We start from the raw sequence: 57671 nt of genomic DNA, 5'->3' as shown, positions 1-57671 counted from the left end.
CGCTGAACGCCGTCAAGGACGACCCGAATGACTTCGCGGTACAGATCGCGGATCAGATCGAGAGTTTCCTCGTCTCGGTGGCCGAGGTCGCCAAGGGTGACGATCCCGACAGCGCGGTTCCGTACCTGCTGCTCGAGGTGTCCCAACTGATGCTGGCCGGCGGCCGGTTGGGGGCGCACGAGGACATCGTCCCGGACGAGCGGTACGAGCCGGACATCGGTCCCGAGCCGGATGTCGACGAGCTGCGGGAGCGGCTGGCGACACTGCTGGAGCCGGTCGACGTGTACTCCGAGCTCTTCGATCCGTACTCGGCCCGTTCGGGCCCCGTCGCCTGCCGGATCTCCGACGACATCGCGGACGCGGTCACCGACCTGCGGCACGGCATGGCGCACTACCGCGCCGGCCGCGTCAGCGAGGCCCTGTGGTGGTGGCAGTTCTCCTACCTCTCCAACTGGGGCCCGACGGCCTCCGCCGCCCTCCGCGCCCTCCAGTCGCTGGTCGCCCACGTCCGCCTGGACACCCCGCTCGACGAGCTGAACGGCCTGGACACGGACAGCCACGCGGAGGGCGACGACGGCGAGTTGGAGGCCGAGGCGGGCGCGGTCATGGCCGCCGAAATCGGCGAACCCCTGGGCCTGAAGCCCAGCAGCCCGTAGTTCCGCGAGGTGTGGTGCGTCGTAACGTTCGTTCAACGAGCGCTACGACGCACGACGACCCCCACGCCCCACTAACCCCGCGCGTTCCCGTGTGTTCACGTTCGTTCACCCTCTGTCGTGTGAGCTGTCTTACGATCCCGTGTCACCCGGTGCACAGCGGGCAGGGGGCTGGCTGGGCGAGAGGGCAGGGACGGCTTCTCGTTACACTGAGCCGACCGCAGGATCCCGGCCAAAAGGATCCAGAAAGACTGATTCGAGGAGCGAGCACACGTGGGCCTTGTCGTGCAGAAGTACGGCGGCTCCTCCGTTGCCGATGCCGAGGGCATCAAGCGCGTTGCCAAGCGGATCGTCGAGGCCAGGAAGAACGGCAACCAGGTGGTTGTCGTGGTCTCCGCGATGGGTGACACGACGGACGAGCTGATCGACCTCGCTGGAGAGGTGTCTCCGGTCGCCTCCGGGCGCGAGTTCGACATGCTGCTGACCGCCGGAGAGCGAATCTCCATGGCCCTGCTGGCGATGGCGATCAAATCCCTCGGCCACGAGGCGCAGTCGTTCACAGGCAGCCAGGCCGGTCTGATCACGGACTCCGCGCACAACAAGGCGCGGATCATCGATGTCACACCGGGCCGTATCCAGACTTCCGTCGATGAGGGCAACATCGCCATCGTCGCCGGCTTCCAGGGCGTATCCCAGGACAGCAAGGACATCACCACGCTCGGCCGTGGTGGCAGTGACACCACCGCCGTCGCTCTTGCTGCCGCCCTGAACGCGGACGTCTGTGAGATCTACACGGACGTCGACGGCGTCTTCACCGCGGACCCGCGGGTGGTGAAGAAGGCGCGGAAGATCGACAAGATCTCGTTCGAGGACATGCTGGAGCTCGCCAGCTCCGGGTCCAAGGTGCTGCTGCACCGCTGTGTCGAGTACGCGCGCCGCTACAACATCCCGATCCACGTCCGGTCCTCCTTCTCGGGGCTGAACGGCACGTGGGTCAGCAGCGCGGCGCACCAGAGCGAAGACGGGCAAGGGGAAGAGTCGATGGAGCAGGCGATCATCTCGGGCGTCGCACACGACACGTCCGAGGCGAAGGTCACGGTCGTCGGAGTGCCCGACAAGCCGGGCGAGGCCGCGGCGATCTTCCGTACGATCGCGGACGCCGAGGTCAACATCGACATGGTGGTGCAGAACGTCTCCGCCGCCTCGACGGGCCTCACCGACATCTCCTTCACCCTGCCGAAGACCGAGGGCCGGAAGGCCGCGAAGGCGCTGGAGAAGATCCAGCCGCAGGTCGGCTTCGACTCGCTGCGCTACGACGACCAGATCGCCAAGATCTCGCTCGTCGGCGCGGGGATGAAGACCAACCCGGGCGTCACGGCGACCTTCTTCGAGGCGCTGTCCAACGCCGGGGTGAACATCGAGCTGATCTCGACCTCCGAGATCCGCATCTCGGTCGTGACCCGCGAGGACGACGTCAACGAGGCGGTGCGCGCCGTGCACACCGCGTTCGGCCTGGACAGCGACAGCGACGAGGCAGTCGTCTACGGGGGCTCCGGCCGGTGACCTTCCGGTGATTCCGGTGAGCGATGGACAGAGTGGTCCGACCCTGGCGGTCGTCGGTGCGACCGGCGCCGTCGGGTCGGTACTGCTCGGTCTGCTCTCCGAACGGGCCGACGTGTGGGGCGAGATCAGACTGATCGCCTCGCCCCGGTCGGCCGGGCGGAAGCTCACCGTGCGGGGCGCGGAGACCGAGGTCCTCGCGCTCGGCGAGGACGTCTTCGAGGGCGTCGACGTGGCGCTGTTCGACGTTCCGGACGAGGTCGCCGCGCAGTGGGCGCCCGTGGCGGTGGCCAAGGGCGCGGTGGTCGTGGACAGTTCGGCGGCCTTCCGCGCCGAGGCCGATGTGCCGCTCGTGGTGCCCGAAGTGAACGCGCACGCCGCCCGCGTACGCCCGCGGGGCATCGTCGCCAGCCCGCACTGCGCCACCCTCTCGATGATCGTCGCGGTGGGCGCGCTGCATTCGGAGTGGGGCCTGGAGGAGCTGCTGGTCTCCTCGTACCAGGCGGTCTCCGGCTCCGGGCGGGCCGGCATACAGACGCTGCGCGGGCAGCTCTCCGCGGTCGCCGGCATGGAGCTCGGCACCCAGCCCGGCGATCTGCGGCGCGCGGTCGGGGACGCGACCGGCCCGTATCCGGCGCCGATCGCGCTCAACGTGGTGCCTTTCGTGGGGGAGTTGAGCGAGGGCGCCGACGAATCCGCCGACGCCTCCGACGAGGACACCGAGAGCGGCGCCATCGACGGCTGGACCTCGGAAGAGCTGCGGGTGCGCAGCGAATCGCGCAAGGTCCTCGACATGCCGCGGCTGCGGATCAGCGCCACCTGCGTACGCGTACCGGTCGTCACGGGGCATTCGCTGGCCGTGCACGCCCGCTTCGAGCGCGAGGTCTCCGTCCGCGAGGCGCACGAGATCCTGGCGAACGCGCCGGGCGTCGTGCTGTGCGACGACCCCGCGCAGGGCGAGTTCCCCACGCCGGCCGACGTGGCCGGTACGGACCCCACGTGGGTCGGCCGGGTCCGCCGCTCGCTGGACGACGCGCGGGAGCTGGAGTTCTTCGTGTGCGCCGACAATCTCCGCAAGGGAGCGGCGCTGAACACCGTGCAGATCGCGGAACTGGTCGCCGCGGAGCTCCAGTTGTGACTCCGGCTGTGAGTCCCGTGGGGACTCCGGCTGTGACTCCCCTCGTCACCCTCGGCATCCCGGCTGTCACTCCAGTTGTGAAGAAGTTGTGACCACCTGAGCCGGGTCTACCGCTGGCCTGCGGAGTGCCCTCTGGCCCACAATTTCGGTCTCCCCTCCGTTGCAACCGGCGGTGGGGCCACAGGCGTCTCTTCTTCCGCTCTCAGAAAGCGAATACGCTGTGAAATTCGGGTCATTCGGGATATTCGGGGCTTGAGCGAAAAGTAGGTGCGCATGGGTACGTACTACGCAGAGCGTGATGCTGTGCCTTCCGCGTACAACCCTGACGGGGGGATACGTGTCCAACAGGCGTGGCAGAGGCACTTGGAGCGGGACTCGCGGCGGCCCCGGGGCCCCCAGGCATGCGGCTGGCGCACCCCCGGCGCGCGGGGAGTGCGGCGGTGACCCCGCCCTGGTCCGCCGCGCCGGGAGCCCCCGTACAGGCCGTGCACAGCCCACCGTCGGCCGCACGCGGGGAATCTGACCACGCGATGACAGCGGGCACTACGGTCGATCAGCTCACCGAGACCTACCGCGAGCACTACAGATCGCTGCTCGGGCTCGCCGCGCTGCTCCTCGACGACCCGGCTTCCTGCGAGGACGTCGTCCAGGAGGCCTTCATACGGGTGCACTCCGCCCGCAAGCGCGTGCGCGAGCCGGAGAAGACCCTCGCGTATCTGCGGCAGACGGTCGTCAACCTCTCCCGCTCCGCGCTGCGCCGCCGCATCCTGGGCCTGAAGCTCCTCTCCAAGCCGATGCCGGACATGGCCAGCGCGGAGGAGGGCGCGTACGAGCAGCTGGAACGCGACGAGTTGATCAAAGCCATGCGGGGGCTGCAGCGGCGGCAGCGCGAGGTGCTGGTGCTGCGCTACTTCGCGGACATGACGGAGGCTCAGGTGGCGGACGTGCTGGGCCTGTCGCTGGGATCGGTGAAGGCGTACGGCTCGCGGGGCATCGCCGCGCTGCGCGTCGCGATGGAGGCGACGGTATGACGCACCGAGAGACCCCGGACCCCGAGCCGCACGAGAACGGGGTGCCCGACGAGAACGTGACGCCGCACGCGTCGGCGGAGCCGCCCGTCGTCCCCGGGCCCGGCGAGGACGGGGAACCGGACGGGAACGGGCAACCGGACGGGAACGGGGCACCGGACGAGAACGGGACGCCCGACGAGGACGAGGCGCCGGACGAGCGCCCGGCGCCCGGCCGGCCCGGCGCGCCGCGCGAACCGGGGATCCCGGAAGGGCCGGAGTCCCCCGGTGTCGACCTGCCGGACACGTACGTACCGGAGAGCCCCGAGGTGCCTCTGACGCCCGGACTCCCGGACGTGCCGGACGTGCCGGGCCCGCCCGCGCTCCCGGAGGTGGGGCTACCGAAGGGGCCGGCCGCGCCGCCCGACGTCCACGAGCCCGGCGGGATCCCCGACCTTCCGGGGCCGCCGGACCTGCCGGGCCCGCCACCGGTCCACGGCACCCCCGACCTCCCCGAACCGACCCTCCCCGAACAGCCCGTACGCCCCGGCGAACCGGACGAGGACGGCGACGGGGACAGCGGCGAAGAGAACGGGCCCTCCGGTGAGACCGGGGCCGTCGACGATTCCGGGCTCCGCGGCGAGCAGGCCGGGACCGTCGACGACTCCGGCTCTCGTACCGGGACCCGGGCCGCGGGCGCGGACGGCGCGCGGGGTTCCCTGCCCGACGGTGCCTGGGCCGACGAGCCCTCGGCCGCGGGCGAGGAGGCGCTGCGCCGCATGCTGCGCGACAGCGTGCGGGACATCGAGCCCTCGCCGGAGGCGCTCGCGCATCTGCGCCGGGCCGTTCCCGCCCGGCGCGCGCACAAGCGGCAGGCCTTCATCGGGGCCGCCGCCGCGGTCGTCCTCGGCGGCGCCGGCGTGCCCTCCCTGATGGCCGCCGGCTACATGCCCGGCATCGGCGCCGACGAGAAGCCCGCCAACGCCGGGAGCGCCCCCGCGCACAGCACGGGCGGCACCGGCGTACCCGAGCCCGGGAAGAGCGTGAGCCGCCCGGCCGGCGACGGTGACAAGAACGGCAAGGGCACCTCCTCCGCACAGGGCGCCACCGGCAGGCCCGGCGCGAGCGGTTCCGGCAGCCCGTCCCCCTCGTCGGGCGAGGGCGTGGGCGCGGGCACCGACCCGAGCGACACCCTCGCGGTCAGCGCCCCCGGCTGCGAACGCGGCCAACTCGGCGACGGCAGCGTCGAGTCCGCGCCGGACGGCGACGGCAAGGTCTACGGCAGCTTCCGCGTGGTCAACACGTCCGGCGACTCCTGCACGGTCGAGGGCGAGGGCGCCGTGGCCGCGACGGCCCGCGGCAGGGCGGAGAGTTCGCGCATCAAGGTCGTCGACCACACGGCGGGCGACCCGGCGGGCCGGCTGCCCGACCCGGCCTCCGCTCCGGACGAGCTGGTGCTGAAGCCGGGCCAGGCGTACCGGGTCGCGTTCGCCTGGATCCCCGAGGACTGCCCGGCCTCCGCATCCCCGAGCACCAAGGCCGACGAGAGCCCGAGCACCCGCAGCGCCGAGACCCCCTCCGACTCCCCCTCGGGCGACGACGGCGGCACCGGCGACGGCGGTACGGGCGGTGACGCGGGCGGCGGTACGGAGGGCGGCACCGGCGGCACGCCGTCGACCGGCGGCGGCGACACGGGCGGCACCGGCGGGGGAGCGGGCGGCGACGGCGGTACCGGCGGCGGAGCCGGCAGCGTCCGGCTCAGCCACACCCCGGACACCGGGGACCCGGCCGCGGCGGACACCACCATCGGCGGCGCCTGCGCCGGCACCGTCTACAGGACCGGCGTCCTGCCGGCGGACTGACACGGCGGGGGCAGCCATGGAGATGCCGGACACCCCGGCGGGGTGTTCACGCGGACGCCCCGCAGGACGTCAACCGGCCCTCCACGGCGCCCTCCTCGCGCAACGCCGCCCGCAGGGCCGCGTGACGCACCCCGGGCGACGTGTCTCGTGCAACCGCCCGGCGGCCCCGCGGGACGTACATCGCGGGCCGGAAACCTCGGAGGGGGAGGAAAGGGTGGGGGCGGATCGGTCGCGGCCGGTCCGCCCCCGTACCGTTGAGGGCGTGTACCGGTTCCTGCTGACCCCGCGGTGGTGGGGGATCAACTTCTTCGCCGTACTGGCGATCCCGGTCTGTCTGTTCATGGGCAGCTGGCAGCTCTCGCGTTTCGAGGACCGCGCCGAGACGCACAAGCAGCAGGAGCAGGAGGCCACCGACGCGCGGCACGCCAAGCCCGCTCCGCTGCACGACCTGCTTCCCGTGTCGACCGAGTCCAGCGGCCGGGTGGCGAAGGCCACCGGGCGCTACGACACCCGCCACCAGCAGCTCGTGCCGGACCGGGACCTGGACGGGCACAACGGCTACTACGTCCTCGACCTGCTGCGTACCGACGGCGGCAAGGCGCTGCCCGTCGTCCGCGGCTGGCTCCCCGGCGAGCCGGACCCGGCGGAGGTGCCCGCGCCGCCGCGCGGCGAGGTCAGCGTGTCCGGCGCGCTCCAGGCGAGCGAGGCGCAGGGCAGCCCCGGCGTGAACTCGGCCGGCGGACTGCCCGAGGGACAGCTCGGCATGATCAGCGCGGCCTCGCTGGTGAACGTGGTGCCGTACGACGTGTACGACGCGTGGATCAGTGTTCAGCGGGTGCCGGCCTCCGACAAGCCCCTGAAGCCGGTGCCGCCGGCTGCCCCGGCGAACACCGGCCTCGACATGAAGGCGTTCCAGAACCTCGGCTACACCGGGGAGTGGTTCGTCTTCGCGGGATTCGTGGTGTTCATGTGGTTCCGGCTGTTCCGCCGCGAGGCGGAACTCGCCAAGGACCGGGCGCTGGGCCTCATTCCGGAGCAGGACCCGGCTGACCGGGACGGTCCGACTGGGCCGACAGACCCGGAAGATGCCGGAGAGCAAAGTCGATCTCCAGCCTCACCTGCTTGATCCGCTCCTCCACCACGAGCGAGCCGTGCCCCGCGTCGTAGCGGTACACCTCGTGCGGATGGCCGCGCTCCTCCAGCCTCTGCACGTAGTTCTCCACCTGACGGATGGGGCAGCGCGGGTCGTTGACGCCCGCCGAGATGTAGACCGGGGCCCGTACCTCGTCGACGTACGTGAGCGGTGACGACGCGGCGAACCGCTCCGGCACCTCGTCCGGCGTACCGCCGAGCAGGGTGCGGTCCATGGACTTCAGGGCCTCCATCTCGTCCCAGTACGCGGTCACATAGTCCGCGACCGGTACGGCGGCCAGGCCGAGCGCCCACGCGCCGGGCTGCGTACCGAGGCCGAGCAGCGTGAGGTAGCCGCCCCACGAGCCGCCCGCCAGCACGATCCGCTCCGGGTCGGCGAGGCCGGACTCCACCGCCCACGCGCGCACCGCGCCGACGTCCTCCAGCTCGATGAGGCCCACCCGGTGCTTGAGCGCGTCGGTCCACTCCCGGCCGTAGCCCGTGGAACCGCGGTAGTTGACCCGTACGACGGCGAAGCCGTGGTCCACCCAGGCGGCGGGCTGGCCCGCGAAGGAGTCGCTGTCGTGGTGCGTCGGCCCGCCGTGCACCTCGAAGACGGTGGGGAACGGGCCCTCGCCCGCGGGCTTCTGCACCAGCGCGTGGATCTGCCCGCCGGGGCCCTCCACCCACGCGTCTTCCACCGGTACGGAGCCGGGGGCCTTCATGCCGGGCGGGTCGAGCACGACCTGGCCGCTCGTGGACCGTACGGCCGGCGGGTTCGCCGCGGACGACCACAGGTACTCGACGGTCCCGTCGGGCCGCGCGGTCGCGCCCGAGACGGAGCCCGCCGGAGTGTCCAGCCGGGTCAGCTCACGGGTGGCCAGGTCGTACCGCCACACGTCGCTGCGCGCCCGGTGGCTGTGCGCGACGAGCAGCGCGCTGCCGTCCGGGTACCACTCCGCGGCCACGTCGCCGGGCAGGTCGATGGCGAGCTCGGTGGTCTCACCGGTCTCCGGATTCCAGATCAACGGCTCCCAGCGGCCGGACCGCTGATGGCCGATCAGCAGCCGCGCGTCCCCGTCCACGGGGGCGAAGCCCAGGACGGACAGGCCGAGTTCCTTCGTGCCGCCCTCGGTGTCGTCCAGCTCCGCCACCGTGCCGCCGTCGCGGCGTACGACGCGCAGCGCCGAGTGCATGGCGTCGCCGTGCTCGGTGTGCTCGACGGCGAGCAGCGTCCCGTCGTGCGAGAGGTCACCGACGCCGGCCGACTCCCGGTGCCGGTAGATCTCCTCGGGCGAGCCGCCCGGCCGTACGAGGTGGATCGTCGAGCCCTCCTCGTCCGTGGACCGGCCGACCACCGCGGTGCCGTCCCGGCCGAGGGCCAGGCCCGCCGGGTACGAGGCCTCCAGGCCCGGCACGGCCGGCTCGTCGGCACCGCCGCCGAAGGGCTGGCGCATCCACACCCCGAACTCGTCCCCGTCCGTGTCGGAGAACCACCAGACCGTCTCGCCGTCCGGCGTCAGCGTCCCGTCCGTGGTGCCGTTCGGACGGTCCGTCACCTGGCGCTGCGTGCCCGCCGCGCGGTCCCAGGCGTAGAGCTCGTACGTTCCCGTCGCGTTCGAGATGAACAGGCACCGGTCCGGGGCCTCCTCCGCCCATTCCGGCAGCGACACCCGCGGCGCACGGAACCGCTTCTCCCAGTCGGGCATGGACTCCGCACTCGTTTCTTCAGTCATGACCCCCATTCTGCTGGGCCCGGCAGCCGGGCCGTGGGGCACCCTTCCGGCCGTGATGCCGGACCCTTCCGCAACTGCCCGGTGGGCGGCACCTACGGTGAATGACCGGGTTCGTTGTAGCCAGCAGCGATTTGGGTACCGGCCGACACGGGAGACGGCCGGTCCCCCGTACCACTTAATATTCATCTCGGACAAAAAACGTATTTGGGGTCTATCGCCCCGTCGCCGCCAGAGAGGTCCCCCGCGTGAAGCTGTCTGCACCGCCGCACGTACGCCACGAGCTCACCAAGAGGCTGAAGCGCAGAGGACGCGCCCTGTCCATGGACGACGTGACGGTCGTCGACCAGCCCATGCTCAAACGCGCGGTGTCCGCCGCCGCGCTGGGCAACTGCATGGAGTGGTTCGACTTCGGCGTCTACAGCTACCTCGCCGCCACCATCGGCAAGGTCTTCTTCCCCGGAGCCTCCCCCGGCGCGCAGCTCATCAGCACCTTCGCCACCTTCGCCGTCGCCTTCCTGGTCCGCCCGCTCGGCGGCATGTTCTTCGGCCCGCTCGGCGACAAGATCGGCCGTACCAAGGTGCTGGCGGCGACCATGCTGCTGATGGCGGTGGGCACCTTCGCCATCGGCGTGCTCCCCACGTACGACGCGGTCGGCATGCTCGCCCCGATCCTGCTGCTGATCGCCCGCATGGTGCAGGGCTTCTCCACCGGCGGCGAGTACGGCGGCGCGACCACCTTCATCGCCGAGTACTCCCCGGACGCGCGCCGCGGCTTCATGGGCAGCTGGCTCGACTTCGGCACCTTCGTCGGCTACGCCCTCGGCTCCAGCCTCGTCACCCTGCTGAACATGATGCTCAGCGAACAGGAGATGCTCTCCTGGGGCTGGCGGCTCCCGTTCCTGATCGCTGGGCCGCTCGGCCTCATCGGCCTCTACCTCCGGCTCAAGCTGGAGGACACCCCCGCCTTCCAGAAGCAGCTGGACGAGCACGACGCGGCGGTCAAGGAACGCGAGACCGAACGCCACGAGTTCCGCAGCATCTTCGTCACGTACTGGCGCGCCCTGCTCGTCTGTATCGGCCTGGTGCTGCTGTACAACGTCACCAACTACATGGTCACGGCGTATCTGCCGACGTACTTCACCGAGGAGCTGCACCGCAGCACCGGCTTCTCCGACACGCTCATCCTCTCGGCGATGGTGCTGGTGGTCGTCCTCATCACCTTCATCGGCCGGCTCAGCGACCGGGTCGGCAGGCGGCCCGTCTTCCTCGGCGCCGCCGTCGCCCAGGTCATCCTGGCCGTACCCGCCTTCCTGCTCATCCAGAGCGGCGGCGTCGTCATGCCGGTCCTCGGCGTCCTGCTGCTGGCGGTCCTGCTGACCGGCTTCGCCGCGCCCTCCGCAGCGACCCTGCCGGCCCTGTTCCCCACCGCCATCCGGTACGGCGCCATGGGCATCGGCTTCAACATCTCCGTGTCCCTCTTCGGCGGCACCACCCCGCTGTACACGGAAGCGCTCGTCGACGTCACCGACGACAAGCTCATCCCGGCGTACGTGCTGATCGTCAGCGGCATCATCGGCTTCATCGCGGCCCTCACCCTGCGCGAGACCTCGCTGCTGCCGCTCAAGGGCTCGCAGCCGCAGGTGAGTTCGGAAGAGGAGGCGCGGGAGCTGGTCGACACCAGCGAGACGGCACTGGACGAGATCCGCGCCGACGAGGCAGCGGCGGCCTCCTCGTCGGGGCGCTCGTCCGGCAGCGGCCCGGGCCCGTACCCGGACGGCAGCTGAACGCCTGGTGCCGGCCGGGGAGTCGGGGTTGGACTGAGTAGGCCGGCCTGTCGGGGGCGCGGCCCCTCCCGCCCCCGCTTCTCCCGCCACCGGCGACCCGCGGGCCCCGGCAGCCGCCGCACTCGGCTGCCGGGGCCCGCGGGCGTACGGGGGCCGGGGGTTCCGAGCCCGCGGGCTCGGTCGGATCTCCGGGCCCCGCAGGGGCCTCAGCTGCGCAGGAACGCGAGCAGGTCGGCGTTGAACGCCTCCGCGAAGCTCCCGGTCAGACCGTGCGGCGCGCCCGGATAGAGCTTCAGCTGCGCGTCCTTGACCAGCTGCGCCGACTTCTGCGCCGACGCGGCGACCGGCACGATCTGATCGTCCTCGCCGTGCGCGATGAGCGTCGGCACGTCGATGCGCCGCAGATCCTCGGTGAAGTCCGTCTCCGAGAACTGCGCGACGCAGTCGTACGCCGCCTTCGCCCCGCACGCCATGCTCATCATCCAGAACGCGTCACGGGTGCCCTGCGAGACGTCGGAGTCCCGCCGGTTCGCACCGTAGAAGCTCGCGCTCAAGTCCCGGTAGAACTGCGAACGGTCGGTCCGCACGCCCTTCCGGATGCCGTCGAACGCCTCGCGCGGCGTCCCCTCCGTGTTCGTCCCCGTCTGCAGCATCAGCGGCGGCACGGCGCCCAGCAGCACCGCCTTGGAGACCCGATCCGTACCGTGCCGGCCCATGTAGCGGACCACTTCGCCGCCACCGGTCGAGTGCCCGACCAGCACCACCTCGCGCAGGTCCAGCACCTCGATCAGCCGGGCCAGATCGTCCGCGTACGTGTCCATGTCGTTGCCCTGCCAGGGCTGTTCAGAGCGGCCGTGCCCGCGCCGGTCGTGCGCGACGGCCCGGAAGCCGTTCTCGGCGACCAGCCGCAGCTGCTCGTCCCACGCGTCCGCGTGCAGCGGCCAGCCGTGGCTGAACACGACAGGCGTCCCGGTGCCCCAGTCCTTGTAGTACAACGTGGTGCCGTCGGCAGTGGAAAACGTGCTCACAGCGTCCCCTCCCCGGTCGTACCGCCCGTGCTGTCCGCCGCCGCCCGTGGGCAACAGCCACAGGCCGAAGCTAGGCCAGCGGAAACCTTCTGAGAACAGCTCACATGCTGATAAACCCTGGGCACTTACGACACACCACCCCACCCCAACTGACGTGCCCCGCCCACCGGATCGCATCACAGCTGTGGCCCACATCACCGACTGCCGCCCACGGAGTACCCCCGGAAACGAGTCAGGGGCCTGACCCGCGATGCGGATCAGGCCCCTGACCTGTGTTCCTTCAGTCGGGGTGGCGGGATTTGAACCCACGACCTCTTCGTCCCGAATGAGGGACGGGTGGTGGTCACACCTGCGCCGATGGCGTTTGTGCTGTTCAGGAACGTGGCCTGGGTTGGTGCGGGGTGGTGTTGAGCGGCCCCCGGGAGCGGGTCGGCTCCCATATGGCTCCCAGGGGACGCCTCAGCTCCTCATGCCGCTGACTGCCCTGGCGACATCCAGGAGGGCAGTTCGGGCGGTGCGCCCGCCTGTCGGACCTCGGCACCGTTCCGGGCGGTCACTTCCGTCTGTGTCTCGTGGATGTCCGCGAGCAGGTGCTTCACCCGGTCTTCGAGGCACTGGCCGGCAGTTCCCCTGGGTACGGTTACCCATACCGGCCCGCCTTGCCTCGTATCACCGACTGCATGACCGACGAAGCCCTTCACTTCGTGCTGGTGCTCGACGATCCGAACGCCGCAGTAGTCGACCAGTTCCTGCAGGGACGCCACACGGTCCGGGCAGGCGTACTCCCGCCCCTGCGCAAGGAATTCGTTGAGGTCGGTACGCAGCCGGTCGGCCTCCTCGAAGGTCATCTCCACGTGGTGCCACTTCTTGGTGGTGCCGATGGAGAGGTCGAATTGAGGCAGCGGGGCGTGTGGCAAGTGCGTCATGCCGACATCGACTGTCTCGGCCTCACGCCCGTACTTGGTGTGGATTACCGGATGGAGTTCCAGTTCCATCTGTTTCTCTTCTGTGGCATGGAACTGATCGGCCAGGAGCCCGGTGGGGCAGTGGTCCTCTTGGTCCCGGTACTGGCACCAGGGCGGGCAGGGAGCGACGAGTTCGAGCGGGTGGGTCGCAGACGGGTACAGGTCGACGGCTTCGGCGGCGCCACCGATGATGACGGTCTCGTACCGATGCCGAAGCCCTCTGAGTCGCAGGGCGAACTCCTCCAGACCGGCGATGAACTGCTCCAGAGCGGCGGGGTCCAGTTCGCCGGTGCCGTCGACTGCCGCGAGCCACAGCCGGGGCACTTCGCCACGCGCCTCCTCCTCGTGGCCGAGCCCGATCTGAACGGACAGCAGCGGGACTTCGAGGCCCGGACTCATTCCTTCCGGAGCATTCAGACGTACCGGGGCACTGACGTGACTCCCCATCGCCTCTGCATGTGCCTCGCGAGCGCACCAGGCAGGGCACTCCGGCTCGGCCTGGCGCAGGGGCAGAACTGTTGTGGCGGACATGATGTCTCCTTTGTGTGGGGTGACTTCCTGTCCAGCAGTTTCAGTCCCGCTTACGGGCATCACGCCCTATACTCGCAAACTGGGCATACGGTCCGTCTCTCCAGCTCAGACTGCGGCCCCCGCCAACTGACCACGAACTGCGGCTCCACCCCGGCAAGTTCAGCAGCCACGTCACTGCATCCGGGATCCAGCCGGTCTGGGCGCTCCGGGCGAGTGGCCTACTCGAACGGGATTGATCGCGAACTTTCCTGCAGGCATGGCCCAGCTATGGGCCGTAGGCCGGAAGCTGTCCGCGCGCGGAGCACTCTGAGATGCAGTGCTGTCGCATCGGTACTCCCGCCGCCCCGACGCTCTTCACGCATATGAGCGCCGCTTGTGGAGAGCTCAGCTCCGCGGCACAGCGGGTGCACGCCGTGTGCGTTGGCGAGTTCACCGACGACGGGTATCAGGTGAACGACAAAACCCAGGTCGGGAGCACCTGACCTGGGACTTCCGTCAGAGTCGCCGCCCGGAGTCACACCGTGACCTACGCATTACGAGGGCCGGAATGACCGTGACGAGGTGTGGCGGACGCTGGGGCTTTTTCCTGTTTTTGCTGGTCAGAGCTCCGCGAGTGTCTACCGATTAACGGTCGATCCAGATGGTGCCGCACCATCGCTCACGCATCGCTCACGCACGGGAGGAGCTTGAGTCATCGCGCTAGAGCACTGACCGCGTGCGCGCGCTCATGCGGGAGGAGCCACGGCGCCTTCGGCCAAGTTCCTCTGTTTGTGGATCAGTTCAGCCCTGCTGCGATCCGGCGGGAAAGTTTCCGGAACTCTGCATACGGGCCTACCGGACTCGGGCATTCTGACCCACATGATTCCTGTGCTCGATGTGGAGATCTCTCATGAGTACACGCTCTCCAACCTTCATGTCTCCCTGACGGCCGAGGGCCTCGCCGAAGGCTTCACCGAGCACCACGGCTACGAGTGCACCGCCCTGGCCACCTGGGAAGACGCCGAGATCTGCCTCGCCGAGGAGGCTGAGATCCTGGATCGAGCGCGTGCGTCGCATGCTCCGGATGACCTGGAGGAGGTCCTGACAGTGATCTCCGAAGGCGATGACGTCGAATACGCCGAACTCTCGCAATCGCTCTGGTGGAACGATGCCGGAGCCGCGGGCCTGAGCCTGGCCCTCAGTGCGGCTCGGACTGCGACGTTCTACTCATGTTCCGGGAGCCTCGACACGAGCCATCACGCCGACCACCCGTTGGTCGGGGTCGCCCCGGATGCGGGCCGAGCCAAGCTCATCGCGGAACTCGCGAAGCGCACGAACTGCGGCGTGTGGCAGCAAGACCAGCGCTGGTACATCTACGCGAAGTCGGTGACCGACTTCCACACCTTGGCGCGGCTGGTCCTGGAACAGCGCGCCGCTTTCGCCGCCTTCCCTCCCCCTCCGTGGCTCGTTGGCCTCCCAGAGCTCCTGGACGCCTCAGATTGGTGACGCTTCGCCGAACAGCGCGCAAGCGCCATGCTTCGAACGTGTCTACTGCTGTGCCAGCTCGTTAGCTCAGGTGCCGTGACACACGAGGACCCGGAAGAGACGCACTCATCGGCTTCCTCTACTATTGCCCGTCGTAACGCACCAGAACGCGGCTTCGTAACCGAGTTCGCGACTTCTGCCTCCAGGGTCAACCTCCGGGAAGCTGGAGGTGACCGAGACATTCTTGCCCCCTTCGGGGTCTTCGTGATCTCCTGGTGCTCGTCGTTCTCACTGGCGTGGAGGTGCGTACTGTGCAGGAGTCGCACTACGGCGTACCCCTTGAGCGTAGCGACCAGCTGAAGCTCAAGCGCCACCGGAACAGCTGCAAGCCCGAGCGGTTCACTCAGTGGCTTGAGGGGTTCGGCAAGGGGCGGCGCTTGGCTGTCGACCTCTTCTCCGGGGCAGGTGGACTAAGCCACGGGCTCCGGCAAGCTGGATGGACCACTGCTGCTGCAGTTGACTCCGATGAGCGAGCGCTCGAGACCCATGCGGCGAACTTCCCCGGCATGAGTCTCCACATGGACCTTGGGGATCCCAAGGAACGGGACCGGCTCGAAGAGATCCTGGAGCCCGCACAAGGCAAGATCGACCTTGTGGCCGGCGGTCCTCCCTGCCAGCCATTCAGCCGAGCTGGACGCAGCAAGATCCGCAGTCTCGTCGAGCATCACGGTCGCGACGCCCATGACCGGCGTAAGGAGCTGTGGAGCGCGTACCTCGACGTCGTGAAGCGGATCAAGCCCCGAGCTGTCCTCATGGAGAACGTTCCGGACATGGGCCTGGGTGACGATTTCTTCGTGGTCCGCACTATCGAGCAGCAGCTGGAAGAACTCGGATACGCGACCCAGGTGCGTCTCGTGGACGCCTGGCGATACGGGGTCCCGCAGCATCGGAAGCGGCTGATCCTGTTGGCCCGGAACGACGTCGAGGAGTTCGAGTGGCAGGAGGAGGTTCCTGAGGAAAACCGGACGACGCTTCGTGACGCCATCGGTGACCTGCCGTCTCTGAAGGTCGTGCCCACGGAACGTGTCGGCGAGCGCGAGATGGGCTACGACACGCCCGTGCAAGATCTTTCCAACTTCGCAAAGGACATGCGCAAGAAGGCCCGCGCCGGCGTCGTCTGGGACCACATGACCCGGCGGGTACGCGAGGACGACTGGACCATCTTCGACGGCATGGACTCGAAGACCCTGTACTCGGACATCGATCCGACGCTCCAGCGCTACAGCGCCGACCACTTCACCGACAAGTACAAGAAGCTGGACTGGGGCGACCTCAGCAGGTCGATCACCGCCCACATCGCCAAGGACGGCTACTGGTATATCCACCCGGCCCAGAACCGCACGCTGACTGTGCGCGAGGCCGCGCGGGTGCAGACCTTTCCTGACAGGTTCCGGTTCGCAGGGACACGCAGTGACGCGTTCCGACAGATCGGTAACGCGGTACCGCCCCTCCTCGGTAAGGCCGCGGCCTCCGCGCTGCTGCCCTCCGGGAAGGCGCAGAACGACAACAGTCCGACTGTGCTCCGGCCACACTGGCGCACGGTCCGCCAAGACCTGACTGACTGGGCCAGGCAGCGTCGGCAGGGTGAGGATTGGTATCAACTGCCGCAGCTCTCTTCCGTACACGCGGCTATCGTCGCCGTGCTGTCCGGGGCCCGGCTGCAGCGGCTCCAGCTCCGCAGGATGGTCGAGTCCGTCCAGGAGAACACGACTCTGACGAAGAGGGCTCTGCAGACGCTTCTCGACACCGCTCCTACTGCAGCCGCCCGGACACGCATCGCTAGGTTGGCTCCGGTCGCGGGCAAGCCGAGTGTGTGGCAAGCGGAGAAGCGGGACGAGCTGCCGGCGCAGGTCGGCATGAAACCGGCCGAGGAGCGGCTCTACCGGCTGTTGGTCGACGAGGACCTTCTCTGGATCGGCCAGGGGGCGATACGCGTTGCGGCCCGTCTCAACGGCAGCGACTCGGATCGTACGAACAGGCTCAGTGATGGCCGTGTAGACCTGGTGAAACTGGTCGGAGCCGGAGAGGAAGCGCCTCTCCGTATGGCTGCGCTGCGCCTTGTCGGAGACACCATGTGCCGGGCGACGAGGCCACTCTGCGACGAGTGCCCGCTGAGCCGGCACTGCATCGCCCGGGAGAGCGTCGCCTCGGAGGACCACCTGTTCAGCAAGGCGGTGGTGGAGCCTCCCGGCCGCGACACGGTTCCTGTGCAGGACCGGGTCGAGGTGCCTCGCACCACTCGGCAGCGTTGAGCGTGACGGAGCTGCCCGCATCATACTGATGCGGGTCGAGGCTGCAATCAACGAACTGTTGAGCGAGGGAGCCCCGTAACAGGATTCCTGGCAGAGGGTGGTGAGACTGCCGAGGTCACTCCGCCTCGTGGCCAAGCGCAGTAGGCACGGGACGGAACCCCTGCCGCAGGGCCTCCTCGTGGACCTCCATTGCCTGCCTGGCCTGGGCTCCGATGACTCGCCGCCCCTGAGACAGACGCTGTGCGACTCGGTCCGCGATCTGCCTGTCGACGGAGCGCAAGAACCTGCCTTCGCGAGCCCAGTCCGCTAGAGCCCGCCACTCCTCACTGGGGACATCCTCGACCGCGGCTTCGGCCTCATCGGACTCGGTGCTCTCCGGGGAGGCGATCTCGAAGGGCTCGGTCGTGAGCTCGGCGGCCAGTGTGTTGGGGAGCATCCACGAGATGCGGGATACCTCGTCCCAGCAGTCGGGCTTCTTGGCCCATTCAGACACGTGCCGGTCGCTGGAAATCACCGTTTCCATAATCAAGGGGCACAGTTCGTCGAGGGCATCCCTCAAGGCGTCCGTGGTGCCTTGCTCGTTCCAGATCCTGTCGAGGTCGATCCGTTTTTCGGCAGCGAGCGAGAGCCGGGCGACCGTATACGTCGTGATCAGCCGTTTGTGGCTGCCAGCCGAGTGCGTGCGGGCGATCCGGTCGGCAGCTTGGAAAAGGAGGGCGGTGGCGATGGCGCGCTTGCAGTACTGCCCGTCGACGACGGGATCTGACTTCTCGATTCGCTCCATGAAGTGAGCGAAGTTCTTCTGGGCTCCCCGGCTCACCCAGTACGGAAGCTGCTCCCAGGAGTGCACGAAGGTGGCCAGGTCAGACTTGCTGAATCGCTGTCGTGTCGGGGTGATCAGCTTGAACTTGCGCTGGGCGGCGCGGGTGTCGTATTCGGCGGATTTGTCGGTGTACTGGCCCCGTGCCCGCTCGTAGAACCATCGCGTCTCTTGGCCGCTGCCGTCGGCAGCAGGGGCCCACAGGCTGCGGGAGACACGCTCGAAGGCAACGTGGAACTCGTGGTTCGAGCTGAAGTCGACCAACGTCACCTTGTTCTGGGTGTTGGAGTACTGGGAGATCCTCGGAACGATCTCGGACAGGAACCCAGGGTCGACGATCGTGAGCTTCATCTGCACGTGGACCCCGTCCAAGTCCTGCTTGTCGCGGGTCAGGACGTGGTGCAGTGAAGCGGTGGTCTGGCCGCCGTTCACGATCTGGAGACCGGTCATGCTCCTGATGGCGACGGGGTTGCCAGCCTCGTCGGTCTCGAAATCTACGTCCGAGGCGGTGGCGGTCACACCGTTGTTGTAGGCGAGGAAGCGGCCCGGGTCGTTCAGCAGCGTGTCTCGAATGCCCTTGTTCACCCCACCGCGGGTCTGCAGAAAGGACCGGACGTTGAGTTCCAGCAGTCGGGTCCGGTGTTCCTTGTATAGCTCGGCCAGCCACCGGCCGGGGATGACGGCCAAGACGACCGAGTAGTTCGGCTCGTTGCTGTGAGCTGCCAGGCAGGGAAGGGGACGCTCGAAGGTCACCTTGATGGGCTCGCCGATACTCCCGGAAGTCTCGTGCCTGTGGAGCCGCGCGAGGTCCCAGAGCTCGTGGGTGACGGGGATTCCCTCGAACTCCCTGGGCTCTGGAGCACTCGCCGTGCTGACCCGGTTGCTGAGTAGGAAGAGGCGGACCTTCGGAACGTTCGACAGTGCCTTCTCCACCCCGACGCACATGTCGTGAACATCGGTGTTGTCCTCCTGGTTGGGGCGGATGGCTCCATGCTTTCCCAGGAACGCGAACAGCCTGCGGAAGAGCCTGTCGGACTCGACCTTGGTCAGCTTGCTGCTCAAAGGGGTCAGGTTGAAGTCCGTGGTGTAGAGGTCGAGGCTCGAACCGTCCTCGGGCAGGCCGTAGCCGTAAATCTCCAGTCCCCGGGAGGAGTGGTACGCGAGCGCGGCGTCGGTGACGACTCCGGCTTCCTCGAGGATCTCGAATACGTGCTGGGTAAACGTGTTCGGGATCGAGCCGTCCTCGGCGTCCGCCAGCGCCTGAATGTCGGTGACCAGCGCGCGTGAGTACTCGTGGAGGTCGTGCTCAGCCATGGGTTCCTCGGATCAGATCGACCAGTGCCTCGGGCGTCACGCTGTGGTCCTTCAGCGCCGAAACGTCGATGGTGTAAGTGCAGTTGCCGACCCCGGGCGGCAGTTCGGCCTCGGTGATCCGGGGGAAGCCCTCTCCTACTGTCCAGAACTCGCTGCGGCGCAGGGAATAGCGGTCGTGGTCGTACAGGTCCCGCTGGCTCGGCAGATAGCCGGCCTGGATCAGCAGACTCTCGAATCGCTGAGAGGCGGAGGGTGAGGTCAGACGAACCCGTATCTCGTCCACCAAGGCACTCAAGGTCCGGCCGAGCCCCCGCTGCCGGTCGTCGAGGACGACGTGGGCCAATGCGAGAGGCGTAGCATCGGCCGAGTCCAGCTGGCGCTCGCTCGCGATCTGGACTGTCCGGGGAGAGCGGGCAGTAGTCGCCTTCACCTCGACCGCTGCACCAGGCAACTGGAAGTCCTGGTTGGTCTGTCGTGGACCGGTCCAGGAGCCGACGGCCGTGTGCTGGTCCAAAGCTGGAAGTACGTATTCGAGAAGGAAGTGGAGTTCACCGAAGAGACCGCACCGTGCCTGTCGGGAAAGGCCCTCGCGTGAAACGGAGCGCAGCAGCTGCTGCCACCCGACGTAGCGACGAACCGCGGCCTCCGCCGCCGTCTCCGTGTTCGGTGCGTTCCGCACCACGTCCGCGATGTCGAAGACGAGCGGAGTGAACACCTCGGTCAGTTCGTCGTCGGTGAGCATGACTTGGAGCTCATAGTGGTTGCCGGACACCGACGACAGGTTCAGCTGCAGGCCACGAGTGGCTGGCAGTTCGTGGATCTCCTGACGAACGGTGTCGGCGGTCCTGGCGTCGGTGCCGAGCAGCAGCATCCGCCGGAGGGCGGGGTGTGTCACCGCCACCTGGATGTCGTGCGGGGAGTCGGGATGGAGCCGCCGGGTGGACCTGCCCGGGGTCTGCTGGTGAGCCTCCAACTCCTGCCACATGCTCTCGTCGATCACTCTTCGTCCTCGAAGTCGTCGAACTCCATGTCCTGCTGGAACCAGATGTCGTTGACTACGTACTCGGTCTTCAGCTGGTGGTGGGAGAAGGGGAAGCTGATGGCGAATCCGACCAGCGGAGCGACAGGCCCGGAGTTCTCTGATGACTTGGCCACCTCGGCAGGGCTGAGGGGATACAGCAAAAGCAACGGCTGGTCAGGGCGGCGCTGGTGACGCAGAGGCCGACCGCGGGGGGTGTCCGGATCAAGCGGTTCGCCCTTCCTGTTGAGCTTCCCCTTCGCGGCCTCCTTCGTGCCCTTCAGCGCACGGCCCTTCTGCTCGTCGGTCAGGTCGCAGAGTTCGTCGGCGGGGCTGAGTACGCGCTTGATCGTGTGGCGGCCGGGAACGACCTCCGAGGACTTGGAGTGGCTGCGCGTGATGAGACCGATGGAATGGCCCGCGATCTCGGCCGCCGCACCCTCGGGCAGTCGGCTGGCAAGGCGGATTGTCCAGTTGCCCAGCTCACCCTGCTTGGCGCACTGGCGTACGTACTCCGCGATGAAGGCCGGCCGAACCCGCTGGGCCTGCCGGTCGGTGAGGTAGGAGTCGAGGAAACCTTCGGTGACGTCCGAGGCTGCGACACCACGCCAGGTGATGTGCCCGCTCCTGGCATCCACCTCCCCCGCGGAGAGCGCATCGAGGCGTGCGACGAACGACTCGAGAAGCTCGTGGTTGTTGCGGACCACCTTCTCGGAGAGGTCGAAAATGGTCGTCTCGGGAAGCTCACCGGAGTAGCTGAGACGGACACGCGTGCCCTGCCTCATCTTGTTGGAGGCCGTGATGCCGAGGCCGAGCGACGAGGTCCTGACCTTGAGACCGTACTCGCGGGGGGTGAGTCCCACCGCGGACATCTCCTCGACATCGCGCCGGAGTTCGTCCGTGGCCGCGGTGATCTCCGCGTACTGGCGCTGCAGCGTACGTGTCGTATACAGCCGGCACAGGTCTTCGTAGCGGGGGCGGTAGCCGAACCAGCGGCCCATCTGCAGCAGGGTGTCGTACGTCTTGGAGGCACGCAGGTAATAGCTGACCGACAGCCCTTCGAGGGTCAGACCGCGGGAGAGCTTCTCGCCGCCGACGGCGATGACCGACAGGCCAGTCTCCCGGCGCTCGTAGTACTGGAGGGCGTCCTTCGCCGCACCGTTGACGGCCATCACGGTGATCTTCGCGAGGGCGGCGTGGAGGTGGGGTTCGACGTCCTCCCAGTCGAGCCTGTCCCCGGTCATGTCCTCGGTACAGGGGACGAAGTCCTCATCCCACAGCTGCCGCAGTTCTTCCTCGAGTTCTTCGCGGGCACTGCTGAACCGGTCCTGGAGAACGTCGAAGAGCAGACGTACGTGGGCATCGATCTGATCGCAGACCTGCTGCTGTACGGCGGTGAAGCGGGTCACGTGCACCAGCATGGAGTTGTGCACGGCGACCTGCCCCCGTGCTCGACGCGCCGCGCAGGTCAAGACGAAGGACCGGATGGCGCGCTGCAGGGACTCGGGCAGGAAGTCGGGGACTTGGAGGTGGGACTTGTGCTTGTCCGGCACCCAGAGGTCCGTGTCCTTGATGTGCTTTATGAGCGGCAGCGGCGCGATGTCCTCCTCGTCGCCGTCGGTCTGCAGACCGAAGAGACGCTCGGGACCGAGGTAGTTGGACGGAGCCCGCAGGGTGCGAATGAAGCTCTCCGGGAAGAGGTCCGGGCCCAGCTCGTCGTGGTCGGTGTCGGGGTTGATGTAGATGTTCGCGAAGGGGGTCGCGGTGTAGCCGACGTAGGACGCCTTCGTGAAGCTGTTGACCAGCCGCCTGATGGCCTTGTTGATCGCCGACGGGTTGGTGTCGGGATCCTTGGAGGTGTTCACCCCGGCGTTGTCGGCCTCATCGTCGATGACGAACAAGGGGAGGTCGGGAACGACCATCCGGCCAGTCTCCGGGTCTTCCACGCCGTGATTGTCGATCACCCAGTCACGCAGGTTGTCGATGATCCGACGGTTCTTCTTGACCACGAGGACCACCGGGACACTGCCCACCGGCACGTTCGCGGAGACCGCCGTCTTCCGGGCGAAGTCCCCTTTCTCGTGGCTGGTGGTGAGCGATGCGGCCTTCAGGCGCTTGTCGTGCGACATGGCGCCGACACCGATATGCCGATGTGCGTCGTCGTCCGAGCGGAACTGGTACTGGGTGTCGAACCCGAGGAGCCCCTCGTCGATACGGAGCTGGGTTTGACTACGCAGGTCGTTGTGGATTCCGGCGAACACCACGATGAGCCGATAGCCGGCGTCGGCTGCCTTCGCGGCGAGCCCGATGAACTGCCCCGTCTTGCCGGACTGGACCTGTCCGATCACGAGACCGGTCCGGCGCCAGGTACCTTCCCGCTGAGGGTCTTCCAGTTCACCGAGAACATCGTCGGTGCTCTGATCGAGCCGCCGCACGACCTGTGTCGGAAGCTTGGAGACGCTCAGCAGATAGCGCCGGTAGCGGTCCCAGAACTCCCACTTCCGGTCGGCCTTCGCGTCGGCGAGCCAGGGTACGTGGCCCTCATCGTTCGTCATTGCGGAGGAGCCAGCCTGGAACACGGAAGCCCGAGCCTCAAGCTTCTTCCGCACTGGGGCCCGGTCCACGGTGATCCCCTGGGCCGCGAGAATGCTGACCGCGGTGTTCACAGCGAAGTCCACCTCGTCCGGCGTTGCTTGCCGGTCACCTGGCAGTAGCAGTATCGCGGTCTGCTCGGCCTTCTCGAGGCTGTCTTCGGGGGCGGTGCTCACAGCGACCTCCAGCGGCCGGGTCGTTCGGGAAGGTGGGTCAGGAGTTCCAGAAGCCTTGTTGCTCATCGAAGGGCTGCATGGTGCTGAGTACCTCTCGGGCGTCCTCGGGGGACCGGCCCTGTCCGAGGAGTGCTTCGTACACCTGGCGGGCGATGTTGACGGTTTCCGGAGCCGCTGGCCCCGGACCACCGAAGGGTTCGGGGTCATCGAGCGTGTCGGTCTCATGGAGCATACGGAGCGCTGTGACGGGGACGGTCTCCTCAAGAAGGCGGAGCATTGTGCGGACGATGTCCGGATTGCCGACTTGATCGTGCAGGGCTGCCTTCACCAGGGGGTGTTTTTTGTTAATACGCAGCACGATCCTGCCGTCGTAACGCTTCACGTTCCAGGCGAACTTCAGCGGGTCACCGTGCGTCCGTGACACCACCCGGCCACGCTGTCGTGCGGAACGGGACGCCACCTCACGGGTGTACTTGGCGATCCTCTCCAGGTCACGACGCAAGGAGACTGGGGGAATCACACTCGCCTTGCGCACGTCCACTCCCCAGTCAGCATCGGCCTCTGCGGGGATGTCCACAGCGATCCGCGCAAGGTTGTACTTCTCCTCACGCCGCAAGCCGCGGATGCCCAGCCAGCCACCGGCCAAAATCAGGCGGTCGCGGCGATAGACGTAGAACCCCTGCTGCCCCAGCCATCCACGCTGCCCGGCGGCCGACTCGTACTCGGTCTCCGAGAGACGTTGTGCAGTGGGAAGCACGAAGGGCTTCACGCGCACCGGCTCCGGTCCGAGTTGCAGGGGCTCCTCTGGGATCTGCTGGACCGACGGATGGGTGGCCAGGAACGGGTCCCATGGGGAGAGTTCGGAGCCTCGGACCCGGATCCTGCACCGGGCCGGGTGTTGCAGGAAGCGCGCGAAGACCATCGAGAGATGGGCCTCGGTGCGCTCCGCCTCCGTATAGAACTGCACCTGAGTCTTGTCGTCGTCATTGGTCACGGCGGTGTTGTGATAGCCGGTGAGCTGCTCCCACAGGACGACGGTTCCGTGTTCCATGCTTCCCGCGATACGTTCCAGGAGGACCGTGGCCGTGCTGCCGGGGTCGCGGAGAAGCCGCCATTCTTTGTAGCGCTCCACGACGCCCAAGTCCCAGGTTCGAACGTTCCAGGCCCCGTTCCGGACCGTAGCGACTGTGAGCTTGCGGCACTGGGAAAAGGAAGCCGACTTCAGCCCCACACCGAAACGGCCGAGATCAGTGCGGCTTCGCTCAGTGGACGGGCCGCGAGCCGCCACCGTCATGGCGGTCACCAGCTCGGGCTCCGTCATCCCATTGCCGTCGTCCGTCACCGCGATCCAGGAACTCTGTCCGTCCCACGTGAAGTCAACGTCGATGTTCTTGGCCTCTGCCGAGACACTGTTGTCGACGAGGTCGGCGACGGCAGCAGGCAGCGAGTAGCCGAGCGAGCTGAGCGAGGCGACCATCCCGGCAGGATCAGGAGCGGCGACATCGAAGTCCATCTTCACGCTCCGTACCCAGTCGGTCCTACGGTCGATTCGTGTGCGTGCTCCGCGGGCCGACATGTGGCAGAACTTCTCGGGTTTCGTGCGGTGAGTCCTCTGCAACTCGCCCCGCGCCAGCCGAAATCCCCCGGTCGGATCATGGTATCGAAAGGGGCGTGTCTGGCGTAAGTGACTTCGACTCAGCCGTCCCGCTGTCTTACTCTGCGGTCCATGATTCGCGCTGTGGTGTTCGATGTTGGTGAGTGCCTGGTGGATGAGACCCGGGAGTACGGGACCTGGGCGGACTGGCTGGGGGTGCCGCGGCATACCTTCGCGGCGATGTTCGGGGCGGTCATCGCGCAGGGGCGGGACTACCGGGAGACCTTCCAAGTGTTCCGGCCGGGCTTCGACTTGGATGAGGAGCGGGCGCGGCGGGCCGAGGCCGGGCAGCCGGAGTGGTTCGGTGAGGACGATCTGTATGCGGATGTGCGGCCGGCTCTGACGGCGTTGCGCGAGGCCGGGCTGTGGGTCGGGATCGCGGGGAACCAAACCGTGCGCGCGGGCGGGTTGCTGCGCGGGCTGGAGCTGCCGGCTGACTTGGTCGCGACCAGTGACGACTGGGGGGCGTCGAAGCCGGATGTGGCCTTCTTCGAGCATGTGGTGGCGGCGACTCCGGCCGAGCCCGGTGAGATTCTGTATGTCGGTGACCGGCTGGATAACGACATCCGCCCTGCTGCCCAGGCGGGGTTGCTGACGGCGCTGATCCGGCGCGGGCCGTGGGGGACGATCCAGCAGCGCGACCCGGAAGCGGACCGCATCGCCACCATGCGCATCGACTCGCTGGCTGAACTGCCCGAGCGGGTGGGGAAGTTCAACGCTGCAGAGCGCTGACGGTGGTGCCCCAGTCGTAGAGCCGGTCATCGAGATCGCGCACGCACTGCTGCTTGTGCCAGGGGGCGAGGGCGCGGCGCACCTCGCGGATACGGTCCATGCCGGTGGCGTACCAGGTGCGGGTGAGCTGGTCGAGGGCCTGGAAGGCGTAGGCGCAGGCGTGTTCGGCGTTGCTGTCGGCGGCTTCGACGGCGGCGAGGTCGCCGAGGATGACGCTGCGCTGCTTGCTGTGGTCGGCGGGCAGGTCCTCCAGCGCGTGGCGGAGGGTTTCGCGGGCTTGGGGCAGGTGGCCGGCTTGGAGTTGGGTGTTGCCCTTGAAGGCGGCGAGGCGTACGGGGCTGAACCAGTCCATCCAGTCGGGGGAGGCGTGTTCGGCGCCGGCTGTGATGACGTCTTCGGCGTGGGTGAGGAGGCGCAGGGCGGTGCGGGGGTGTCCGCAGCGGGTCTCGCATTCGGCCTCGACGGCGTCCAGCCAGGCCCAGAACTCGGCGGAGGCCGGGCCGCGGCGAGCATAGGTGCGGGCGGCGACCATGCGCTCGGTTGCATTGTCCCGGTCGCCGGCCCAGCCGGGGATGAAGGCAGTGTGGGCGAGGATCGCAGCACCCAGGAGGGAGTCGTCGGCCTCGCTGGCTGCCTGGAGGGCGCGCAGGAGGGTGTCGCCGGCCTGGTCGGGTTGGCGGAGGTCGAAGAACTCGATACGTCCGGCGAGTAGGTAGGACTCGGCCAGGGCCGCGGCGAGCCGGCGGCGGCCGGGGTCGACGGTCTCCGGCAGGAGTGAGCAGCCGAGCCGGGCGTGTTCCAGGACGGCCGGGTGCAAGGTCGCGGGTGTGACCGACCAGTACATGTGCCGGTGGGCGCGGGTGACCGCTTCGAAGTCCCTTCCCACGCTTGCGGGTTGCGCGGCGGCCGGTGTCTGGGCGGGGACGACCGCCAGACCCGATGCGGAGCCCTGACGCGGCTGGCGGGCAGCGTGAACGGCTGAGGGCGTGGGTTCGTCTGCGCCCCAGGGCGGGGTGAAGCCGAGCTCTTCCATGGTCTGGCCGAGCAGTTGGGTGAGTACGCGCCGGATGTCGGGCTGGGGCCAGGGCGGGGTGGGTGACTCCCAGCGGCGGACCTGACGTACTCCGACGGCCAGGCCCCGGATACCGAGTTGCGGTGCGGTCTGAGTGATGGCATCGGCGAGGGCTTGCTGGGAGTTGTAACCAGCGGCCACTCGGGCGGACTTGAGGCGGGCGTTGCCTGCGGGGCGGGACATGGGCTACCTCCGTACGGTGTTGTCCCCGAGGGTGCCACCGTAGGACCTCCTATCGGCCTGCTGATACCCGATGGGCGCCAACTAGGCCCTGCAAGAGTCCTCTTGACGTCCCTTCAAAGTCCTCGAATTGCCTGTTTCGCGGATTCAGGATGGCAGCACTGAAGACGACCCGGCGCGTGCAGCGCGGCGAGGAGCCAGTGCCTCATGACCTCAGACACCACCAAACCACCCGCCCTGCAAACGATCGCCGAGTGCCAGCTCCAGGCTGCGGGCTTCGACTGGGACGCCATCCGCGTTCCCCGTCGCATCGGGTTGTGCGCACTGCGCATTCTCGGGCCGCGCAGCGGCGCGGTGATCGAGGATCCGCGGGAGCCGGCCCTGTACTGGTTCCTACGCCCGGGCGAAGCAGCCGGCTGGGAGGTGGCCGAGACCCGTCCCCTCGGGGTGAAGCAGCACCTCGTGGTGCCGCCTGTGCACCGCGTTCAGGGGCCGGGGCCGCACTGGCATATCTGCCCCGTTGATGGTCGTCTGATCACGGACCGGGACATGCTCCGTGCAGCAGTCGAGGACGCCGTCGCCACACTTCTGGGCCCTGAACACCAACCCGCGGGCGCCCAGACGCGGCCCGGGGACGGGGAGGCCCGATGAGCACTCGCGCCGACGGAAGTGACCGGCTGGGCAACGCCCTTGCCCTCGTGTGGGCCCTCGGTTCATTCCTTGCCCTCGGAGGTCTCGTCTCGGTCGCAGACCACGAGCGAAGCCAAGGTCCTGTGGCTAACTCCCCTGCGGTGGAGGCACCTGATGCTCCCACCGCCTCATAGACCGGTCCGGGCGCCCCTGATGTCCTGCCCTCCAGGCGCGTCCGGACCCCACAACGCCGCCACGGCACGCAGGTGCGTCGCCCACCGAGGGCGTTTCTCCGACGCGTTACGCCTGTGACGGGCTGATCGACGGTGCCCCTTGTCCTACTCTTTCGCTGTTGGCGCCCGCCGGATGATGCCCGACAGCGAACCCCGGTAGGTGGTACCGAGCTTGGTCACCACGCCGACAGTGGGGCCGGGTCCGTCCTTCATCCGGCTCACGTAGTTTTCAGGCAGAAGCACCTGGTCGCCGACCTCGAGGGGAGCGCTCCCGCGCCATCGGTAGGCGTATCCGCCCACTTCCACGACCTGAGCGCCGTTGATCTCGTACGCGCGCTTCGTGCTGTCCAGCTGCTCCTCAAGCTCTTTTACGCGTTGTTCCAACCGTGCAATCCGGGATCTGGAGAAGCTCGCGCTGCTTTCGTTCCCGGACTTGTAGCCTTCGCTCCACCCGCGTTGGTGAGCTGCAGCCACGACTTTGTCCTGCTCAGTGGCATGCGTGCTGCACGCCACGTCCGAGCCTGAGATCCGGATCTTGCAGGGTTTGCCGGAGCGGGTCGGGCGCCCGCAGGTGCGGTTGTACTGGTCGGTCATGTGGCCCCCGGGCTGAACCTTCCTGTGATCCTCTCTCAGGCTTTCGTCGGAGAGGACGGCGGAAACCAGACATTCCCGGATCTGCTGGTTGTGCGTCGTGGAACCTTCGGCCTGGCATCAAAGGGTGCGTGGGGGCAGGGAACGTTGGGTGTCGAGCTACCTCATTCGGGCTGCACGGCACGCGATGCGCATAAGGGTGGAGCGCTCCCGTTGGGAGCAGCCGGAGAGCCGGTGCCCGGAGTTGGCTCCCAAACGGCTCCCAAGGCGGCCCCGGGAACGAGTCAGGGGCCTGACCCGCGATGCGGATCAGGCCCCTGACCTGTGTTCCTTCAGTCGGGGTGGCGGGATTTGAACCCACGACCTCTTCGTCCCGAACGAAGCGCGCTGCCAAGCTGCGCTACACCCCGAAGCAACGACGACTACTTTAGCCCAGGTGAGCCCTCATGCGAAATCCGGTTCCCGGAGGGGGTCCGGGGCCGGGTTCCGGGGAGGCCGGGGCGGGTGTGGTCGAAGGTGATCAGCAGGAGGGCGAGCAGGGCGAAGAGGGCGCCCAGCACTGCCGAGTTGGCGGCGACACCGCCGTACCCGAGCTGCTCCACGTTGAGGAACGGGTACGTGTAGCGGAACGATTCGCCCGCCGGCAGGAGGGCGCCGCGGACGAGCGCGAAGACGAGGTACGCGAGGGGGCCGGCCAGCCACTGGAGGGCGTACCGCCCGCGCAGCGTGCCCGGCGCGGTCAGCAGCAGCCAGTCGAGGGTGACGCCGATCGGGCTGACGGTGTGCAGGAGTTGGCTGGCGGCGGCGCGGGCGCCCGTCATCCGTTCCAGGCCGCCGGTCATGGAGAAACCGCTGGAGTCGTTGTCCAGGACGAGGTGGAAGACCAGCCCGGTGATCAGGATGTAGAGGAGCGTTCCGCCGGTGACGAGCGGCGGCAGCGGCCGCCGGCCGCGCCACGCGCGCAGGCCGGAGAGCGTGAGGACGACGGCGACCAGGATGTTCGTCTGGACCGTGAAGAAGCTGAGCAGCCGCCCGGGGCTCGGAGCGAGGGAGAGCTCGGTCAGCAGTCCGGCGAGCGCGGCGGCCGCGACGAGCCAGCGGAAGCCGGCGGCGTACGGACGGCGCGCCCCGGGGGCGGGTGCGGTGCGGGGGTACGGGCGCGACACGTGCTCAGGCTAGAAGCAGGGCACGCGCGGCGCCCGCACCCCCGCCGCGGACTGGCGGACTACGCGCGCGGGGTGAGGGTGAGCAGCGTCGCCTCGGGCGCGCAGGCGAACCGCATGGGGGTGTAGCGGTTGGCGCCGCAGCCCGCGGAGACGTGCAGGTGGGAGCCGTGGCCGCCGGCCCGGTGGGTGGAGAGGCCGCGGGCGCGGCCGGTGTCGATGTCGCAGTTGGTGACGAGCGCGCCGTAGAAGGGGACACGGAGCTGGCCGCCGTGGGTGTGCCCGGCGAGGATCAGCGGATACCGGTCCGCCGTGAAGGCGTCGAGCACCCGCAGGTACGGGGCGTGCACCACGGCGAGGTGCAGGTCGGCGTCGCCCTCGGGGCCGCCGGCGATCTCGGCGTACCGGTCGCGCTTGATGTGCGGGTCGTCCAGCCCGGCGAGGGCGATCTCCCGGCCGCCGTCGAGCTTGATCCGGCCGCGGGAGTTGGTGAGGTTGGCCCAGCCGGCCGCGTCGAACGCGTCGCGCAGGCCCTCCCACGGGTTGTGGACGGCGCCGACCACGGGCGCGTTGCCGTTCAGACCGTGCCGGCCGCTGGCCTTCTCCAGGAGGTAGCGGGCGGGGTTGCGGAGCATCGGCCCGTAGTAGTCGTTGGAGCCGAAGACGTACGCGCCGGGGAACTCCATCAGCGGGCCGAGCGCGTCCAGCACCTCGGGCACGCCCTCGGTGTCCGAGAGGTTGTCGCCGGTGTTGACCACGAAGTCGGGGCGCAGTCCCGCGAGGGACTGCAGCCAGCGCCGCTTCCTGTTCTGCCCGCTGACCATGTGGATGTCGGAGACCTGCAGCACACGCAGCGGGTGCGCGCCGCGGGGCAGCACCGGCACCTCCACTCTCCGCAGCCGGAAGGCGCGGGGCTCGATGGCCGCCGCGTATCCGACGCAGGCCGCGCCGACTGCCGTGATCCCGAGAGGTACTCCGTAACGCGCGCGCATCCGCCCATCGTCGCAGACGCCGCGCCGGGACCACGCCCTGTCGGCGCCACGGCCCCCGCACCACCGGGCGGACGGCGCCCGTCCGCCCGGCCCGGCCGCGGGCCGCCCGGCGCCGGTACGTGAACCGGCCCGTGGGAGCGGCGAGTTGTGCTCCTGCCGAGGCACGGGGCGTACGGGGCGTACGGGGCGGACGTACGGGGCGCGTGCGGCGTGCGCGCGGGGAGCGGGCCCGCGGTAACCAAGTGGGCGGCCCACCCCTCCGCCTGGCATCCTTGCCAGCATGACCACGCTCAAGTCCCGGCTGCAGGACGACCTGACCGCAGCGATCAAGGAGCGCGACGAGCTGCGCTCCGCCACCCTCCGGATGACCCTCTCCGCGATCTCCACCGAGGAGGTCTCGGGCAAGGCCGCACGCGAGCTCTCCGACGACGAGGTGCAGAAGGTGCTCGCGCGCGAGGCCAAGAAGCGGAAGGAGGCCGCCGAGGCGTTCGGCGACGCCGGGCGCAGTGAGCAGGCCGAACGGGAGCGCGCCGAGGGCGAGGTCCTCGCCGGCTACCTGCCGAAGCAGCTGACGGACGAGGAGCTGGACGCGATCGTCGCCGAGGCCGTCGCGGAGGCGCAGGCGAACGGCGCGGAGGGCCCGAGGGCCATGGGCGCCGTGATGAAGCTGGTGAACCCGAGGGTGGCCGGCCTCGCCGAGGGCGGCCGGGTCGCCGCCGCGGTCAAGAAGCGCCTGGCGGGCTGACGTTGGGCCGGCCCCGCCGGCCGGCACACGAGTAAGGGGCGCTCTCAGAGGAGAGCGCCCCTTACTTACGTCCGGTTGCCCAAGGTCTGGCCCGGTCGGCGGGCTATCGGTCCCAGCCGCCGCCCTGGCCACCGTTGCCGTTCCCGCCGCCGTCCCCACCGTCACCGCCGCCGATGAGCCCCGGCGGCAGCGAGATGTCGGGCCACGGACTGTCGTCGTTCTCCGGCGGCTTGTTGTCGGCCGTGCCGCCGCGCCCGCCGTTGCCCCGCTTCTTGCCGCCGCGCGAGTCGTCCTTGATCGGTACGTCGTGGAAGCTCGCGGCCGGCTTGTCGGCCAGCGCACCCGTCATCGCGTCCCGCCAGATCGGCCCCGGCACCTCGCCGCCGAAGACCTTGTCGTACGTCTGGCCGCCGATCGTGATGTCGGTCATCTGCCGCCGGTGCGCCGGGTCGCCGACCCAGACCGCGCCGGACATGTTCGGCGTGTAGCCCACGAACCACGCGGCGTACCGCTGGTCCGTCGTACCGGTCTTGCCCGCGCTGTCCCGCCCGCTGAGCCCGGCCTTCTTGCCCGTACCGTCCTCGACGACGCCGCGCAGCAGGGAGTTGACGGTGTCCGCCGTCTTCTCCTTCATCGCCCGGTTGCACTTCGTCTTCGGCACCGGGAGCCGCTTGCCCTGCGCGTCGGTGATCGATTCGATGGCGACCGGGGTGCAGTGCACGCCGCGGTTGGCGAGTGTCGCGTACCCCTCGGCCATGGTCAGCGGCGACATCTCCTGCGTACCGAGGCTGATGGACGGCACCTGGTCCATCTTCTTGCCGTCGGCGCGCTGAATGCCCATCCGCTTGGCCATGTTGGTGACCGGGCAGACGCCGGTGTCGCTGATCAGCGAGACGAAGTAGGTGTTGACCGACTTCGCGGTCGCCTCCTTCATCCGGTACGGACCCTTCTCGCTGCGGTTCTCGTTCTCCACCGGAGCGCTGCCGTTCCAGGGCCCCTTGCAGGTCTGCACGGGCGCCGGATACTGCATCTTGTACGGCGCCGGGTACTGCTTGTACGGGCTCATGCCCTGGTCCAGCGCCGCCGCCGCGATCACCGGCTTGAAGGTGGAGCCGGGCTGATAGCCCGCACCGCCGCCCATGCCGCCGTCCACGGACAGGTTGATCTGCGTCTGGTTCTTGCCGAAGCCGTACGGCCTGGACTGGCCCATCCCGAGGATCTTCCCGGTGCCGGGCTCCACGAGGGAGACCGCGGAGGCCACGTCGTCGGACGAGTTGACGTGCTGCTGCACCGAGTCCTGCACGGACTGCTGCGCGTCCGGGTCGAGCGTCGTGCGGATCGTGAGGCCGCCGCGGTTCCAGCGCTTGGACCGCGCTTCGCGCGTGTCGCCGAACGCGTCGTCGTTGAGCACCACTTGGCGCACGTAGTCGCAGAAGAAGCCGGCGCCCTTCGCGGAGGTGATGCAGCCGTTCTCCGGCTTGCTGACGTTCAGCCGGATCGGCGTCCGCTTGGCCTGCTCGGCCTGCTGCGGCGAGATCTGCTTCAGGTCGGCCATGCGGCTGATCACCGTGTTCCGCCGCTTCTTGGCCTCTTCCTCGTCGTTCAGCGGGTCGTACCTGCTGGGCGACTGGACGATGCCGGCGAGCAGCGCCGACTCCTCCAGGGAGAGCTCCTTGGCCGGCTTGGAGAAGTACCGCTGGGCGGCGGCCTCCACGCCGTACGCCTGCTGCCCGAAGAACGTGATGTTGAGGTAGTTCTCCAGGATCTGACGTTTCCCCAGCTGCTTCTCGACCTGTATGGCGTACTTCAGCTCATTGATCTTGCGGCCGATGGTCTGCTGGGTGGCCTGGGCGACCTTGTCCGGGTCGTCGCCGGCCTCCTCCACGAAGACGTTCTTCACGTACTGCTGGGTGAGCGTGGAGGCGCCCTCGGAGACCTGCCCGGACTGCGCGTTGCGGTTCAGCGCGCGCAGCACGCCCTTCATGTCGACGGCGCCGTGCTGGTAGAAGCGGGCGTCCTCGATGGCGACGACGGCCTTGCCGAGGTACGGCGACATGTCCTTGAGATCGACGACCGTACGGTCCCGCGAATAGACCTTGGCGATCTCCCCGCCGTCCTTGTCCAGGATGCTGGTCCGCTGGCTGAGCGGTGGATGCTTGAGATCCGTCGGGATCTCGTCGAAGCCTTCGACCGTGCCTTTGGCCGCCAGCCCCAGACCGCCGGCCGCCGGCAGGGCGATCCCGGCCAGCACCACCCCGGCCAGCACGCTGACACCGATGAACTTTGCGGCCTGCTGCGGCCGTGACAGCCCTCCGCCCGAGCCCTTCTTACCCATGAGGGGCAGCCTACGTGTCGATTCCCCGGACAGGGGGCCACCTGTTCGCCTAGGCTGTCGGCCATTCACCACCCCACGGCCGCTCCGCGGTTGTGGGTCCTTTAGTGCCTGATGGCTCACTCGTGTGAGTGTTGAGAGCTGCCCGACTTGCTGTGATGTGACAAGAGATATCGGGCAGTTGACTGGCATAGACCTGGTTGAAGTGCCCTGCCATGCCAGAAAAGTCCCGCTTGCCGGTCGCTCACTCCGTTGGGTGATCCGCTGCGCACGCATAGTCCGTTCGGGCCATTCAAGATTGGGCCCGACGGGGGTGTTGCACCCTGCCTGCCTTCCGTAACGTCCTCAACTGGCAACGGTGAATATGCCGTTCGCCGCCGTGGGGGAGCCTCGATTCGGGAGAGGACGGCACCGGCTATGAGCTGGGTAACCGACTGGAGTGCGCAGGCAGCCTGCCGCACTACCGATCCGGATGAACTGTTCGTGCAAGGGGCGGCGCAGAATCGCGCCAAGGCGGTCTGCACCGGATGTCCGGTGCGCACCGAGTGCCTCGCCGACGCCCTCGACAATCGTGTCGAGTTCGGTGTCTGGGGCGGCATGACGGAGCGCGAGCGCAGGGCACTGCTGCGCCGCAGGCCCACCGTCACGTCCTGGCGCCGCCTGCTGGAGACGGCCCGCTCGGAATACGAGCGGGACACGGGAGTGCTGCCCGTGGACTTCGACGAGACGGAATACGCCAAGGTGGGATAGGGGTCCCGGGCCCCGGGACCGCTGCGTCAGCCGGCCGTCGCGGCCGTACGCGCACACCCGTCTGTGCACTGCCGTACGTGCGCAGTCGTACGTGCGCCGTCTCGTACGCGCCCGGCCGTCGCCGCACGAGCCGCCGCACAGCCTGGCGTTACGCGCCACAGTCCGACGTCGCACGCCGCAAGGCCGCGTGACGGGGACCGTGTGCCGCGTCGCTCAGTGCTGCGCCACAGCGCCTCGCCTCGTCGTCCGCCCCGGCTGTCACGCCGTACGTTTCGGTCCGCCGTACGCGTCCGTCACGCCGTACGCGCCGGTCCGCCGCGCGTGTCGGCTCGTGGCCGACCAGGCGTCACCCCGCCCGTCCGCGGGGCGACTTGGCCGTTCCGCTGCCGACTTACGCCGCGCTTCCGTCACTGCCGGAGCTGCTGTCGCCGGGCGCGTCACGTGCGTCGCCCGCCAGCCGCTCACCGATGGTGCGCAGGCCGGCCAGGTCGTGGACGTCGCCTGCCAGGGCCGTCACCTCTGCCAGCGGCACCTCCGGGTGCAGCGAGGTGAAACGGTCCTGCGTGCGCCGCTCCCGGGAGAGCAGCTGCATGCGCTCGGCATGCAGCCTCAGCAGACCCGCGGCGAGCTCGTGTGCCGCGCTGTCCGCTGTGTGCGCGCCGTCAGTTGAGACCGTGCTGTCCGTGGTGACGGTGGAGGTGCTGTCCTTCGTAGCGCCTGTGCTGTCGGCCGCGGTGGCGGCACTGTCTGCCGTGGTGGCGTGCTCGGCTGTCCGACGGGTACCGGCCGGGCGGGGAGAGTCGCCCTCGGGAGCGGCCGGAGGACCGTCGTGCCCCTCACCCTTCCCGTGGTCTAGATCCACAATGCGGCCGTTCCCGACTTCCTCAAGATTTTCCGCGGCGGCCAGTGCGCGCTCCGCGCTGAGCCGCGAAGCGCCGCTGTCGTGCACGCGGTTGAGGACCAGTCCGGCCAGCGGCATCCGGTCGGCGGCCAGCCGCTCCACGAAGTACGCCGCCTCGCGCAGCGCGTCCCGCTCGGGCGCCGCCACCACCACGAACGCGGTGCCCGGCGCCTGCAGCAGCCGGTACGTGGCGTCGGCGCGGGTGCGGAAGCCGCCGAACATGGAGTCCATCGCGGCCACGAACGTCTGCACGTCCGTCAACAGGCCCGTTCCCAGCAGCTTGTTGAGGGCGCCGGTGAACAGCGAGAGCCCGGACATGCCGAGGTTCATGAACTTCATCCCGGCCTTGCCGCCGACCTTCGCCGGCGCCATCAGCAGCTTGATGAACTTCCCGTCCAGGAAGGACCCGAGCCGTTTGGGCGCGTCCAGGAAGTCCAGCGCGGACCGGGACGGCGGGGTGTCCACGATGATCAGGTCCCACTCGTCGCGGGCCCGCAGCTGCCCCAGCTTCTCCATCGCCATGTACTCCTGCGTGCCGGCGAAGCCCGCGGAGAGCGACTGGTAGAAGGGGTTGCTCAGAATGGCGCGGGACCGTTCCGGGTCGGCGTGCGCTTCGACGATCTCGTCGAAGGTGCGCTTCATGTCCAGCATCATGGCGTGCAGTTCGCCACCCGCGGACTCGTCCGCGTCCGCCACCCTGCGCGGCGTGTTGTCCAGCTCGGTCAGCCCCATGGACTGCGCCAGCCGCCGCGCCGGGTCGATGGTGAGCACCACGGCCTTCCGTCCGCGCTCCGCGGCACGCAGGCCGAGCGCGGCGGCCGTCGTCGTCTTGCCGACCCCGCCGGACCCGCAGCACACGACGATCCGGGTACGCGGGTCGTCGATCAGCGGGTCGATGTCCAGCCGTGCTTCCGGATCGAGCGTCATGACGCCTCCTTCTGCCCCTCGAACGACTGCCACGCTGCACGCAGGACGGCCGACAGTTCGTACAGGCCGGCCAGTTCGACCCCCTCGCCGAGCAGCCCCAGTTCGTACATGGGCAGGCCCAGTTTCGACAGTTCGGCCCGCTGCTCGCGCTCCAGCGTGACGCGTTCCGCGTGCTCGTGCGCCTGGTCGATCAGCGGTCCGACGAGCTGGTCGGTGTGTCCGAGGCCCGCGTCGGCCAGTGCCCCGGCCAGTTCGTCCCGGCGGCGCCCCGCCGCGGCGAGCTGCCCCTCGTCCAGTACGTGCGGGCGCACCATGTTCAACAGGACGGCACCGACCGGCAGTCCGGCCCCGCGCAGTTCGGCCACCCCGTCGAGCGTCTCCTGGACCGGCATCTCCTCCAGCAGCGTGACCAGATGGACCGCCGTCTCGGGGGACTTGAGGACCCGCATGACGGCCTGTGCCTGGTTGTGCACCGGACCGACCTTCGCCAGCCCCGCCACTTCCTCGTTGACGCCGAGGAAGCGCGTGATGCGTCCGGTGGGCGGTGCGTCCATGACCACGGCGTCGTACGTGCGCCGGTCGTTCCTGTCCTTCCGGCGCACCGCCTCGCACGCCTTGCCGGTCAGCAGGACGTCCCGCAGACCCGGCGCGATGGTCGTGGCGAAGTCGATGGCGCCGAGCTTCTTCAGCGCGCGCCCGGCACCGCCCAGCTTGTAGAACATCTGGAGGTAGTCGAGCAGCGCCTTCTCCGGATCGATCGCGAGTGCGTACACCTCCCCTCCGCCGTGCGAGACCGCGATCTTGCGCTCCTCGTACGGCAGCGCCTCGGTCTCGAAGAGCTGCGCGATCCCCTGCCTGCCCTCGACCTCGACGAGCAGCGTGCGCTTTCCCTCCTCCGCGAGCGCCAGTGCGAGTGCGGCGGCGACCGTGGTCTTGCCGGTGCCGCCCTTGCCCGTGACAACATGCAGCCTGCTCACGCCCCGGAGCCTAACCACCATGGCGACGGGCTACGCTCGGCACCATGACGAAGTGGGAATACGCGACCGTGCCGCTGCTCGTACACGCGACGAAGCAGATTCTGGACACCTGGGGCGAGGACGGCTGGGAGCTCGTCCAGGTGGTGCCCGGCCCGAACAACTCCGAGCAGCTGGTGGCCTACCTGAAGCGGGAGAAGCAGTGAGCGGAACGGCCGAGGCCAAGCTCGCCGAGCTCGGCCTGACGCTGCCGGAGGTGGCGACACCTGCCGGCGCCTACGTACCCGCGGTACGCACCGGCCCGTACGTCTACACGGCGGGCCAGCTGCCGCTGGTGGACGGCAAACTGCCGGCGACCGGAAAGGTCGGCGGCGAGGTCACCCCCGAGGAGGCCAAGGAGCTCGCGGGCCGCTGCGTGCTCAACGCGCTCGCCGCCGTGAAATCGCTCGCCGGCGATCTCGACAGGATCGCCCGGGTCGTCAAGGTCACCGGATTCGTCGCGTCGGCCCCCGACTTCACGGGCCAGCCGGGCGTGATCAACGGTGCGAGCGAGCTGCTCGGCGAGGTGCTGGGCGACCGTGGCGTGCACGCGCGGAGCGCGGTGGGCGTCGCGGTGCTGCCGCTGGACTCGCCCGTCGAGGTCGAGATCCAGGTCGAGCTGACGGACTGAACCGCCGGCTGACGGACCGTTCCGGGCCGCCGGACTGTCCCGCCGGGCTCCTGCGAGGAGTTCACACGGGCCGGCCGGGACCGGGACCGTGGGCCGGCGTGCCGGGGACTCTCGAACATCACGGCGAGGCCCCGTAGCATCCGCCCATGTCGTCCTCTACGAACGGCTCCAACGGCCAGTGGTATCCGCCCGAATGGCCGGAGCGCATCCGGGCCCTCGCCGCGGGCGAGCTCACTCCGGTGACGCCGCGGCGGGCGGCCACCGTCATGCTGCTGCGGGACACGGACGACGGCCCAGCCGTCCACATGCTGCGCAGACGCGCCTCCATGGCCTTCGCCGGGGGCGCGTACGCGTATCCGGGCGGCTCCGTCGACCGGCGCGACGAGAGCGAACAGGCGGACCTCGGCTGGGCGGGCCCGTCCCGTACGGAATGGGCGGACCGTTTCGGCACCGATGAGGCCACGGCCCAGGCGATCGTCTGCGCGGCCGTCAGGGAGACGTTCGAGGAAGCGGGCGTGCTGCTCGCGGGGCCGGACGCTTCGCGGATCGTGGCCGACACCACCGGCGAGGACTGGGAAGCCGACAGAGCGGCGCTCGTCGCCCGCGAACTGTCCTTCGCCGGCATGCTCGCCCGGCGCGGGCTCGTCCTGCGCAGCGATCTGCTCGGCGCCTGGGCGCGCTGGATCACCCCGGAATTCGAGCAACGGCGGTTCGACACCTGGTTCTTCGTCGCCGCCCTCCCCGAGGGACAGCGCACCAGGAACGCCTCCACGGAGGCCGACCGCACCGTGTGGACCCGCCCCGCCGACGCTGCCGCCGGCTACGACAGGGGCGAGCTGCTGATGATGCCGCCCACCATCGCGACCCTGCGCGACCTCGGGCTGTACGGGACCGTCGCGGAAGCCCTCGCGGCCGCCGGCGGCCGGGACCTCGAGCCCGTGCTCGCGCGGGCCCGGATGGACGGCGACGCGATCGTCCTGAGCTGGCCCGGGCACGACGAGTTCACGAAGACGATCGCACGGAACGAAAGCGGATCCGCATGACCGACGCCGCCCTCCTCCCCGGACAGCCCCGCGGCGGGGCCATCAGCGGCATGGGCACGGCCCGCGCGCGTTGTGTCCTGGCGCCGAACCCCTCCGCCATGACCCTGGACGGCACCAACACCTGGGTCGTCTCCGAGCCGGACTCCTCCCGCGCCGTCGTCATCGACCCGGGCCCGCTGGACGACGGGCATCTGCGAACGGTGATCGACGCCGTCGAACAGGACGGCAGACGTGTCGGACTGACCCTGCTCACCCACGGCCACCCGGACCACGCGGAGGGCGCCGCCCGCTTCGCGGAGCTGACGGGCACACAGGTACGCGCCCTGGACCCGGAGTTGCGGCTCGGCGACGAGGGCCTGGAGGCCGGCGACGTGGTCACCGTGGGCGGGCTGGAGCTCCACGTGGTGCCCACGCCGGGCCACACGGCGGACTCCCTCTCGTTCCATCTGCCCGCCGACGCGGCCGTACTGACCGGCGACACGGTCCTCGGCCGCGGCACGACAGTGGTCGCCCACCCCGACGGACGGCTCGGCGACTACCTGGACTCCCTGCGCCGGCTGCGCTCCCTGACGGTCGACGACGGGGTGTCCACCGTGCTGCCGGGCCACGGCCCTGTGCTCGACGACGCCCAGGGCGCCGTCGACTTCTATCTCGCCCACCGCGCGAAGCGCCTCGCCCAGGTCGAGACGGCCGTGGAGAACGGCCACCGTTCGGTCGACGAGGTCGTCGCGCACGTCTACGCGGAGGTCGACCGCAGCCTCTGGCCGGCCGCAGCCCTCTCCGTCCGCGCCCAGCTGGACTACCTGCGCGAGCACGGCCTCATCTGAAGGGCACGCCCGCGAAACGGGAACGCGTAAGGGGCGCCCTCCTCGGAGGGCGCCCCTTACGCGTCTGTGTGCGGCTGTCTGCCGCCCTGCCCCGGCCTCGTGTGCCGCCGGGGCGTGCGGGGTCAGCGCGAGCGCTTGGCCAGCCGCTCGATGTCCAGCAGGATCACCGCCCGCGCCTCCAGGCGCAGCCAGCCCCGGCCGGCGAAGTCGGCGAGCGCCTTGTTGACCGTCTCGCGGGAGGCGCCGACCAGCTGGGCGAGCTCCTCCTGCGTCAGGTCGTGCACCACGTGGATGCCCTCCTCGGACTGCACGCCGAAGCGCCGCGAGAGGTCGAGCAGCTGCTTCGCCACCCGGCCCGGCACATCGGAGAACACGAGGTCGGACATCGAGTCGTTGGTGCGCCGCAGCCGCCGGGCGATCGCCCGCAGCAGCGCGGAGGCCACCTCGGGCCGGGCGTTCAGCCAGGGCTGGAGGTCGCCGTGCCCGAGACCGAGCAGCTTCACCTCGGTCAGCGCCGACCCCGTGGCCGTACGCGGGCCGGGGTCGAACAGCGACAGTTCGCCGATCAGTTCGCCGGGTCCGAGCACCGCCAGCATGTTCTCCCGGCCGTCCGGGGAGGTGCGGTGCAGCTTCACCTTCCCTTCGGTCACCACGTACAGCCGGTCGCCCGGCTCGCCCTCGTGGAACAGGGTCTCGCCGCGGGCGAGCGTCGTCTCCGTCATGGAGGCACGCAGCTCAGCGGCCTGCTCCTCATCGAGCGCCGCGAAGAGCGGGGCGCGCCGCAGAACGTCGTCCACGAGTTCTCTCCTTGTCGACCTGCCCATGGGTGCGTCGCTCCCATGATGCCGGACGGTAAAACAGTGCGATCAGTCACAAGTTTGACGCACTCGGCCCGGACACCCTAAGGCAGGGGGCCGATCGGGCCGTCGTTTGCCGTCGCACGGGGCGAATGTCGGTGGTCCCCCTTAGTCTTGCCGAGTGTTCAATACCCCGGTGAGCGCACGGAGAAAGGGGCCGGGCGGGTGACGGAGACGGGAGATTCCGCTGTGGGCGAACGCGCCCCCGCGAAACCGGCAACTGGGTCAAAGGCGGCGAAAAGCACCACGAAAAAGAGTGCGGTGACGAAGGCGACAGCGAAGAAGTCCGCAGGCGAGAAGACCGCGACCGGGAAGGCGCCCGCGAAGAAGGCCGCGCCGAAGAAGGCCGCAGCGAAGACCACGGTGAAGAAGTCCGCCGCGAAGCCCGAGTCGCAGCTGACCCGGGTCCGCCGCGCCCGCCGTATCAACCGGGAGCTGGCCGAGGTCTACTACTACGCGCACCCCGAGCTCGACTTCGAGAACTCCTTCGAGCTCCTCGTGGCCACCGTTCTCTCCGCGCAGACCACCGACCTGCGGGTCAACCAGACGACTCCCGCCCTGTTCGCGGCGTATCCGACGCCCGAGGACATGGCGGCGGCCGAGCCGGAGCGGCTGGAGGAGCTGATCCGGCCCACCGGCTTCTTCCGCGCCAAGGCCAAGTCCCTGCTCGGCCTCTCGGCCGGCCTCCGCGACAACTTCGGCGGTGAGGTCCCCGGCACCGTCGACGAGCTGGTCACCCTGCCCGGCGTCGGCCGCAAGACGGCCTTCGTCGTGCTGGGCAACGCCTTCGGCGTGCCGGGCCTGACCGTCGACACCCACTTCGGCCGGCTCGTCCGCCGCTGGAATCTCACCGAGCAGACCGACCCCGACAAGGTCGAGGCCGAGATCGGCGAGCTGCTGCCGAAGAGCGAGTGGACGATGTTCTCGCACCGCACGATCTTCCACGGCCGTCGCGTCTGCCACTCCCGCAAGCCGGCCTGCGGCGCCTGCCCGATCGCCGAGATCTGCCCGGCGTACGGCGAGGGGGAGACCGACCCCGAGAAGGCCAAGAAGCTCCTCAAGTACGAGATGGGCGGTCAGCCGGGGCAGCGCCTCAAGCCCCCGGCCGACTACCCGGGCCGCCCGGCCCCGCCGCTCGGCGGCAACGGAACAGCTGCCAACAGCCCCACCGGGGCCGCCTCATGACGGGTGCCCGTTCCTCCGCGGACGGCGAGGGCACCGTCGAGGTGAACGGCCTCGGTCTGCCCGCCTGGCTGGAGCCCGTCGCCCGGACCGCGCGTACGGTCGAGCCGCGTCAGCTCAGCCGGTTCCTGCCGCCCGAGGACGGAGCGGGCCGTCCCTCCGCCGTCCTCGTCCTCTTCGGCGAGGGCCCGCGAGGGCCCGAACTGCTGTTGATACAGCGGGCGTCCAGCCTCCGCTCGCATGCGGGCCAGCCGTCCTTCCCGGGCGGCGCCCTCGACCCGGAGGACGGCGATCCGCGCGGCGAGGGCCCGATCCGCGCCGCGCTCCGCGAGGCCGAGGAGGAGACCGGCCTCGACCCGTCCGGCGTGCAGGTGTTCGCGGAGCTCCCCGCGCTCTACATCCCCGTCAGCGGCTTCGTCGTGACGCCCGTGCTCGGCTGGTGGCGCAGCCCGTCACCGGTCGCGCCGGTCGATCCGGCGGAAACCGCCCGGGTGTTCACCGTCCCCGTCTCCGAGCTCACCGATCCGGCCCACCGCGCGACGGCCCGTCACCCGTCGGGCCACACCGGCCCGGCGTTCACCGTCGGCGGCGCCCTCGTCTGGGGTTTCACCGCCGGCGTGATCGACCGGATACTTCATCACGCGGGCTGGGAGCGGCCCTGGGACAGGGACAGGACCGTCCCGCTCGACTGGCACGCATGAGACGGTGACTTCCGTGAACGTGCTGGACATACTGCTTCTGCTGGCTGCCGTGTGGTTCGCCGTCGTCGGTTACCGCCAGGGTTTCGTCGTCGGCATCCTGTCGGTCATCGGGTTCCTCGGCGGCGGCCTCGTGGCGATCCTCGGGCTGCCGCTCCTGTGGGGAGAGCTCACCGACGACGCCCCGCCCGGCACCTTCGGCGTCATCGCGGGCGTGGTCATCATCATCGTCTGCGCGTCCGTGGGCCAGGCGTTCACCACCCATCTCGGCAACAAGCTGCGGCAGTTCATCACCTGGTCGCCCGCCCGCGCGCTGGACGCCACCGGCGGCGCGCTGGTCAACGTGCTCGCGATGCTGCTGGTCGCCTGGCTGATCGGCGCGGCCGTCGCCGGTACGTCGCTGCCCACGTTGGGCAAGGCCGTCCGCGGCTCCCAGGTCCTGCAGGGCGTCTCCCGGCTGATGCCCCCTCAGGCCGACACGCTGTTCACGGACTTCTCGTCCGTCCTCGCACAGAACGGCCTCCCGCAGGCCTTCACCCCGTTCTCCAACGAGCCGATCACCGACGTCCGCGCCCCCGACCCGAAGCTCGCCACCGACCCCGTCGCGGCCCGCTCCCAGCGCAGCATCGTCAAGGTGCTGGGGAACGCGCCCAGTTGCGGCAAGGCCCTGGAGGGCACCGGCTTCGTGTTCGGCCGGCAGCGGGTGATGACCAACGCGCACGTCGTCGGCGGCGTGAAGGAGCCCACGGTGCAGATCGGCGGCCAGGGCCGGCGGTACGCGGCGAAGGTCGTGGTGTACGACTGGCGGCGCGACATCGCCGTCCTGGAAGTGCCCGGACTGTCCGCGCCCGCCCTGCGGTTCACCGACTCGGACGCGGGCAGCGGCGACGACGCCATCGTCGCGGGCTTCCCGGAGAACGGCGCGTACGACGTGCGCTCCGCGCGCGTGCGCGGCCGCGTCGAGGCCAACGGCCCGGACATCTACCACCGCGGCACGGTGAAGCGCGACGTCTACTCGCTCTACACGACCATCCGGCAGGGCAACTCGGGCGGCCCGCTGCTCACGCCCGGCGGTGAGGTGTACGGCGTCATCTTCGCCAAGTCCCTGGACGACACCGCGACCGGCTACGCCCTGACAGCGGACGAGGTGCGCAAGGACATCGCACAGGGCCGCACCGCCGACCGTCCGGTCGACAGCCAGAGCTGCGCGATGTGACGTCAGTTGCGCGTATGCCGCAGTTTCGCGCCGAACCACCGCGCCCGGCGCCGCAACAGCCGCGGAATTCCGGGTGCGGACTGCGGGGGGTGGTCACTCCCCGAGCGTTGCGCGGGCACTTGATTCCTCAGAGTGCCGCGATGACGTGCCAGGTCACGGTCGTCGTGCGTCCAGCCCATACAGCGGAATGTGCCCGCACCCCAAGGTCGATAACCACGTCCGACGACGCCAATCGGCCTATGCTCGGGGCACGTTACGGCCAGATGTTCGTCGTACAGCTGGCGGGTTTCCGCCTGTGCGGCTAACGGTCCGGTTCCGGGTCCCGCAGCCAGCTGATCAGCTCTGCCGTGAAGGCTTCCGGGTCCTCTTCGTGCGGCCAGTGTCCCAGCCCGTCGAACAGCCGCCAGCGGTACGGCGCTTCGACGTACTCCCCGGAGCCCGCGGCGCTCCGGGTGCGCAGCACCGGGTCCAGCGAGCCGTGCAGATGCAGCGTCGGCACCCGTACCGGCAGCTTCATCCGCCGGTTGAACTGGATGCCGTCGGGCCGCGCCATGGAGCGCACCATCCAGCGGTACGGCTCGATCGAGCAGTGCGCCGTGGAGGGGATGCACACGGCCCGCTGGTACAGCCGGACCGCCTTGTCGTCGGGCTGGTCGCCGCCGGGCCCGGCCCAGTCCCGGATGAGCTGTCCGGCCAGCGCCCCGTCGTGCGCGACCAGCTGACGCTCCGGCACCCACGGCCGCTGGAATCCCCAGATGTACGAGGAGGCCCGGGTCTGCCGCGGATCGCCGAGCATCGCGGCGCGCCAGCGCCGCGGGTGCGGCATCGAGGACACCGCGAGCCGGCGGATCAGCTTCGGCCGCATCACCGCGGCGGTCCACGCCAGATAGCCGCCGAGGTCGTGCCCGACCAGCGCCGCGTCCGGCTCGCCGAGCGAGCGGATGACACCGGTCACGTCCAGCGCGAGGTTCGCCGGGTCGTAGCCGCGGGGCGTGCGGTCGCTGCCGCCCACCCCGCGCAGGTCCATCGCGACGGCCCGGTATCCCGCTTCGGCGAGCGCCGGAAGCTGGTGCCGCCAGGTCCACCAGAACTGCGGGAACCCGTGCAGCAACAGCACCAGCGGCCCGTCACCCATCTCCGCGATGTGGAAACGCGCTCCGTTCGCCGCCACATCCCGGTGCGTCCAGGGACCTTCCGGGCGGACGACTGTCGCGGAGTTTTCGGGGAGCGTCATACGGTCGAGCGTGACACATGCGCGCCCGACGGAACGTCGGCCCGCCCCTCGGACTTCGGGAGCTCCCCGTTCGAGGCGGCCCGCGGGTGCGGCTTGACGTTCGACAGTACGGACGCCGTCTGCTTGGCCGAGTCGATGGACTTCCGCGGCGGCTCGATCTTCTTGAACTTCCGCACTGCCAGCACCAGCAGGATCAGCGCCAGCAGGATGTAGGCGCCGCCCACGATCAGGAAGGACCAGGCGAGCCCGAGCCCCAGGTTGTGGATGCCGTACGCGGCGGCGAAGCTCAGCACCGGCAGTGAGAAGAGGAGCAGCACTCCCGCCACGATCGCCGCCCCGCTGCCGAACAGCCCTCGCTTGACGTCCTGCCGGATCTCGGCCTTGGCCAGCGCGATCTCGTCGTGCACCAGCGCGGACATCTCTGCCGTGGCCGCGGCGACCAGCTGGCCGAGGCTGCGGCCGTCGTCGGCTGCGCTCATCGCTATCTCCCTCTTCTCTTGACGCCTCGTCACGGACCGCACTCGTACGGGCCCGTAACCCTGGGACACATCAGCATGCCGGATCATCGTCCGTCACGTACCGGCCGGTGGCCACTTCGGCAAGTCTGCGGTGTCATCGCGTACCCGGGACGGCGCACCGCGCGGGCCGGTGCGGAGGAGCCGCGACGGACGAGGGGCACCCGGATGTCCCGGGTGCCCCTCGCCTGCGTACGCGGTGTGCCGCTCGCGGTCAGTCCTCGCTGGACGCCGACGGCAGCTTGTCCTGGATCAGGTCCATCACGGACGAGTCGGTCAGCGTGCTGACGTCGCCCAGCGAGCGGTTCTCCGCGACGTCCCGCAGCAGCCGCCGCATGATCTTCCCGGAGCGGGTCTTCGGCAGCTCCGCGACCGGCAGGATCCGCTTGGGCTTGGCGATCGGGCCGAGGTGCTTGGCGACGTGCGCGCGCAGCTCCTCGACCAGCCCCTCGTCCTCGGCATTGGCGGTGCCGCGCAGGATCACGAAGGCGACGATCGACTGGGTCGTCTGCGGGTCGGTGGCGCCGACGACGGCCGCCTCGGCCACCTTCGGGTGCGAGACCAGCGCGGACTCGACCTCGGTGGTGGCGATGTTGTGGCCGGACACCAGCATCACGTCGTCGACCCGGCCGAGCAGCCAGATGTCGCCGTCGTCGTCCTTCTTGGCGCCGTCGCCCGCGAAGTACCGGTCCTCGAAGCGCGACCAGTACGTGTCGAGGAAGCGCTGGTCGTCGCCCCAGATGGTGCGCAGCATGGACGGCCACGGCTCGGTCAGCACCAGGTAGCCGCCACCGCCGGCGGGCACCTCGTTCGCCTCGTCGTCGACGACCGTGGCCGAGATGCCGGGCAGCGGCGTCTGCGCCGAGCCGGGCTTGGTCTCGGTGACGCCCGGCAGCGGGCTGATCATGATGCCGCCGGTCTCGGTCTGCCACCAGGTGTCGACGATGGGCGTACGGTCGGCGCCGATGTGGTGCCGGTACCAGACCCAGGCCTCCGGGTTGATCGGCTCACCGACGGAGCCCAGGATGCGCAGCGACGACAGGTCGTACTTCGCCGGGATGTCGTCGCCCCACTTCATGCAGGCGCGGATGCCGGTGGGCGCGGTGTAGAGGATGGTGACGCCGTACTTCTGCACGATCTCCCACCAGCGGCCCTTGTGCGGCGAGTCGGGCGTCCCCTCGTACAGCACCTCGGTGGCACCGTTGGCGAGCGGTCCGTACACGATGTACGAGTGCCCGGTCACCCAGCCGACGTCCGCCGTGCACCAGAAGACGTCGGTCTCCGGCTTGAGGTCGAAGACCGCGCTGTGGGTGTAGGCGACCTGCGTGAGGTAGCCGCCGGTGGTGTGCAGGATGCCCTTCGGCTTACCGGTGGTGCCGGAGGTGTAGAGGATGAACAGCGGGTGCTCGGCGTCGAACTGCTCCGGCGTGTGCTGCTCGCTCTGCCGGTCGACGACGTCGTGCCACCACAGGTCGCGCCCGTCGGTCCAGTCGATGTCCTGCTGGCCGGTCCGCTTGACCACCAGCACGTTGCGCACGTCCTCGGTGCCCGGCTTGGTCAGCGCCTCATCGACGGCCGGCTTCAGCGCGCTCGCGGCGCCCTTGCGGTAGCCGCCGTCGGCGGTGATGACGACGCGGGCGTCGGCGTCCTGGATCCGGGCGGCGAGCGCGTCGGCTGAGAAGCCGCCGAACACCACCGAGTGCGGAGCGCCGATACGCGCGCAGGCGAGCATCGCGACGACCGTCTCCGGGATCATCGGCATGTAGATGGCGACCCGGTCGCCGGTCTGCACGCCCAGCTCCGTCAGCGCGTTGGCGGCCTTGGAGACCTCACGCTGGAGGTCCGCGTAGGTGAGGACCCGTGAGTCGCCGGGCTCGCCCTCGAAGTTGACGGCGATCCGGTCGCCGTTGCCCGCCTCGACGTGCCGGTCGACGCAGTTGTACGCGACGTTGAGCTTGCCGTCGGCGAACCACTTGGCGAAGGGCGGGTTCGACCAGTCGAGCGTCTCGGTCGGTTCGGTACCCCAGCTCAGGCGGCGCGCCTGCTCGGCCCAGAAGCCCAGCCGGTCGTTGTTCGCCTGCTCGTACGCCTTCGCCGTGACATTGGCGTGCTCCGCCAGTTCGGCGGGAGGTGCGAACCTCCGCTCCTCCTTGAGCAGATTGGCCAGGCTTTCGTTGCTCACGACATCTCCCATTCCCAGGGCGTCAGTTGTGTCCCGAGCCATAGCTCATCAGCAGGCACGCCCCCGTGACAAGGGCCACTCGGTAAAGAGGTGTAGACCAAAGCCCTTTGCGAAGTGATCAGTTCGCAAAGACTAGGCGGACTCCCGTACGTCGGGGTGCACCGGGACGAAGACCGGCCGCTGCCCGGCGGGCTCCACGGGGGCGGCTCCATCCATCACATAGGCCTGTGCGCTGGCCACATCGAAATACATGCCGTGCAGTTCGAGTGAACCGTCCCGCAGCCGCCGGGCCACACAGTCGTGCGCGCCCAGGTGCTCCAGTTGTTGCACCACGTTGCTCAGGCACAGTTCTTCGATCTCGTCCTTGACGCCACGGTCCGCAAAATGTGGCAGCACGGACCCGGGCAGCCGCAGCCGGTTCAGGCTCGGCCTGCCGTGCCGCAGCCAGCGGCGCAGCGGGGAGCCGCCGTCCTCACCCGTGGACGTGTGCAGCGCCTGCATCGCGCCGCAGCCGGAATGCCCGCACACGGTGATGGACTCGACCCGCAGCACGTCCACGGCGTACTCGATGGCAGCGGCGACCGACTCGTCCCCGGACTCCTCCCCGGGCAGCGGCACCAGGTTGCCCACGTTCCGCACGGTGAACAGGTCGCCCGGCCCACTGGACGTGATCATGCTGGTGACCAGCCGGGAGTCGGCGCAGGTCAGAAAGAGCTGGGAGGGCTGCTGCCCCTCCTCCGCCAGCCGCGCGAGCTCGTCCCGTACGAGCGGTGCCGTGATCCGCTGGAAGTTGCGCACGCCGCCGAGCAGTTGACCCCGGCGCACGGTCTGCGTGTGCGCGTGCGTGTGCTCCGTCTCCGCCGGTGAGGCCTGCGGATACGACTGCACTGTGGGCCCGTGGGGAGCCTGCGGCTTGGTGCACTGGTGATTGCGCCAGGGGATCCACGGCGTGCAGCTGTGCGACGAGGAGGGCTCGGCCAGCCGCTGCCCCCCGCGGTCGGCGATCTCCGCCTGGCCGCCGTTCGCCGTGTGCGCGGCGCGCCAGTCCTGCAGGGTCTCGTACGCCGCGTGATCCATGAACGACCCGTCCAACTCCACCACCGCGCGTGCTCCTTCCGGTACCTGACTCAGCGCCCGGCTCAGCCGCGGCACCGCGAGAAACGTCAACTGGCCGCGCACCCGCAGCCGATGTCCGTCGTCCTGCTCCGTGTGGTGCGTGATGCGCGTACGGGTCAGCCGGCGCAGCGCCGTCGCCACGGCCACGGCGACCCCGAGCGCCACCCCTTCCAGCACGCCGACCAGCACCACGCCGGCGACCGTCACCGCGTACACGAGGAACTCGCGGTTCCTGTGCACGTTCCTGATGTGCGCGTAGCTGACCATCTGGATGCCGACCACCATCACCAGCGCGGCCAGCGAGGCCAGCGGAATCGACTCCAGCGCACCCACCAGGAAGAGCGCCGCCAGTGCCACCCACACGCCGTGCAGCACGGTGGCCGCCCGAGTCCGCGCCCCCGCCCGTACGTTGGCCGAACCGCGCACCGCGCCGCCGGACAGCGGAAGCCCGCCGAGCACCCCGGACACCGCGTTGGCGATGCCCTGCCCGCGCAGCTCCCGGTCGAGATCGGCCCGCGGTACGCCCGGGCCCGGCCGGTCCGCCGCGAGCTTGTCCACGGCGACGGCCGACAGCAGCGACTCCAGGCTGGCGACCAGAGTGACCGTCAATACGGCGGCAGCCAGGCCGAGTACGGGCCCGTGCGGCTCGCCCGGCAGCACGTGGCTGCCCCACGAGGGCAGATGCACCCGCTGTACGTCCGGCAGGGCCACGACCGCGACGGCGGTCGCCACCACCACCGCGACCAGCGCCGCCGGCACCCGCCGGGCCCAGCTGCCCGCCCGCCCCGGCAGCCGCGGCCACACCAGCAGCACCGCGACGGTCAGCGCGCCGACAGCGGCGGCGGCCGGCCGCGGATGCGCCAACTGCCCCGGCAGCGCCAGCAGATTGGCGACCGCGTCCCCCTCGGGCTGCCCGCCGAGCACCACATGGAGCTGGCCCAGCGCGATCGTGATCCCGATACCCGCCAGCGTGCCGTGCACGATCGCGGGACTGACGGCCAGCGCCGTACGGGCCACCCTCAGGACGCCCAGGCCGAGTTGGACGACGCCGGCCAGCACGGTGATGGCGCAGGTGGTGCGCCATCCGTACGTCTGGATCAGCTGGGCCGTCACCACCGTCAGCCCGGCCGAGGGGCCGCTGACCTGGAGCGGTGCGCCGCCCAGCAGGCCGACGACGATCCCGCCGACCGCGGCCCCCACGAGCCCCGCCTGCAGCGGGGCCCCGACGGCGATCGCCAGCCCGAGCGAGAGCGGGATGGCGATGAGAAAGACAGTGACAGAGGCGGACAGGTCCCCCGCGAGCACCGAACGGCGGTCCGCCCGGTGCTCGTCGTCGGGACCGCCCGCTTCCGGGCGCTGCCCGGAGCGGTGCGGGGATTCGGGTCGCGGAGCCCGGCCCGTGGAATGGGCGGGGGTGCGAACAGGGGCACAGGCGGACATCGTGTCTCCTTCGCGGCGGCACGGTGCGTGACCGTCTGGCTACGCTCAAGCATCGGTAAATGAAGAGTAATGCCGCGTAAAGCCCTGGAGAAGTCCGACCCGGCGAATGGGCCCCGTGTTCCGTCCAAGGAGTGAATTCAGGCAGGAAGCGGGGCGTTTCCGCTGACCGCGAGCTCCTCGCGCAGCACGAAGGAGGGGTCGACCTGCGCGGCCAGGTCGGTGCCGGTTCGCTCGTTCGCCCAGCTCTCCGCGTTCCGCAGGTGGAAGTGCACCATCTGGCGCGTGTAGCGCTCCCAGTCGCGCTGCTCGTACGCCTCGTCCGCGGCCTTCCACAGGGTGTGCAGGGCGGCCCCGTTGCCCTCCTCCAGCTCGCCGAACGGCCGCGGCCTGCCCTTCTCCATCGCGCGCACCCAGTCCGAGTGGCCGAAGGTCACCAGCAGGTCGTCGCCGACCTCCTCGCGCAGGAAGTCGACGTCGTCGGCCCCCTGGACCTTGTTGCCGACGACCCGCAGCGGTACGCCGAAGTCCCGCGCGTACTCCTTGTACTGCCGGTACACCGAGACGCCCTTCCGGGTCGGCTCCACCACCAGGAAGGTCATGTCGAAGCGGGTGAACATCCCGGAGGCGAAGGAGTCACTGCCCGCCGTCATGTCGACGACCATGAACTCCTCGCGCCCGTCCACCAGATGGTTGAGGCACAGCTCCACCGCGCCCGTCTTCGAGTGGTAACAGGCCACCCCCAGGTCGGACTCGGTGAACGGCCCCGTCGCCAGCATCCGGACGTCGCCGCCCTCCAGCGGCACGGTGCGGGCGCAGGCGTCGTAGACCGGGTTGTCCTCGGTGATCCGCAGCAGCCGCGAGCCCTCGCCCGGCGGAGTCGTCTTGATCATGGCCTCGGCCGAGGTGATCCGCGGGTTGCTGCCGCGCAGATAGTCCTTGATCAGCGGCAGCCTGGCCCCGAGCGCGGGCAGCTCCGCCGCCTCCTCCTCGTCCAGCCCGAGCGCCGCGCCCAGGTGCTGGTTGATATCGGCGTCCACCGCGAGGACCGGCGCACCCTGCGCCGCGAGCCGGCGGACGAACAGTGCGGACAGCGTGGTCTTTCCGCTGCCACCCTTGCCAACGAAAGCGATTTTCATGAACGAAAGAGTAGTGGCCGAGCACACCCGCCCCGCGAGCATCACCGGTACAAGACCACCCGAACGTGGGTCGCGGCGGCGCCGCCCGGACGGGGTCGTAGGGTCGTACGCATGACGAGCACCGCTGATCCCCTGGCGCCGCTGGGCGCGCTGCCCGGCGTCGCCGACGCCGTCGACTCCGTACGCAAGGCCGTCGACCGCGTCTACGGGCACCGCGTCATGCGCCGCCGCAGCAGCGAGGTGACCGCCGAGGCGGCGCTGCGCGGCTCCCGCGGATCGGCGGCACTGGACGGTGCCGACTGGGCGCTCGAAGAGGTGCGCAGGCGCAGCGACTTCGGCGTCCCCGGCGAACCCCGCACCGTCGGCGCGGCGCTGCGCCTGACGGCCGAGTCCGGTCAACTCCTCGACGTCTGGCGGAAGTCACCGCTGCGCGTACTGGCACGGCTGCACCTGGTTGCCGCCGGCGGCGACGCGGACGAGCAGCGGGTGGGCCGCCCCAGGATCGCCGGTGAGTCCGTGGCCGACGCGGTGCCGGGCCGCGAGTCGTCCGCGCTGCCGGAACTGCCGGACGCCGCCGAGGTGTCGTCCCGCCTGGACGCGCTGGCGCAGATCGTGGTCGACGGCACCGGGGCGCCCGCGCTGGTGCTCGCCGCCGTCGTGCACGGCGAACTGCGCACGCTGCGCCCCTTCGGCTCGTACAACGGGCTGGTGGCGCGTGCGGCGGAGCGCGTGGTGCTGGTCGGCAGCGGGCTCGACCCGAAGTCCATCTGCCCCGCCGAGGTCGGCCACGCGGAGCAGGGGCGCGAGGCGTACGAACAGGCCCTGGCCGGCTACGCGTCCGGCACCGCGGAAGGGATGGCCGAGTGGATCGCCTTCTGCGGCCGCTCGGTCGAGTTCGGCGTCCGGGAGAGCACCGCCGTCTGCGAGGCGATGCAGCGCGGCGCTGCCTGACGTACAGGCCCGCACCTGCCGCGAACGGACCGGTCGCGCACAGAGTTGCGGCGACACCGCCGGACGGTGTCGCCGCTGGCATGTCCACCGGGTTACCAGTGCGTGCTCTTCAATGTGTCCATCAGGTCGGGATCTCTGCCCGTGGCCTGCTGGGACTTGCCCTGTCTGCGGGCTCGGCGTCGCGTGGGTGCCCGGTATTCATGCATCCGGTCCGTGGGGCCTTCTTGCGTACAAACGGGATCTCTCGGATTCCGCCGGTCTCGCGGGCCGTTGAGTCCTTTGTACTGCGTGCGGCGGTGATGTGGAACCCCCTGCCGCAGTTCTTTACTTTTGCCGTCAAAAGACTCCCAAGCGACTGAACCGGCTGAAACGGGCACCGTGCCGGCTCGTGTACCAGACCAGTCCGGCCGCCGCGGCTGCCGCGCCGACCGCCGCGGCGCCCACCGCGAGCGCAGGCCGGGACGGCATCGACAGGTTCGGGATCCGCTGCCGCAGGCGCACCGGCCGGGAGAAGGAGAGCACCGGCCAGTCCCTCGCGAGGGCCTCCTTGCGCAGCGCCCGGTCCGGGTTGACCGCGTGTGGATGGCCCACCGCCTCGAGCATGGGTACGTCGGTTGCGGAGTCGCTGTAGGCGTAGCAGCGGCTCAGGTCGTACCCCTCGGAGACGGCCAGGTCCTCGATCGCCTCGGCCTTCGTCGGCCCGTACGCGTAGTACTCCACTTCGCCGGTGTAGCAGCCGTCCTCGACGACCATCCGGGTCGCCACGACCCGGTCGGCGCCGATCATCTCGCCGATCGGCTCCACCACTTCGGCGCCCGAGGTGGAGACGATGACCACGTCCCGCCCCGCGAGGTGGTGCTGCTCGATGAGCGAGGCGGCCTCGTCGTAGATGATCGGGTCGATGAGCTCGTGAATGGTCTCGGCCACGATCTCCTGCACCTGAGAGACGTTCCAGCCACGGCACAGCGCGGAGAGATACTCGCGCATGCGTTCCATCTGATCGTGGTCGGCTCCGCCGAGCAGATAGACGAACTGGGCGTACGCGGTGCGCAGTACGGCACGGCGATTGATCAGGCCACCCTGGTAGAAGGACTTGCCGAAGGTGAGCGTGCTCGACTTCGCAATGACCGTCTTGTCCAGATCGAAGAACGCGGCTGTCCGGGGCATCGCAACGTTTTCCACGAGGGCGAGCATAGGCGCCAACCATTCGGCGTAAGGTGGGGCGCGTGGGTTTGCCTGAGAAGGCTCTCGGGTACACCATGGAAGTCACGGATCGTTCGCGACCGTGCTAACCCGGTCCGACTCCTCCCCCCCCGAGTCGGCCGTGGAGACGACCCCCGCTCTCCCCCCCGGCGGGGGTCGTCGCATGTCCGGGGGCCTTTTCCCAGTCCGTCGGCCGCGCCGGCGGACTTTTGTGATCTTGATGAACGGTCGCTTCCGACCACTCTGATGCATCACCCAGAGTAATCGCCGTGATGCTCTCCGGAAGTCACCAGGATGGGTGAAGAACTTATTCACACCCTTCGAGTTGTACACAGATTTGGACCTTGATCATCAAGTTTTCCGGCTTCCCCTCACAGTGATTCCCGGCGGTGTCCGCAGCCGTTTGCGGATGCGAGCGAGTCATGTGCGAAGGGGACGTGATCATGGCCGAAACCATTCTGATTGTCACCGAGGACGAGCAACTCCTCGACGATCTCCTCCGGTTGTGCGCTGCGGCAGGAGCCGGGGCCGAGGTGGCGCACGGGGCGCCTGCGGGCCGTGTGAGCTGGGCGAGCTGGAGTGGAGCCGAATCCTGGGAGCGGGCGCCGCTGGTGCTCGTGGGGGACGACTGTGCGGGTTCCGGAGGCTTCGCCGGGCCGTCGGGACCCGACGGCCCGGGCGCGCCGCGCCGGCCCGGAGTGCTGCTCGTCGGCAGGGACCTCGACGACTCCGGCGTGTGGGAGCGCGGCGCCCGGATCGGGGCCGAGGGCGTGGTGGTGCTGCCGGACGCCGAGAGCTGGCTGGCGGGGCGGATCGCGGACGCGGCGGAGGGCGTCGGCAAACCGGCGCTGACCGTCGGGGTCATCGGCGGGCGCGGTGGCGCCGGCGCGTCCACGCTGGCCGGCGCCCTGGCGCTGACCGCGGCCAGGGCGGGGCGGCGCACCGTGCTCATCGACGGCGATCCGCTCGGTGGCGGACTCGACGTGCTGTTCGGCGGGGAGCGGGCCGAGGGGCTGCGCTGGCCGGCGTTCGCCGAGTCGCGGGGCCGCGTCGGCGGCGACGCGCTCGAGGAAGCCCTGCCGAAACTGCACGAGTTGAGCGTGCTCAGCTGGGACCGCGGCGACTGTGCGGTGATCCCCGCGGAGGCGATGAAGACGGTGCTCTCCGCGGCGCGGCGGCGCGACGGGGTGGTCGTCGTCGACCTGCCGCGCCGGGTCGACGACACGGCGGCTGAGGCGCTGGCACAGCTCGACCTGGGGCTTCTCGTGGTGCCCGCGGAGCTGCGCGCGGTGGCGGCGGCACACCGGGTGGCCTCCCGGGTGCGGCTGGTGCTGCGCGACCTGCGCGCCGTGGTGCGGACCCCGGGCGGCCCCGGCGGCGGGCGAGGTTACGGACCCGGGCTGGACGACGCCGAGGTCGCACGGCTGCTGGGCATGCCGCTGGTCGGTGAACTCCCGTGGGAGCCGGGCGTGCTGGACGAGGCGGAGCGAGGCGTGCCGCCGGGCGACAGGGGCGACGGGGCGCTGGCGCGCTTCGCCCGGGAGTTCTGGGCGCAGGCCCTGGGCGGCGCGGAGAGCGGCGGGAGCGTGGCCGCATGACCGCGCGGACGCGGGACATCGAGCGGACGCGGGACACCGTACGGGCACCCGGCGGGGAGCGGCTGCTGGACGCCGTGCGGATCCGGCTCGCGGTCGACGGTGCGGAGCCGACGCCCGCGCGGGTGGCCGAGGCGCTGCGCGCCCAGGGGCGGCTGCTCGGGGACAGCGAAGTGCTGGGCATCGTCCAGGCGTTGCGCTCCGAGCTGGTCGGTACGGGGCCGCTGGAGCCGCTGCTGGCCGAGCCGGAGGTCACGGACGTGCTGGTCACCCGGCCCGACGAGGTGTGGGTCGACCGCGGGCGCGGGCTGGAGCGCAGCTCCGTACGGTTCCGGGACGCGGCCGCCGTGCGACGGCTCGCGCAGCGGCTGGCGACTTCGGCGGGGCGGCGGCTCGACGACGCCAGGCCGTGGGTCGACGCGCGGCTGCCGGACGGTACGAGGCTGCACGCGGTGCTGCCGCCGGTCGCGGTCGGCTCGCCGTGTCTGTCGCTGCGGGTGGTGCGGCCCAGGGCGTTCGGTCTTGCCGAGCTGGTGGCGGCCGGGACCGTGCCGCCCGGCGGGGACGTGCTGCTGCGGGCCCTCCTGGACGCCCGGCTGTCGTTCCTGATCAGCGGAGGTACGGGCTCCGGCAAGACGACGCTGCTGAGCACCCTGCTGGGCCTGGTGGAGCCGGACGAGCGGATCGTCCTCGCGGAGGACTCGGCCGAGCTGCGGCCCGAACACCCGCACGTGGTGCGGCTGGAGACCCGCCCGGCGAACCAGGAGGGCATCGGGCGGGTCGGCCTGGACGATCTGGTCCGGCAGGCGCTGCGGATGCGGCCCGACCGGCTGGTGGTCGGCGAGGTACGGGGGGCCGAAGTGACCACGCTGCTGGCCGCGTTGAACACGGGGCACGAGGGCGGGTGCGGCACTGTTCACGCCAACGCCGCCGCCGATGTGCCCGCACGGCTGGAGGCGCTGGCGACGGCCGCGGGGCTGGACCGGGCCGCGCTGCACAGCCAGGTCGCGGCGGCGCTGCGGGTGCTGGTGCACCTGGTGCGGGACCGGGCAGGGCGGCGGCGGATCGCGGAGATCCACGTCCTGGAGCGCGACGCGGCAGGGCTCGTGACCACGGTGCCCGCGGCCGTGTGGGGCGCGGACGGCTTCGTGGCGGAGCGCGGCTGGGGACGGCTGCGGGAGCTGTGCCGGCGCGGACAGCCGCACGCCGACGCCCTCGGCGAGCCGGACGGTGCCGCTGTCGGTGAGAGGGGCGCGTCATGACGGCGGCAGTCGAACCCGCGCCCGTGTACGCGGCGATGGTGTGCGCCGGAGCCGCGGCCTGGCTGCTGGCCGGCCGCGAGGACGGTGTGCGGAGGGCCAGGGTGATGCTGGCCGGGGCGGACCGGGACGGGCGCCGCGAGCCGTACGGGGCCGCGGTGTGGCGGGAGTTGGCCGCACGCCTCGGGCGGCGTGCGGGCGGCCGGACGGCCCACGCCTGGTGGTGCCTTCCCGCAGGTGCCGTGCTGGGGCTGCTCGGGGAGTCCTGGCTGCCGCTGCTCGCCGGCGTGTGCACGGTGCTGCCCGTACGGAAGTGGCTGCGCCAGAGCGAGTGGCGGCGGGAAGCAGAGCGGCGGGAGGCCGCCGTCGTGGAGCTGTGCGGGGCGGTCGCGGGCGAACTGCGGGCCGGACGGCCCCCGGACGGCGCCCTGTTGGCGGCGGGCGCCTCCGCTGTCCGGGACCTGGGAGCCGGCGGGTCGGTGGTGCTCGCGGCGGCACGGTTCGGCGGGGATGTGCCGGCGGCGCTGCGGCGGGCCGCTCGGACTCCGGGCGCCGAGGGGCTGGGCTGGGTCGCGGGCTGCTGGCAGGTCTCGGTGGAGGACGGCGCGGGCCTCGCGGAGGGCCTGGAGCGGATCTCCGGGGCGCTGTGCGCGGAGCGCGGGCAACGGGCGGAACTGCGGGCGCAGTTGGCGGGGCCGCGCGCCACGGCGGTGGTGCTGGCGCTGCTGCCGCTGTTCGGACTGCTGCTGGGCAGCGGGATGGGCGCCGACCCGCTGCGGGTGCTGCTGCACACCCCTGTGGGCGCGGGCTGTCTGACGGTCGGTGCGTTTCTGGAGTGGGCCGGGCTCGCGTGGGTGGCGCGGCTCGTGCGCTCGGCGGAGGAGGGGCGATGACCGGGACGGGAGCCGGCGCCCTCGCGGGGGTGCCGGCCGGGACGCTGCTGTGGGTGGCGGCGCTGCTGCTGGCCGGGGGCTGTGTGTCCGCCGGAGTGCCGCTGCCGGGACGGAGCGCCCGGCGTGTACGGGGCAGAGCCCGGGCGCTGTGGGAGGGGGCGGACCCTGCGGCGGGGAGGCCCGCGCCACGGCGGACCCGCACGGCGTGGCCGGCCTGGGCCCGGCGCCGGGAGCTGCGGGAGGGAGCCGCGGCACTGGGAGTGCTGGCCTTCGGGGTGGGCGCGCTGGGCGGGGCCGTCGGAGGGCTGGTGGGACTGGCCGGGGCGTACGGCGTGTGGCGGTGGCTGCGTACCCGTACGGGTGGGGGCGAGCGGGCCGCGGGGGCGGCCGAGGAGAGAGCTGCCGCACGGCAACTGCCGCTGGCCGCCGACCTCCTGGCGGCCTGTCTGGCCGCGGGGTCCTCCCCGGGGCGGGCCGCGGAGGCGGTGGGAGGGGCCCTGGACGGGCCGTTGGGGGAGCGCCTGACCCGGGCCGCCACCGAACTGCGGCTCGGCGGCGAACCGGCCGCGGTGTGGGGGCGCTTCGGGGAGCTGCCCGGCAGTGCGGGGCTCGCCCGCTGTATGGAACGGGCCGGGACGACGGGGGTGCCCGCCGTGGAGCCCGTGACCCGGCTCGCCGCCGGGCTGC

The 57671-nt window shown here is 70.1% G+C and carries 46 protein-coding genes and 1 tRNA gene (2 of these 47 running past the window's edge); 25 read left to right on the top strand and 22 right to left on the bottom strand.

Features of this window, described 5'->3' with window-relative positions:
* From AC3AGO_RS16815 to AC3AGO_RS16790, 6 genes are all read left to right on the top strand, one after another.
* Positions 1-656, top strand: the 3' portion of a protein-coding gene (locus AC3AGO_RS16815) for a DUF5063 domain-containing protein (protein ID WP_487821022.1). 13 nt of this gene lie to the left of the window's left edge; 656 of the gene's 669 nt are visible here — the last part of the coding sequence; its start codon lies beyond the left edge, outside the window; the stop codon is at positions 654-656.
* 270 nt (positions 657-926) lie between these two features.
* Positions 927-2216, top strand: coding sequence for an aspartate kinase (locus AC3AGO_RS16810; RefSeq protein ID WP_487821021.1), 1290 nt, complete (start codon positions 927-929; stop codon positions 2214-2216).
* A gap of 16 nt (positions 2217-2232) precedes the next feature.
* Entirely contained in the window at positions 2233-3351 is a 1119-nt protein-coding gene (locus AC3AGO_RS16805; protein ID WP_487821020.1) for an aspartate-semialdehyde dehydrogenase, read from the top strand.
* A gap of 401 nt (positions 3352-3752) precedes the next feature.
* Positions 3753-4382, top strand: coding sequence for a SigE family RNA polymerase sigma factor (locus tag AC3AGO_RS16800; protein ID WP_487824686.1), 630 nt, complete (start codon positions 3753-3755; stop codon positions 4380-4382).
* Entirely contained in the window at positions 4379-6220 is a 1842-nt protein-coding gene (locus AC3AGO_RS16795; protein ID WP_487821019.1) for a hypothetical protein, read from the top strand. Before AC3AGO_RS16800 ends, AC3AGO_RS16795 begins: the two co-directional genes overlap by 4 nt.
* Positions 6221-6482: 262 nt before the next feature.
* Positions 6483-7346, top strand: coding sequence for an SURF1 family protein (locus AC3AGO_RS16790; RefSeq protein WP_487821018.1), 864 nt, complete (start codon positions 6483-6485; stop codon positions 7344-7346).
* Here AC3AGO_RS16790 and AC3AGO_RS16785 read toward each other — a convergent pair.
* The gene (locus AC3AGO_RS16785) at positions 7246-9087 is read right to left on the bottom strand and encodes a S9 family peptidase (protein WP_487821017.1); all 1842 of its coding nucleotides are present in this window, start codon (positions 9085-9087) and stop codon (positions 7246-7248) included. The two genes, AC3AGO_RS16790 and AC3AGO_RS16785, sit on opposite strands and share 101 nt — an antisense overlap.
* Positions 9088-9332: 245 nt before the next feature.
* On the opposite strand from AC3AGO_RS16785, the gene proP reads away from it, so the two are divergent.
* Positions 9333-10871 carry a glycine betaine/L-proline transporter ProP gene (proP, locus tag AC3AGO_RS16780; protein ID WP_487821016.1) on the top strand — a complete coding sequence of 513 codons (1539 nt, stop codon included), beginning with the start codon at positions 9333-9335 and terminating at the stop codon, positions 10869-10871.
* A 206-nt stretch (positions 10872-11077) separates the two neighbouring features.
* Here proP and AC3AGO_RS16775 read toward each other — a convergent pair whose 3' ends face one another.
* Positions 11078-11899, bottom strand: a complete 822-nt coding sequence (locus AC3AGO_RS16775; protein WP_487821015.1) for an alpha/beta fold hydrolase — start codon at positions 11897-11899, stop codon at positions 11078-11080.
* 467 nt (positions 11900-12366) lie between these two features.
* Positions 12367-13395 carry a DUF6907 domain-containing protein gene (locus AC3AGO_RS16770; protein WP_487821014.1) on the bottom strand — a complete coding sequence of 343 codons (1029 nt, stop codon included), beginning with the start codon at positions 13393-13395 and terminating at the stop codon, positions 12367-12369.
* An 858-nt stretch (positions 13396-14253) separates the two neighbouring features.
* On the opposite strand from AC3AGO_RS16770, the gene AC3AGO_RS16765 reads away from it, so the two are divergent.
* Both AC3AGO_RS16765 and dcm read left to right on the top strand, forming a co-directional pair.
* Positions 14254-14880 (top strand): hypothetical protein, encoded by a 627-nt coding sequence (locus AC3AGO_RS16765; RefSeq protein WP_487821013.1) that lies wholly within the window; start codon positions 14254-14256, stop codon positions 14878-14880.
* A 290-nt stretch (positions 14881-15170) separates the two neighbouring features.
* The gene (gene dcm, locus AC3AGO_RS16760) at positions 15171-17171 is read left to right on the top strand and encodes a DNA (cytosine-5-)-methyltransferase (protein ID WP_487821012.1); all 2001 of its coding nucleotides are present in this window, start codon (positions 15171-15173) and stop codon (positions 17169-17171) included.
* Between the two features lie 115 nt (positions 17172-17286).
* Here dcm and AC3AGO_RS16755 read toward each other — a convergent pair whose 3' ends face one another.
* From AC3AGO_RS16755 to AC3AGO_RS16740, 4 genes are all read right to left on the bottom strand, one after another.
* Positions 17287-19305: an AIPR family protein gene (locus AC3AGO_RS16755; protein ID WP_487821011.1), complete on the bottom strand. Its 2019-nt coding sequence runs from the start codon at positions 19303-19305 to the stop codon at positions 17287-17289.
* A complete protein-coding gene (locus AC3AGO_RS16750; protein ID WP_487821010.1) occupies positions 19298-20305 on the bottom strand; it encodes a PD-(D/E)XK motif protein in 1008 nt (335 codons plus the stop codon). The genes AC3AGO_RS16755 and AC3AGO_RS16750 overlap by 8 nt, the downstream gene beginning before the upstream one ends.
* Positions 20302-22878, bottom strand: coding sequence for a Z1 domain-containing protein (locus AC3AGO_RS16745; protein ID WP_487821009.1), 2577 nt, complete (start codon positions 22876-22878; stop codon positions 20302-20304). The genes AC3AGO_RS16750 and AC3AGO_RS16745 overlap by 4 nt, the downstream gene beginning before the upstream one ends.
* 250 nt (positions 22879-23128) lie before the next feature.
* Complete coding sequence (locus AC3AGO_RS16740) at positions 23129-24604, bottom strand: ATP-binding protein (RefSeq protein WP_487821008.1); 1476 nt, start codon at positions 24602-24604, stop codon at positions 23129-23131.
* 213 nt (positions 24605-24817) lie between these two features.
* On the opposite strand from AC3AGO_RS16740, the gene AC3AGO_RS16735 reads away from it, so the two are divergent.
* Entirely contained in the window at positions 24818-25477 is a 660-nt protein-coding gene (locus AC3AGO_RS16735; RefSeq protein WP_487821007.1) for an HAD family hydrolase, read from the top strand.
* Here AC3AGO_RS16735 and AC3AGO_RS16730 read toward each other — a convergent pair.
* Positions 25458-26732, bottom strand: a complete 1275-nt coding sequence (locus tag AC3AGO_RS16730) for an NsdA family TPR-like regulatory protein (protein ID WP_487821006.1) — start codon at positions 26730-26732, stop codon at positions 25458-25460. The two genes, AC3AGO_RS16735 and AC3AGO_RS16730, sit on opposite strands and share 20 nt — an antisense overlap.
* Before the next feature lie 204 nt (positions 26733-26936).
* On the opposite strand from AC3AGO_RS16730, the gene AC3AGO_RS16725 reads away from it, so the two are divergent.
* The gene (locus AC3AGO_RS16725; RefSeq protein WP_487821005.1) at positions 26937-27380 is read left to right on the top strand and encodes a hypothetical protein; all 444 of its coding nucleotides are present in this window, start codon (positions 26937-26939) and stop codon (positions 27378-27380) included.
* Positions 27381-27697: 317 nt separating this feature from the next.
* Here AC3AGO_RS16725 and AC3AGO_RS16720 read toward each other — a convergent pair whose 3' ends face one another.
* The 4 genes from AC3AGO_RS16720 to AC3AGO_RS16705 form a co-directional block, all read right to left on the bottom strand.
* The gene (locus AC3AGO_RS16720) at positions 27698-28186 is read right to left on the bottom strand and encodes a hypothetical protein (protein ID WP_487821004.1); all 489 of its coding nucleotides are present in this window, start codon (positions 28184-28186) and stop codon (positions 27698-27700) included.
* Between the two features lie 333 nt (positions 28187-28519).
* Positions 28520-28593 (bottom strand) — tRNA-Pro (locus AC3AGO_RS16715).
* A gap of 12 nt (positions 28594-28605) precedes the next feature.
* The gene (locus tag AC3AGO_RS16710) at positions 28606-29349 is read right to left on the bottom strand and encodes a Pr6Pr family membrane protein (protein ID WP_487821003.1); all 744 of its coding nucleotides are present in this window, start codon (positions 29347-29349) and stop codon (positions 28606-28608) included.
* A 59-nt stretch (positions 29350-29408) separates the two neighbouring features.
* Positions 29409-30338 (bottom strand): metallophosphoesterase, encoded by a 930-nt coding sequence (locus AC3AGO_RS16705; RefSeq protein WP_487821002.1) that lies wholly within the window; start codon positions 30336-30338, stop codon positions 29409-29411.
* Positions 30339-30618: 280 nt separating this feature from the next.
* Here AC3AGO_RS16705 and AC3AGO_RS16700 point away from each other — a divergent pair, with 280 nt between their 5' ends.
* Positions 30619-31083: a GatB/YqeY domain-containing protein gene (locus tag AC3AGO_RS16700; RefSeq protein ID WP_487821001.1), complete on the top strand. Its 465-nt coding sequence runs from the start codon at positions 30619-30621 to the stop codon at positions 31081-31083.
* 103 nt (positions 31084-31186) lie between these two features.
* Here the strand turns inward: AC3AGO_RS16700 and AC3AGO_RS16695 are convergent, their stop codons facing one another.
* The gene (locus AC3AGO_RS16695) at positions 31187-33418 is read right to left on the bottom strand and encodes a transglycosylase domain-containing protein (RefSeq protein ID WP_487821000.1); all 2232 of its coding nucleotides are present in this window, start codon (positions 33416-33418) and stop codon (positions 31187-31189) included.
* A 414-nt stretch (positions 33419-33832) separates the two neighbouring features.
* On the opposite strand from AC3AGO_RS16695, the gene AC3AGO_RS16690 reads away from it, so the two are divergent.
* The gene (locus AC3AGO_RS16690; RefSeq protein ID WP_487820999.1) at positions 33833-34165 is read left to right on the top strand and encodes a WhiB family transcriptional regulator; all 333 of its coding nucleotides are present in this window, start codon (positions 33833-33835) and stop codon (positions 34163-34165) included.
* 391 nt (positions 34166-34556) lie between these two features.
* On the opposite strand, the gene bagB is transcribed toward AC3AGO_RS16690, so the two are convergent.
* Together bagB and bagA are read right to left on the bottom strand one after the other, a co-directional pair.
* Positions 34557-35993 (bottom strand): ATPase BagB, encoded by a 1437-nt coding sequence (bagB, locus tag AC3AGO_RS16685; protein ID WP_487820998.1) that lies wholly within the window; start codon positions 35991-35993, stop codon positions 34557-34559.
* Positions 35990-36970 carry an ATPase BagA gene (gene bagA / locus AC3AGO_RS16680; RefSeq protein ID WP_487820997.1) on the bottom strand — a complete coding sequence of 327 codons (981 nt, stop codon included), beginning with the start codon at positions 36968-36970 and terminating at the stop codon, positions 35990-35992. Before bagA ends, bagB begins: the two co-directional genes overlap by 4 nt.
* 44 nt (positions 36971-37014) lie before the next feature.
* Here bagA and sp36 point away from each other — a divergent pair, with 44 nt between their 5' ends.
* From sp36 to AC3AGO_RS16660, 4 genes are all read left to right on the top strand, one after another.
* Positions 37015-37173: a Sp36 family protein gene (gene sp36 / locus AC3AGO_RS16675; protein WP_181768530.1), complete on the top strand. Its 159-nt coding sequence runs from the start codon at positions 37015-37017 to the stop codon at positions 37171-37173.
* Positions 37170-37637: a RidA family protein gene (locus AC3AGO_RS16670; protein WP_487820996.1), complete on the top strand. Its 468-nt coding sequence runs from the start codon at positions 37170-37172 to the stop codon at positions 37635-37637. The genes sp36 and AC3AGO_RS16670 overlap by 4 nt, the downstream gene beginning before the upstream one ends.
* Positions 37638-37783: 146 nt before the next feature.
* Complete coding sequence (locus AC3AGO_RS16665) at positions 37784-38680, top strand: NUDIX hydrolase (protein WP_487820995.1); 897 nt, start codon at positions 37784-37786, stop codon at positions 38678-38680.
* The gene (locus AC3AGO_RS16660; RefSeq protein WP_487820994.1) at positions 38677-39507 is read left to right on the top strand and encodes an MBL fold metallo-hydrolase; all 831 of its coding nucleotides are present in this window, start codon (positions 38677-38679) and stop codon (positions 39505-39507) included. Before AC3AGO_RS16665 ends, AC3AGO_RS16660 begins: the two co-directional genes overlap by 4 nt.
* 122 nt (positions 39508-39629) lie before the next feature.
* Here the strand turns inward: AC3AGO_RS16660 and AC3AGO_RS16655 are convergent, their stop codons facing one another.
* The gene (locus AC3AGO_RS16655) at positions 39630-40304 is read right to left on the bottom strand and encodes a Crp/Fnr family transcriptional regulator (RefSeq protein ID WP_345747449.1); all 675 of its coding nucleotides are present in this window, start codon (positions 40302-40304) and stop codon (positions 39630-39632) included.
* 249 nt (positions 40305-40553) lie between these two features.
* Between AC3AGO_RS16655 and nth the strand changes: the two genes are divergently transcribed.
* From nth to AC3AGO_RS16640, 3 genes are read left to right on the top strand one after another with little or no spacing between them, the layout of a single operon-like run.
* Complete coding sequence (gene nth, locus AC3AGO_RS16650; RefSeq protein ID WP_487824685.1) at positions 40554-41549, top strand: endonuclease III; 996 nt, start codon at positions 40554-40556, stop codon at positions 41547-41549.
* Positions 41546-42247 carry an NUDIX hydrolase gene (locus AC3AGO_RS16645; protein ID WP_487820993.1) on the top strand — a complete coding sequence of 234 codons (702 nt, stop codon included), beginning with the start codon at positions 41546-41548 and terminating at the stop codon, positions 42245-42247. Before nth ends, AC3AGO_RS16645 begins: the two co-directional genes overlap by 4 nt.
* A 13-nt stretch (positions 42248-42260) precedes the next feature.
* A complete protein-coding gene (locus AC3AGO_RS16640) occupies positions 42261-43460 on the top strand; it encodes a MarP family serine protease (RefSeq protein WP_487824684.1) in 1200 nt (399 codons plus the stop codon).
* A gap of 301 nt (positions 43461-43761) precedes the next feature.
* On the opposite strand, the gene AC3AGO_RS16635 is transcribed toward AC3AGO_RS16640, so the two are convergent.
* From AC3AGO_RS16635 to AC3AGO_RS16615, 5 genes are all read right to left on the bottom strand, one after another.
* Positions 43762-44694, bottom strand: coding sequence for an alpha/beta fold hydrolase (locus AC3AGO_RS16635; RefSeq protein WP_487820992.1), 933 nt, complete (start codon positions 44692-44694; stop codon positions 43762-43764).
* Positions 44691-45173, bottom strand: a complete 483-nt coding sequence (locus AC3AGO_RS16630) for a phage holin family protein (protein WP_487820991.1) — start codon at positions 45171-45173, stop codon at positions 44691-44693. The genes AC3AGO_RS16635 and AC3AGO_RS16630 overlap by 4 nt, the downstream gene beginning before the upstream one ends.
* 250 nt (positions 45174-45423) lie before the next feature.
* A complete protein-coding gene (acs, locus tag AC3AGO_RS16625; protein ID WP_487820990.1) occupies positions 45424-47391 on the bottom strand; it encodes an acetate--CoA ligase in 1968 nt (655 codons plus the stop codon).
* A 132-nt stretch (positions 47392-47523) separates the two neighbouring features.
* On the bottom strand, positions 47524-49947 hold the full coding sequence (locus AC3AGO_RS16620) for a SulP family inorganic anion transporter (protein WP_487820989.1): 2424 nt from the start codon (positions 49945-49947) through the stop codon (positions 47524-47526).
* 137 nt (positions 49948-50084) lie between these two features.
* Positions 50085-51083, bottom strand: a complete 999-nt coding sequence (locus tag AC3AGO_RS16615) for an ATP-binding protein (protein WP_487820988.1) — start codon at positions 51081-51083, stop codon at positions 50085-50087.
* Positions 51084-51194: 111 nt separating this feature from the next.
* Between AC3AGO_RS16615 and AC3AGO_RS16610 the strand changes: the two genes are divergently transcribed.
* Entirely contained in the window at positions 51195-52034 is an 840-nt protein-coding gene (locus AC3AGO_RS16610; protein WP_487820987.1) for a Fic family protein, read from the top strand.
* A 336-nt stretch (positions 52035-52370) separates the two neighbouring features.
* On the opposite strand, the gene AC3AGO_RS16605 is transcribed toward AC3AGO_RS16610, so the two are convergent.
* Positions 52371-53228, bottom strand: coding sequence for an HAD family hydrolase (locus tag AC3AGO_RS16605; RefSeq protein WP_487820986.1), 858 nt, complete (start codon positions 53226-53228; stop codon positions 52371-52373).
* 452 nt (positions 53229-53680) lie between these two features.
* Here AC3AGO_RS16605 and ssd point away from each other — a divergent pair, with 452 nt between their 5' ends.
* The 4 genes in view from ssd to AC3AGO_RS16585 are tightly spaced (each overlapping or abutting the next) and all read left to right on the top strand, a layout consistent with a single transcriptional unit that may run on beyond the window.
* Positions 53681-54835 carry a septum site-determining protein Ssd gene (gene ssd, locus AC3AGO_RS16600; protein WP_487820985.1) on the top strand — a complete coding sequence of 385 codons (1155 nt, stop codon included), beginning with the start codon at positions 53681-53683 and terminating at the stop codon, positions 54833-54835.
* Positions 54832-56094, top strand: a complete 1263-nt coding sequence (locus AC3AGO_RS16595) for a TadA family conjugal transfer-associated ATPase (RefSeq protein WP_487820984.1) — start codon at positions 54832-54834, stop codon at positions 56092-56094. Before ssd ends, AC3AGO_RS16595 begins: the two co-directional genes overlap by 4 nt.
* A complete protein-coding gene (locus tag AC3AGO_RS16590; RefSeq protein WP_487820983.1) occupies positions 56091-56984 on the top strand; it encodes a type II secretion system F family protein in 894 nt (297 codons plus the stop codon). The genes AC3AGO_RS16595 and AC3AGO_RS16590 overlap by 4 nt, the downstream gene beginning before the upstream one ends.
* Positions 56981-57671, top strand: the 5' portion of a protein-coding gene (locus tag AC3AGO_RS16585) for a type II secretion system F family protein (protein ID WP_487820982.1). Its footprint extends 146 nt past the window's final position; only the first 691 of its 837 coding nucleotides appear in the window; the start codon lies at positions 56981-56983; its stop codon lies off the right edge, out of view. The genes AC3AGO_RS16590 and AC3AGO_RS16585 overlap by 4 nt, the downstream gene beginning before the upstream one ends.

The organism is Streptomyces sp. BL1, assembly GCF_057628045.1.
Note: the sequence above shows the minus strand (reverse complement) of the source record. Positions and strands in the feature narration are given on the sequence as shown.

Coding starts and splice junctions, on each gene's coding strand:
- AC3AGO_RS16800 (WP_487824686.1), top strand. CDS start 3,753: ATGCGGCTGGCGCACCCCCGGCGCGCGGGGAGTGCGGCGGTGACCCCG.
- AC3AGO_RS16795 (WP_487821019.1), top strand. CDS start 4,379: ATGACGCACCGAGAGACCCCGGACCCCGAGCCGCACGAGAACGGGGTG.
- AC3AGO_RS16785 (WP_487821017.1), bottom strand. CDS start 9,087: ATGACTGAAGAAACGAGTGCGGAGTCCATGCCCGACTGGGAGAAGCGG.
- AC3AGO_RS16770 (WP_487821014.1), bottom strand. CDS start 13,395: ATGTCCGCCACAACAGTTCTGCCCCTGCGCCAGGCCGAGCCGGAGTGC.
- AC3AGO_RS16765 (WP_487821013.1), top strand. CDS start 14,254: ATGATTCCTGTGCTCGATGTGGAGATCTCTCATGAGTACACGCTCTCC.
- AC3AGO_RS16755 (WP_487821011.1), bottom strand. CDS start 19,305: ATGGCTGAGCACGACCTCCACGAGTACTCACGCGCGCTGGTCACCGAC.
- AC3AGO_RS16745 (WP_487821009.1), bottom strand. CDS start 22,878: ATGACGAACGATGAGGGCCACGTACCCTGGCTCGCCGACGCGAAGGCC.
- AC3AGO_RS16740 (WP_487821008.1), bottom strand. CDS start 24,604: ATGGACTTCGATGTCGCCGCTCCTGATCCTGCCGGGATGGTCGCCTCG.
- AC3AGO_RS16735 (WP_487821007.1), top strand. CDS start 24,818: ATGATTCGCGCTGTGGTGTTCGATGTTGGTGAGTGCCTGGTGGATGAG.
- AC3AGO_RS16730 (WP_487821006.1), bottom strand. CDS start 26,732: ATGTCCCGCCCCGCAGGCAACGCCCGCCTCAAGTCCGCCCGAGTGGCC.
- AC3AGO_RS16725 (WP_487821005.1), top strand. CDS start 26,937: ATGACCTCAGACACCACCAAACCACCCGCCCTGCAAACGATCGCCGAG.
- AC3AGO_RS16720 (WP_487821004.1), bottom strand. CDS start 28,186: ATGACCGACCAGTACAACCGCACCTGCGGGCGCCCGACCCGCTCCGGC.
- AC3AGO_RS16705 (WP_487821002.1), bottom strand. CDS start 30,338: ATGCGCGCGCGTTACGGAGTACCTCTCGGGATCACGGCAGTCGGCGCG.
- AC3AGO_RS16700 (WP_487821001.1), top strand. CDS start 30,619: ATGACCACGCTCAAGTCCCGGCTGCAGGACGACCTGACCGCAGCGATC.
- AC3AGO_RS16695 (WP_487821000.1), bottom strand. CDS start 33,418: ATGGGTAAGAAGGGCTCGGGCGGAGGGCTGTCACGGCCGCAGCAGGCC.
- AC3AGO_RS16690 (WP_487820999.1), top strand. CDS start 33,833: ATGAGCTGGGTAACCGACTGGAGTGCGCAGGCAGCCTGCCGCACTACC.
- bagB (WP_487820998.1), bottom strand. CDS start 35,993: ATGACGCTCGATCCGGAAGCACGGCTGGACATCGACCCGCTGATCGAC.
- sp36 (WP_181768530.1), top strand. CDS start 37,015: ATGACGAAGTGGGAATACGCGACCGTGCCGCTGCTCGTACACGCGACG.
- AC3AGO_RS16665 (WP_487820995.1), top strand. CDS start 37,784: ATGTCGTCCTCTACGAACGGCTCCAACGGCCAGTGGTATCCGCCCGAA.
- AC3AGO_RS16660 (WP_487820994.1), top strand. CDS start 38,677: ATGACCGACGCCGCCCTCCTCCCCGGACAGCCCCGCGGCGGGGCCATC.
- AC3AGO_RS16645 (WP_487820993.1), top strand. CDS start 41,546: ATGACGGGTGCCCGTTCCTCCGCGGACGGCGAGGGCACCGTCGAGGTG.
- AC3AGO_RS16635 (WP_487820992.1), bottom strand. CDS start 44,694: ATGACGCTCCCCGAAAACTCCGCGACAGTCGTCCGCCCGGAAGGTCCC.
- AC3AGO_RS16630 (WP_487820991.1), bottom strand. CDS start 45,173: ATGAGCGCAGCCGACGACGGCCGCAGCCTCGGCCAGCTGGTCGCCGCG.
- AC3AGO_RS16620 (WP_487820989.1), bottom strand. CDS start 49,947: ATGTCCGCCTGTGCCCCTGTTCGCACCCCCGCCCATTCCACGGGCCGG.
- AC3AGO_RS16615 (WP_487820988.1), bottom strand. CDS start 51,083: ATGAAAATCGCTTTCGTTGGCAAGGGTGGCAGCGGAAAGACCACGCTG.
- AC3AGO_RS16610 (WP_487820987.1), top strand. CDS start 51,195: ATGACGAGCACCGCTGATCCCCTGGCGCCGCTGGGCGCGCTGCCCGGC.
- AC3AGO_RS16605 (WP_487820986.1), bottom strand. CDS start 53,228: ATGCTCGCCCTCGTGGAAAACGTTGCGATGCCCCGGACAGCCGCGTTC.
- ssd (WP_487820985.1), top strand. CDS start 53,681: ATGGCCGAAACCATTCTGATTGTCACCGAGGACGAGCAACTCCTCGAC.
- AC3AGO_RS16595 (WP_487820984.1), top strand. CDS start 54,832: ATGACCGCGCGGACGCGGGACATCGAGCGGACGCGGGACACCGTACGG.
- AC3AGO_RS16590 (WP_487820983.1), top strand. CDS start 56,091: ATGACGGCGGCAGTCGAACCCGCGCCCGTGTACGCGGCGATGGTGTGC.